The 50,477-nt window shown below is 65.1% G+C and carries 46 protein-coding genes (1 of these 46 running past the window's edge); 16 read left to right on the top strand and 30 right to left on the bottom strand.

The features are described from left to right. Positions 1-217: 217 nt before the first annotated feature. Together FG93_RS30870 and FG93_RS30865 are read right to left on the bottom strand one after the other, a co-directional pair. Positions 218-862, bottom strand: coding sequence for a transglutaminase-like cysteine peptidase (locus FG93_RS30870; protein ID WP_081882027.1), 645 nt, complete (start codon positions 860-862; stop codon positions 218-220). Positions 863-1,101: 239 nt separating this feature from the next. Continuing rightward, positions 1,102-1,512: a DUF192 domain-containing protein gene (locus tag FG93_RS30865; RefSeq protein ID WP_244448787.1), complete on the bottom strand. Its 411-nt coding sequence runs from the start codon at positions 1,510-1,512 to the stop codon at positions 1,102-1,104. Positions 1,513-1,760: 248 nt separating this feature from the next. Here FG93_RS30865 and FG93_RS30860 point away from each other — a divergent pair, with 248 nt between their 5' ends. From FG93_RS30860 to FG93_RS31565, 3 genes are all read left to right on the top strand, one after another. After that, complete coding sequence (locus FG93_RS30860; protein ID WP_043242729.1) at positions 1,761-3,602, top strand: hypothetical protein; 1,842 nt, start codon at positions 1,761-1,763, stop codon at positions 3,600-3,602. A gap of 70 nt (positions 3,603-3,672) precedes the next feature. After that, positions 3,673-4,287: a CatB-related O-acetyltransferase gene (locus tag FG93_RS30855; RefSeq protein WP_244448786.1), complete on the top strand. Its 615-nt coding sequence runs from the start codon at positions 3,673-3,675 to the stop codon at positions 4,285-4,287. A 67-nt stretch (positions 4,288-4,354) separates the two neighbouring features. Further along, a complete protein-coding gene (locus tag FG93_RS31565; RefSeq protein ID WP_052514405.1) occupies positions 4,355-5,173 on the top strand; it encodes a bifunctional 2-polyprenyl-6-hydroxyphenol methylase/3-demethylubiquinol 3-O-methyltransferase UbiG in 819 nt (272 codons plus the stop codon). A gap of 45 nt (positions 5,174-5,218) precedes the next feature. Here the strand turns inward: FG93_RS31565 and FG93_RS30845 are convergent, their stop codons facing one another. Genes FG93_RS30845 through aspS form a run of 4 tightly spaced genes read right to left on the bottom strand, consistent with a single transcriptional unit; the run spans position 5,219 to position 8,633 of the window. Continuing rightward, positions 5,219-6,118: a glycosyltransferase family 2 protein gene (locus FG93_RS30845; protein ID WP_052514411.1), complete on the bottom strand. Its 900-nt coding sequence runs from the start codon at positions 6,116-6,118 to the stop codon at positions 5,219-5,221. A 43-nt stretch (positions 6,119-6,161) separates the two neighbouring features. Beyond that, the gene (locus tag FG93_RS30840) at positions 6,162-6,464 is read right to left on the bottom strand and encodes a hypothetical protein (protein WP_043242728.1); all 303 of its coding nucleotides are present in this window, start codon (positions 6,462-6,464) and stop codon (positions 6,162-6,164) included. Positions 6,465-6,476: 12 nt separating this feature from the next. After that, complete coding sequence (locus tag FG93_RS30835; RefSeq protein WP_152579718.1) at positions 6,477-6,848, bottom strand: hypothetical protein; 372 nt, start codon at positions 6,846-6,848, stop codon at positions 6,477-6,479. 9 nt (positions 6,849-6,857) lie between these two features. Beyond that, the gene (gene aspS / locus FG93_RS30830) at positions 6,858-8,633 is read right to left on the bottom strand and encodes an aspartate--tRNA ligase (RefSeq protein WP_043242759.1); all 1,776 of its coding nucleotides are present in this window, start codon (positions 8,631-8,633) and stop codon (positions 6,858-6,860) included. Between the two features lie 230 nt (positions 8,634-8,863). On the opposite strand from aspS, the gene FG93_RS30825 reads away from it, so the two are divergent. Together FG93_RS30825 and rnd are read left to right on the top strand one after the other, a co-directional pair. After that, positions 8,864-9,151: a hypothetical protein gene (locus tag FG93_RS30825; protein WP_152579717.1), complete on the top strand. Its 288-nt coding sequence runs from the start codon at positions 8,864-8,866 to the stop codon at positions 9,149-9,151. 55 nt (positions 9,152-9,206) lie between these two features. After that, positions 9,207-10,346, top strand: coding sequence for a ribonuclease D (rnd, locus tag FG93_RS30820; RefSeq protein ID WP_043242724.1), 1,140 nt, complete (start codon positions 9,207-9,209; stop codon positions 10,344-10,346). A gap of 66 nt (positions 10,347-10,412) precedes the next feature. Here rnd and ppx read toward each other — a convergent pair whose 3' ends face one another. Together ppx and FG93_RS30810 are read right to left on the bottom strand one after the other, a co-directional pair. Further along, complete coding sequence (ppx, locus tag FG93_RS30815; RefSeq protein WP_280114170.1) at positions 10,413-11,900, bottom strand: exopolyphosphatase; 1,488 nt, start codon at positions 11,898-11,900, stop codon at positions 10,413-10,415. A 22-nt stretch (positions 11,901-11,922) separates the two neighbouring features. Continuing rightward, entirely contained in the window at positions 11,923-14,118 is a 2,196-nt protein-coding gene (locus FG93_RS30810; RefSeq protein ID WP_052514410.1) for an RNA degradosome polyphosphate kinase, read from the bottom strand. A gap of 248 nt (positions 14,119-14,366) precedes the next feature. Between FG93_RS30810 and FG93_RS30805 the strand changes: the two genes are divergently transcribed. After that, entirely contained in the window at positions 14,367-15,608 is a 1,242-nt protein-coding gene (locus FG93_RS30805) for an acyl-CoA desaturase (RefSeq protein WP_043242721.1), read from the top strand. A 198-nt stretch (positions 15,609-15,806) separates the two neighbouring features. Here FG93_RS30805 and FG93_RS30800 read toward each other — a convergent pair whose 3' ends face one another. From FG93_RS30800 to FG93_RS30790, 3 genes are all read right to left on the bottom strand, one after another. After that, complete coding sequence (locus tag FG93_RS30800) at positions 15,807-16,505, bottom strand: hypothetical protein (protein WP_043242756.1); 699 nt, start codon at positions 16,503-16,505, stop codon at positions 15,807-15,809. Then, complete coding sequence (locus tag FG93_RS30795; RefSeq protein WP_052514404.1) at positions 16,498-17,607, bottom strand: AI-2E family transporter; 1,110 nt, start codon at positions 17,605-17,607, stop codon at positions 16,498-16,500. The genes FG93_RS30800 and FG93_RS30795 overlap by 8 nt, the downstream gene beginning before the upstream one ends. A gap of 127 nt (positions 17,608-17,734) precedes the next feature. Beyond that, a complete protein-coding gene (locus tag FG93_RS30790) occupies positions 17,735-18,265 on the bottom strand; it encodes a CDP-alcohol phosphatidyltransferase family protein (protein ID WP_043242720.1) in 531 nt (176 codons plus the stop codon). Positions 18,266-18,406: 141 nt separating this feature from the next. Here FG93_RS30790 and purM point away from each other — a divergent pair, with 141 nt between their 5' ends. Next, the gene (purM, locus tag FG93_RS30785; protein ID WP_043242719.1) at positions 18,407-19,480 is read left to right on the top strand and encodes a phosphoribosylformylglycinamidine cyclo-ligase; all 1,074 of its coding nucleotides are present in this window, start codon (positions 18,407-18,409) and stop codon (positions 19,478-19,480) included. A gap of 53 nt (positions 19,481-19,533) precedes the next feature. Beyond that, positions 19,534-20,097 (top strand): phosphoribosylglycinamide formyltransferase, encoded by a 564-nt coding sequence (gene purN, locus FG93_RS30780; RefSeq protein WP_052514409.1) that lies wholly within the window; start codon positions 19,534-19,536, stop codon positions 20,095-20,097. Here purN and FG93_RS30775 read toward each other — a convergent pair. Continuing rightward, entirely contained in the window at positions 20,028-20,807 is a 780-nt protein-coding gene (locus FG93_RS30775) for a YafY family protein (RefSeq protein WP_081882025.1), read from the bottom strand. The genes purN and FG93_RS30775 overlap by 70 nt on opposite strands. Before the next feature lie 118 nt (positions 20,808-20,925). Here FG93_RS30775 and FG93_RS30770 point away from each other — a divergent pair, with 118 nt between their 5' ends. Beyond that, positions 20,926-21,648, top strand: coding sequence for a glutathione S-transferase family protein (locus FG93_RS30770; RefSeq protein WP_043242717.1), 723 nt, complete (start codon positions 20,926-20,928; stop codon positions 21,646-21,648). Here FG93_RS30770 and FG93_RS30765 read toward each other — a convergent pair. Both FG93_RS30765 and FG93_RS30760 read right to left on the bottom strand, forming a co-directional pair. After that, positions 21,632-21,994: a hypothetical protein gene (locus FG93_RS30765; RefSeq protein WP_043242716.1), complete on the bottom strand. Its 363-nt coding sequence runs from the start codon at positions 21,992-21,994 to the stop codon at positions 21,632-21,634. The genes FG93_RS30770 and FG93_RS30765 overlap by 17 nt on opposite strands. A 111-nt stretch (positions 21,995-22,105) precedes the next feature. Next, positions 22,106-24,193 (bottom strand): molybdopterin-dependent oxidoreductase, encoded by a 2,088-nt coding sequence (locus FG93_RS30760; RefSeq protein WP_043242715.1) that lies wholly within the window; start codon positions 24,191-24,193, stop codon positions 22,106-22,108. 139 nt (positions 24,194-24,332) lie between these two features. Between FG93_RS30760 and FG93_RS30755 the strand changes: the two genes are divergently transcribed. After that, a complete protein-coding gene (locus tag FG93_RS30755) occupies positions 24,333-25,151 on the top strand; it encodes a MipA/OmpV family protein (RefSeq protein ID WP_161783919.1) in 819 nt (272 codons plus the stop codon). A 66-nt stretch (positions 25,152-25,217) separates the two neighbouring features. Here FG93_RS30755 and ndk read toward each other — a convergent pair whose 3' ends face one another. Then, the gene (ndk, locus tag FG93_RS30750; protein WP_043242714.1) at positions 25,218-25,640 is read right to left on the bottom strand and encodes a nucleoside-diphosphate kinase; all 423 of its coding nucleotides are present in this window, start codon (positions 25,638-25,640) and stop codon (positions 25,218-25,220) included. 302 nt (positions 25,641-25,942) lie between these two features. On the opposite strand from ndk, the gene FG93_RS30745 reads away from it, so the two are divergent. After that, entirely contained in the window at positions 25,943-26,335 is a 393-nt protein-coding gene (locus FG93_RS30745) for a DUF2147 domain-containing protein (protein WP_043242712.1), read from the top strand. Positions 26,336-26,401: 66 nt separating this feature from the next. Here the strand turns inward: FG93_RS30745 and FG93_RS30740 are convergent, their stop codons facing one another. The 4 genes from FG93_RS30740 to gatB all read right to left on the bottom strand — a co-directional run bounded on the left by FG93_RS30740 (position 26,402) and on the right by gatB (position 29,954). Then, positions 26,402-27,109: a glutathione S-transferase N-terminal domain-containing protein gene (locus FG93_RS30740; protein ID WP_043242711.1), complete on the bottom strand. Its 708-nt coding sequence runs from the start codon at positions 27,107-27,109 to the stop codon at positions 26,402-26,404. A gap of 149 nt (positions 27,110-27,258) precedes the next feature. Then, positions 27,259-27,747: a GNAT family N-acetyltransferase gene (locus tag FG93_RS30735; protein WP_043242709.1), complete on the bottom strand. Its 489-nt coding sequence runs from the start codon at positions 27,745-27,747 to the stop codon at positions 27,259-27,261. Positions 27,748-27,969: 222 nt separating this feature from the next. Next, entirely contained in the window at positions 27,970-28,476 is a 507-nt protein-coding gene (locus tag FG93_RS30730) for a GNAT family N-acetyltransferase (RefSeq protein ID WP_052514402.1), read from the bottom strand. Beyond that, entirely contained in the window at positions 28,473-29,954 is a 1,482-nt protein-coding gene (gene gatB / locus FG93_RS30725) for an Asp-tRNA(Asn)/Glu-tRNA(Gln) amidotransferase subunit GatB (RefSeq protein ID WP_043242708.1), read from the bottom strand. Before gatB ends, FG93_RS30730 begins: the two co-directional genes overlap by 4 nt. A gap of 226 nt (positions 29,955-30,180) precedes the next feature. Between gatB and FG93_RS30720 the strand changes: the two genes are divergently transcribed. Further along, complete coding sequence (locus FG93_RS30720) at positions 30,181-31,338, top strand: efflux RND transporter periplasmic adaptor subunit (protein WP_043242748.1); 1,158 nt, start codon at positions 30,181-30,183, stop codon at positions 31,336-31,338. Positions 31,339-31,410: 72 nt separating this feature from the next. Beyond that, positions 31,411-34,605 carry an efflux RND transporter permease subunit gene (locus FG93_RS30715; protein WP_043242707.1) on the top strand — a complete coding sequence of 1,065 codons (3,195 nt, stop codon included), beginning with the start codon at positions 31,411-31,413 and terminating at the stop codon, positions 34,603-34,605. Between the two features lie 54 nt (positions 34,606-34,659). On the opposite strand, the gene FG93_RS30710 is transcribed toward FG93_RS30715, so the two are convergent. From FG93_RS30710 to FG93_RS30695, 4 genes are all read right to left on the bottom strand, one after another. Next, positions 34,660-34,866, bottom strand: coding sequence for a hypothetical protein (locus tag FG93_RS30710; protein ID WP_043242705.1), 207 nt, complete (start codon positions 34,864-34,866; stop codon positions 34,660-34,662). Positions 34,867-35,030: 164 nt separating this feature from the next. After that, positions 35,031-36,545: an Asp-tRNA(Asn)/Glu-tRNA(Gln) amidotransferase subunit GatA gene (gene gatA, locus FG93_RS30705; protein WP_043242747.1), complete on the bottom strand. Its 1,515-nt coding sequence runs from the start codon at positions 36,543-36,545 to the stop codon at positions 35,031-35,033. Between the two features lie 86 nt (positions 36,546-36,631). After that, positions 36,632-36,919, bottom strand: a complete 288-nt coding sequence (gene gatC / locus FG93_RS30700) for an Asp-tRNA(Asn)/Glu-tRNA(Gln) amidotransferase subunit GatC (RefSeq protein ID WP_043242704.1) — start codon at positions 36,917-36,919, stop codon at positions 36,632-36,634. Between the two features lie 199 nt (positions 36,920-37,118). Beyond that, complete coding sequence (locus tag FG93_RS30695; RefSeq protein ID WP_043242702.1) at positions 37,119-37,817, bottom strand: metal-dependent hydrolase; 699 nt, start codon at positions 37,815-37,817, stop codon at positions 37,119-37,121. 123 nt (positions 37,818-37,940) lie between these two features. Here FG93_RS30695 and ade point away from each other — a divergent pair, with 123 nt between their 5' ends. Further along, positions 37,941-39,641: an adenine deaminase gene (gene ade, locus FG93_RS30690; RefSeq protein ID WP_043242700.1), complete on the top strand. Its 1,701-nt coding sequence runs from the start codon at positions 37,941-37,943 to the stop codon at positions 39,639-39,641. Positions 39,642-39,749: 108 nt separating this feature from the next. Here the strand turns inward: ade and hflX are convergent, their stop codons facing one another. From hflX to dusB, 7 genes are all read right to left on the bottom strand, one after another. After that, entirely contained in the window at positions 39,750-41,135 is a 1,386-nt protein-coding gene (gene hflX / locus FG93_RS30685) for a GTPase HflX (protein ID WP_244448785.1), read from the bottom strand. A 4-nt stretch (positions 41,136-41,139) separates the two neighbouring features. Further along, entirely contained in the window at positions 41,140-41,388 is a 249-nt protein-coding gene (hfq, locus tag FG93_RS30680; RefSeq protein ID WP_043242697.1) for an RNA chaperone Hfq, read from the bottom strand. A 212-nt stretch (positions 41,389-41,600) separates the two neighbouring features. Next, on the bottom strand, positions 41,601-42,968 hold the full coding sequence (locus FG93_RS30675) for a sigma-54 dependent transcriptional regulator (protein ID WP_043242696.1): 1,368 nt from the start codon (positions 42,966-42,968) through the stop codon (positions 41,601-41,603). After that, the gene (locus FG93_RS30670; RefSeq protein ID WP_052514401.1) at positions 42,965-45,247 is read right to left on the bottom strand and encodes a PAS domain-containing sensor histidine kinase; all 2,283 of its coding nucleotides are present in this window, start codon (positions 45,245-45,247) and stop codon (positions 42,965-42,967) included. Before FG93_RS30670 ends, FG93_RS30675 begins: the two co-directional genes overlap by 4 nt. 130 nt (positions 45,248-45,377) lie before the next feature. Beyond that, positions 45,378-46,829, bottom strand: a complete 1,452-nt coding sequence (gene ntrC, locus FG93_RS30665; RefSeq protein WP_043242692.1) for a nitrogen regulation protein NR(I) — start codon at positions 46,827-46,829, stop codon at positions 45,378-45,380. Positions 46,830-46,850: 21 nt separating this feature from the next. Further along, complete coding sequence (locus tag FG93_RS30660; RefSeq protein ID WP_081882028.1) at positions 46,851-47,927, bottom strand: nitrogen regulation protein NR(II); 1,077 nt, start codon at positions 47,925-47,927, stop codon at positions 46,851-46,853. Positions 47,928-48,009: 82 nt separating this feature from the next. Further along, positions 48,010-49,032, bottom strand: a complete 1,023-nt coding sequence (gene dusB / locus FG93_RS30655; protein WP_052514400.1) for a tRNA dihydrouridine synthase DusB — start codon at positions 49,030-49,032, stop codon at positions 48,010-48,012. 163 nt (positions 49,033-49,195) lie between these two features. On the opposite strand from dusB, the gene FG93_RS30650 reads away from it, so the two are divergent. Next, a complete protein-coding gene (locus FG93_RS30650) occupies positions 49,196-50,401 on the top strand; it encodes a bifunctional 2-C-methyl-D-erythritol 4-phosphate cytidylyltransferase/2-C-methyl-D-erythritol 2,4-cyclodiphosphate synthase (protein ID WP_244448784.1) in 1,206 nt (401 codons plus the stop codon). Positions 50,402-50,412: 11 nt separating this feature from the next. Next, positions 50,413-50,477 carry the start of a CinA family protein gene (locus FG93_RS30645; RefSeq protein ID WP_043242690.1) on the top strand. Its footprint extends 433 nt past the window's final position, so 65 of the gene's 498 nt are visible here — the first part of the coding sequence; its start codon is at positions 50,413-50,415; its stop codon lies beyond the right edge, outside the window.

The raw sequence follows: 50,477 nt of genomic DNA, 5'->3' as shown, positions 1-50,477 counted from the left end.
CCAGCGGCGGGCACGGCGGGGGCGGGGGGGGGGAAGAGGGGGGGCGGCCGCGGGGGGGGCGGCCGCGGGGGGCGCCGCGGCGGGGGCGGGGGGGGGGGAGGGGGCGGCGCCCGGGGGGGTGGCAATGGGGGGGGAACCGGCGGCGGCCGATAACCGCCAATGTCTTCAGAACACACGAAGCTCGACACGCCCCGGTTCACGCCGGGGCGTTTTCTGTCTAGCGCTGGATGCCGAGCTGAGGATGGAGCCCGCGCCGCGTTGCTGCGGTGTATCTCGCGTTCCCTCCGTCGATCGCCTCCCACTGGCGCGGATTGGCCTGCGCCACCCGGCTGAAGAAGAGATACCCCGTTTGCGACCAGAGCACGATTCGCGATGTCTTGTTGTCGAGAACGAAGTCCCCTGCGTCGGTCACGACCATCAGCACGGCATGGCCTTCGCCCTCGGGCGTACCGACGACCGTCATCAGCAGGGTCGATGACGGCCAGCCGCGCTGGATCAGAAGCTTGCGCTTCAGGAGCGCGAAATCTTCGCAATCGCCCCGACCATCCCTCGGTATGCTCCAGACATCCTCCTGGCCGTGATGCTCCAGGTCGGAGACCTCCTGAATGGCAGCATTCACATGCGCATTCACCTGCTGCAGTTCACGGTGGCGTTCAGGGGTAAGCGGGACGCTCCGCATCACCGACCCCGATCGCGCGCATTCCGCCGGGTTCTTCGAACAGAAAGTGAGGAACGCAGCGGGCGGCGACGTGCGCCCCCGAGACGAGGCCGCGATCTGCTCGGCATGGGCCTGATCCGGGCGGATTCCGGTGATCAGCGCAACGCACATGGCTAGCGCTGCGACCACGGCACGTGTCGTCATGATCCGTCCTTCGCAAGCGTGCTGGGTATCTGGGGATGAAATCCGGGATGACCGCCTTTGATTAAGGAAGTGGGCAATTCTGTGATTCGCCGCCAGATTTCTTCCGCATTCCACAGAGCTGCGACGCAATGACACTCTCCGTGCGGAGGCTTTCACGGACCGCGCTCACCAGGAATGCAGGGTTTTCCGATCGGAACTGACGGACGATCGCTGCGCTGCCATGCGAGCGCCAAGCGTCCTTACGGCTTGAAGAGCGGGTGCTCCACCTTGTCGCCCGGTTTGATTCCGAGCTTGGCGGCGATCCCGCCATTGATCTCGAGTACCGAGAGCACCGGCTCGCCCGAGGGAATCGTACGCGTCGAGAGCGGTTCGGTTTGCGCGGCGATGCGCACGACGGTTCCGTCAGCGCGGATAAACAGCATGTCGAGCGGAATGAAGGTGTTCTGCATCCACATCGCAACCGGCTCGACCCGGCCGAAATCGAACAGCATCCCGCGGTCCGGCGGCATATAATTGCGGTGCATCAGGCCGCGCGCACGCTGATCAGGCGTACGCATGACCTCGACCTGGAAGACATGGCGCTGCCCGCTGCCGACGATCGCAAGTGTCTCCAGCCCGGCCGCGGGAGCCGTTTGCTGGGCGAATGCCATGACGGGGGTAAGAGCCAGAAGCAGCAAGGCAAGGCAGGCTGCAGGGAATCGTCGGGCGGACCGCATCGTCTCTAAGCTCCATCGCATTCGCCGCCCGCACCGCTCCTGCACGGGCCGGATGGCGGATCTGAGACAGATACGGAAGATCGCAGCGAGGCGGTCAAGTTTTTCCTGCGGTCCCGAGAGCAAGTCGTCTTTCTTTCGTCGCTGCATTGCGGCAGGTTCGCTGCCGTCATCTGGAGACCGTCATGATCACGTCGACCCTTCGCAGCCCGATGCGCCGTCTGCGCACAACGGCGGCCGCGGCCTTTATCCTTGTTCTGGCACAACCGTCCTGGGCAGCCGATTTCCAGATCGACAATATCCGCCTGGATCTGGGCGCGATCGTCATCGCCATACCGAAGGTCGATGTGAAGGGCTCGAGCCTCGAGCGCGAAGCCTTCGTCTCGCTGTTCAACGGCAGCACCGGCGAGAGCGCCGTCGCCCGCACCGGCCGCCTCGCCGCGTCGGAAATCAGTGCCCCCGAATTGACGGTCGAGCAGGTTCTCGGACCGCAAAGGCAGGTCACGACCTATCGCGACATTCGCTTCAGCGAGATTCGCGACGGCAGGATCGGCCGCGGCTCGGCGAGCGGCGGCGCGATATCCGTGACCGGTGGGCCAACCGGGGCGATGAAGGGCGAGATCAAGCGCATCAGCTTCGAAGCCTTCGACATGCGCCATCTCGCACGCGTGCTGAGCGAACGCGCCAAGCCCGGCGTGGAAGAAGCCATGCAGCCGATCTTCGGTCGCTTCGAGCAGGATGGCTACGCGATCGATCTGGGCCAACTCGGCAAGATCTCACTCGGCAGGACGACCGGCCGCGACTTCAAGATGCGTGTCGGAGACGAACCGCTCGCCGAACTCCTGTCGCGGGTCATCACGCAGGCGGAGGCCGACCAGAAGGCAGGGCTCGATCCGCAGGCCAAGCGCGATCTGGCTCGGCTCGAGGCCGACAAGCGCATGGCGCTTTCGATGTTCTCGCTGTTTGATGCCATCGACCATGGCAGCGGCGAAGTCCGCGACATGGTGATAACCCTCTCGGTCCCGCCGAAGCCGGGCGAAGCGCCGGTTGCCATGGACATGCGCATCGCCCGGATGGCCTATGGCGAGGATGCGCCGGCAAAGTCCGGCTACGCCATGGAAGGGTTCTCCTTCGCCGGAGCGGGCGCCAAGGGCGCGCTCGAGTCGCTGAGCTATTCCGGCTTTTCGCTGGCGCCCATGTTCAAGGGCCTGAAGGAAATCCTGGCCAAGCCTGAATCCGAGATCGAATCGCTCGATTTCCGCAAGCTGATCCCGACGCTCGGCACGATCCGGCTTGCCGGGCTCTCGGTCGACGTACCGCAGCAGGTCAAGCCGGGGCAGCCCGCACAGCCTCCGATCCGCGTCGGGCTTGGCACATTCGAGATTGCGGCAGCCGACCAGATCAACGGCGTGCCGACCAAGCTTGCCTTGACCATCGACAAGCTCACCGCTCCGGTGAGCGAGGCAACCGGCAATCCCGCGGCTGCGGAGCTGATCGCCATGGGCTACCGCGCCCTCGACTTCTCGGCGAAGCTCGATCTCGCCTGGGACGCTGCACGCAACGAGCTTGCTATCCGCACGCTCTCGCTCGGTGGCGCCGGCATGGCGCAGTTTGAGGCCTCCGGCACGCTCGGCAACGTCACCAAGGACCTGTTCTCCAGCGATATCGCGCTCGCGCAGGTAGCGGCGCTCGGGGCGACGGCCCGCAGCGTCGATGCCAAGCTGAAGAATTTCGGACTGCTCGAGAAACTCGTCGAGAACGAGGCCCGCAAGAACAAGCGCAAGCCCGACGAGCTGCGGCGCGAATATGCGATGATGGCCAGCCTCGGCCTTGCCGCGATCCTCGGCCCCTCCGATGCGGCCAAGGCTCTGACCGCCGCGGTCTCCCGCTTTGCGGCGAAGCCAGGCACCCTGACCGTCCAGGCCAGCGCGAAGTCGGCAAGCGGTCTCGGCCTCGCCGACGTCCTCACGATCACCGATCCGACCGAGATCTTCGACAAGATCGACCTCAAGGCCAATGCCGAATAACGCGCCTGTCGATCTTCTCCCGGAAGACGTATCCTGGCGGCCCTCCGCGATCGCAGCGTGGTGGGCCGGGTTGCCTCAGGGCCCGCGCAGCTTCCTGCGCCGGCGCTTCAACCCCGATAACCAGGCTCGGTTGTACCTGGCCAACCTGATCGCTCGCCGCCCTGGGCAGCTCGTCGTCGGACGCTATACTTATGGCCGGCCGAAGGTGCGCTTCGCCGGAAGCGGCGCGCGTCTGATCATCGGGCGCTATGGCTCGATCGGCGACGGGGTCGAGATCCTGCTCGGCGGCAACCATCGCACGGAATGGGCGACGACCTACCCATTCCACGATTACCCGCGACTATGGCCCGAGGCGAAGGGCCATCCCGGCAATCAGGTCTCGCGCGGTGACGTCATCATCGGACATGATGTCTGGCTCGGGTCGCAGGCGCTGATCCTGTCCGGGGTCCGCATCGGCCATGGCGCCGTCATCGGCGCCCGCGCCGTCGTCACGAAAGACGTTCCGCCTTACGGAATCGTCGCCGGCAATCCGGCACGGCTCTTGCGGCACCGCCTGAGCGAGGAACGGATCGCGACGCTGCTGGCGAGCCGGTGGTGGGCATGGCCCGAGGCCGAGATCAGACGACTGATCCCGGTTCTGATGTCCGACAGGATCGAGGATTTGCCTCCAAGAGCCGTTTCCTGATAGGTCGCCGCTCAGGATCGAAGGTGCCCCCTCCGATACGGCCTCCCTCCATCGCCGGACCGCCCCCATGCATGCTTCTGCCAACGACAAGGCGCGGGTCTTCCGCAAGGCCTATCTCTCCGCCGTCGAGACCTCGCCGCTGACCGTGCTCGATGTCGGCTCGGCCATTGTCGACGGGCAGAGCCTGTCCAACCGCGACGTCATGTCGAACCCGGCCTGGAAGCTTGTCGGCATGGACATCGAGCCGGGGCTGAATGTCGATGTGGCGGTGGCCGACCCCTATGACTGGAAGGAGATCGCCACCGGCTCGGTCGATGTCGTGACCTGCTCGGAAGTGTTCGAGCATGCCGAGTATTTCTGGATCACCATCCTTGAGATTTCGCGCGTGCTGAAGGGCAACGGCCTCGCCTTCATCACCTCCCCGGGCGGCGGTCCGCGGCACCGCTTCCCCGTCGATTGCTGGCGCTTCTATGACGACGCCTTTCCTGCCCTGGCCCGTTACGCCGGATTGAACCTGCTCGAAGCCCAGGTGCAATGGGTTCCGGCCTATCGAAAGGGCATCCAGTGGCGCGATTCCAGCGCCGTGATGCAGAAGCCGACGCGCGATGCCGCCGCAACCCGCCTCGACACGGCGCGCTATGTGATCGGCAAGAGCCTTCGCGGAGCCGAGCCGGCTCTGGCGGAACTCGATTTCTCTGCCCTCTCGAGCGCGCCGCTGCCGCTGAGCCCAATCCCTGCCCTGCAGGGCAAGGCCGCCTTCGCCGCACGCGAGGCTGAGTTGCTCGGGGCCGACAGCACCCTGCTGCGCAAGGCGCGGCTCGTCTTCAGGCAACTGCGCGAGATCCGCAGGATCATCGCCACCCCGATGAAGGACTTGCACCTCTAGCAGGACCTGCCCCTCTAGCAGGGCTGCACCTCTGGAACGCGCCTGCTACTCGTCCAGGCCCTGCCGCGAGAGCGCCGTCCGTCCGCGCCGCCAGGCCAGGGCCCCGGCGGCCGAGCCGGCATGCGCCATCATCTTGAGGCGGTTCATGATCAAGGCGTAACCCGCTGTTTTTGCGACATTTTCGCAAACTGCAAAGGACGACGGCCCGGATTGGCCGTATTTGGCGGCGATATAGGCGTGCGACCAGGCGAGATGCCAGCGCGCATTGAAGCGTCGGCCGGGGCTGGGCTTGCTGGAACGGCCGCGCGCATGATGCGCCTGCGCCTCATGCACATGCACCAGCGCATGCCCGGAATCGCGCATGCGACGGCAAAGGTCGTCATCCTCGTAGAACAGGAAGATCTGCGGATCGAAGCCACCCAGCGCCTCGAAGGCGTCGCAGCGGAGCAGGAGACAAGCGCCGGAGAGAAACGGCAGGCAGGCATCGCCCTCCGGAACAATCGCCGCGCCGGGATGATTGAGATGGGCCGGCGACAGCAGCGAACGCGGCTGGATGAAGACGCGCCCCGAAGGCTCGACAATGCGAGGAGCCAGCATCCCGGCATCGGGATACCGCGCTGCGGCGGCCAGCAGCCCTGCCATCGCGCCAGGCTGCAGCACGAGGTCGGGATTGACGATCAGCGCATAGGGGGTGCGGCAGGCTGCGATGCCGAGATTGTTGCCTCGGCCATAGCCCTCATTCCGGGAGCTCGCGATCACCGTTGCGCCATGCGCGCGCGCAATCGCGGCCGAATTGTCGCTGCTGGCATTGTCGACGACGATGGCAGGCACGCCCTCGCGCCGCAGCGCATCGAGGCAGGCCGACAGGACATCGGCGCTGTCATAGGCGACAACGACCGCGGTGACGGTCTCTTGGAGCGGGAGCAACTCGGTCGCGGGCGGCATTCCTGCCTTCTGGCCGGGATCGCCCTCGGCAGGCAAGCGGAATTCAGCGCTGCGTGAGCCCGGCAAGGTCGTGCTGGACCGCGCTGCGCTCCGCCGCATCGCAATGACGCGGCGCCTTGTAGGACTTTACCGCGAGGCTGGCATTGACGGCGACGAAACGCCCGCGCTCCGCCGGGGCAAGCCCTGCCATCACACGGCGGCGGTCGACGACGACGCCACAATCATAGCCGCGCGAGACCTTGACGGCCGCAAACTCCGCGGTTCCAGGTTTTGGACCGGCGGTTGTCGTGCAGGCAGCCAGCGCAGGCAGGAGCAGGCTGCAGAGGAAGGCTCTGGCGAAAGGCATGGCTGATCGCGCTCAGAGCCCGCTGAAATCGCCGGCCCGGACGCGCGCCATGCGAGGCTTCAGGGAGCCGCGCTCCTCCGCAGAGCAGGATTCGGGCCGGACACCCTGATTGATGGTCGCCGCCTCCGAGACCGTGACATAGGTCGAGCGCGCTCCCGCGATCTGCTCCGGCGTCGCGCCGCGTGCGCGCTCAGCGTCAAGGAAGCGGTCGAGCGTACTGGAGCGCGGCGCTCCAGCCCGGCAGGCGATCGAGCGCGAGACCAGATTGGCAAGCTCCGCCGCCCGCCCCGGGCTGGTATGGGGCGCGGCGGTGACACAGGCGGTTAGCGGCAGCGCGAGCAGGCAGGCGAGCGCGGGCAAGCGCGCTCCAGTCGGGGCAGGCATGGCGGGGGATCAGCCGTTCTTTTCAGGCAGGTTCAGGCGGATATGGAGCTCGCGCAGCTGCTTCGGGCCGACTTCGGAGGGCGCCCCCATCAGCAGATCGACGGCTTGCTGGTTCATCGGGAACAGCGCGACCTCGCGCAGGTTGCTGGCGCCGGCAAGCAGCATGATGATGCGGTCGATACCGGCGGCCATGCCACCATGCGGCGGCGCGCCGTACTGGAAGGCGCGATACATGCCGCCAAAGCGCTCGATCACCGTCTCCTCGCCATAGCCGGCGATCTCGAAGGCCTTGACCATCGCCTCAGGGCGGTGATTGCGAATGCCGCCCGAGGCGAGCTCGTAACCGTTGCAGGCGATGTCGTATTGGAAGGCCTTGATCGCCAGCGGATCGTCCTTCTGCAGCGACTCCAGCCCACCTTGCGGCATCGAGAACGGGTTATGCGAGAAATCGACCCGCTTCTCGTCCTCGTTGTACTCGTACATCGGGAAGTCGACGATCCAGGCGAAGGCGAAGGCCTTCTCGTCGATCAGGCCGAGCTCCGAACCGACCTTGTTACGGGCCGCGCCGGCGAATTTGTAGAACTTGTCGGGGTTGCCGGCGGCGAAGAAGGCCGCGTCGCCGTCCTTCAGGCCGAGTGCGGCGCGGATCGCCTCGACCCGCTCAGGGCCGATGTTGTTGGCGATCGGGCCGGCGCCCGCGCCCTCGCGCCACATGATGTATCCGAGGCCGGGCTGGCCTTCGCCTTGAGCCCAGGAATTCATGCGGTCGCAGAAAGCGCGCGAGCCGCCGCCCGGTGCCGGAATCGCCCAGACCTGGTTCTTCTCGTCTTCCAGGATGCGAGCGAAGACCTTGAAGCCGGAACCGCGGAAATGCTCGGACACGTCCTGCATCTCGAGCGGATTGCGAAGATCAGGCTTGTCCGAGCCGTATTTGCGGATCGACTCGGCATAGGGAATGCGCGGCCAGTTCTTGGTGACCGACTTGCCGCCGCCGAACTCCTCGAAGACGCCGGCTATCACCGGCTCCATGGTGCGGAAGACGTCCTCCTGCGTGACGAAGCTCATTTCGACGTCGAGCTGGTAGAACTCGCCCGGCAGACGGTCGGCGCGCGGGTCCTCGTCGCGGAAACAGGGCGCGATCTGGAAATAGCGGTCAAAGCCCGCCATCATCAGCAGCTGCTTGTACTGCTGCGGCGCCTGCGGCAGCGCGTAGAAATGGCCGGGATGCAGCCGGCTCGGCACCAGGAAGTCGCGCGCGCCTTCCGGCGACGACGCGGTCAGGATCGGCGTCTGGAACTCCGAGAAACCCGAGGTCTTCATCCGGTTACGCAGCGAGTCGATGACCTTGCCGCGCAGCATGATGTTGTTGTGCAGTTTTTCCCGACGCAGATCGAGGAAACGATACTTCAGGCGCGTGTCCTCGGGGTATTCGAGATCACCGAACACCGGCAGCGGCAGCTCGCCGGAAGGACCCAGCACTTCGAGCGCGGTAGCGAAGACCTCGATCGCCCCGGTCGCAAGATTGGCATTCCCGGTGCCCTCGAGGCGCGCCTTGACCTTGCCGTCGATGCGGATGACCCATTCGGCGCGAATCTTCTCGGCTTCGGCGAAAGCCGGCGAATCCGGATCGATCACGACCTGGGTCATGCCGTAATGGTCGCGCAGATCGATGAAGAGCACGCCGCCATGGTCGCGGATGCGGTGGCACCAGCCCGAAATACGGACCTGATTGCCGATATCGCTCTCGCGAAGGGCGCCGCAGGTATGGGAGCGATAGCGATGCAAGGTCACGGGACTCGTCTCTCGGAGATGCGAAGGAGCCGGCGCAAGGCCAGCTGAAACCTTCGCCGTAAGCACACGCAGGCGTGCGGATTGTCAAGAATGGCAGCGACAATCTTGATACGGGACGCTAGCATCTCTGCCTGCTTGAGGCGCGAAACCGCGATGGCCGAACATAACGGCCCGAAGGTTTGGGCCTGCAGGCCTACGCAGATGACTTTGGCCGGGGGGCTTCGATGACAGGTGCAATCTCGCGGCGGCATATGACCGCAGCCGCCGTTTTGATGTTCGCCCTCGGCTGGGGAGCCGCCAGCGAAGCACAAGCCCAAGCCACCTCCGGAGCGTATCGGGCCGGCCTCAAGATCGCGCAGAGCCGCAACTATTCCAATCCCGATTGCTACGCCCGCGTCTTTTCGCGCCATGCACGCAGGGACAATCACCTCGATAAGAAGAACTACTGGTCTGCGAGGACCGGCACGGCTTTCAAGGGCGAGCTCTGGAGCGAGTGCCGCATCAGCCGGTGAGTTCAGGGAAACGCGGACTCGACGGACAACCCGTTCCTCCGCTAAGCCGCTATTCATGAGCCTCATCACCACCACACAGGATCTGGCCGAGGCGTGCGCGCGGCTGGCTCAGCATCCCTTCGTCACGGTCGATACCGAATTCCTGCGGGAGACGACCTATTATCCGAAGCTCTGCCTGATCCAGCTCGCCTCGCCCGACGAGGCAGTGCTTGTCGATCCGCTCGCGCCCGAGCTCGATCTCGCGCCCTTCCTGGCGCTGATGGCCGACCAGAATGTCGTCAAGGTATTCCACGCCGCACGGCAGGACCTGGAGATCATCTGGATCATCGGCAAGCTGCTCCCGACCCCGCTGTTCGACACGCAAGTCGCTGCGATGGTGTGCGGCTACGGCGACTCCGTCGGCTACGAGCAGCTCGCCAACGACCTCGCCAAGGCGCGGATCGATAAATCCTCGCGCTTCACAGACTGGTCGCGCCGGCCGCTGACCGAGGCGCAGCTCACCTATGCCGAGTCCGATGTCACCTATCTGCGTGACATCTATCTCGCTCTCGCCGCCGATCTGGCCGCCAGCGGCCGCCAGGGCTGGGTTGCCGAGGAGATGGCGATCCTGAACTCACCGGCCACCTATGAAGTCAAGCCCGAGAATGCCTGGCAGCGCCTGAAGGGCCGGATTCGCAAGCCCAAGGAAGTCGCGCTGCTGATGGAGATCGCAGCCTGGCGGGAGCGGGAGGCGCAGAGCCGCGACGTGCCGCGCCAGCGGGTGCTGAAGGACGATGCGCTGATGGACATCGTCCAGCGCGGACCGCTTTCGGTCGAGGCGCTGGCGGAGCTCCGCTCCGTGCCGAACGGTTTCGAGCGGTCGCGCGCCGGCGGCGAGGTGCTTGCGGCGATCGAGCGCGGGCTCGCGCTCGATCCCAGAGCCCTGCCCCGCCTCGAACGCGAACGCGGACGCCCGACCAACGGCGCCGTGCTCGACCTGCTCAAGGTGCTGCTCAAGGCCACAGCCGATGCCGAACGCGTCGCGCCCAAGATCCTGGCCTCGACCGACGATCTGGAGGCGATCGCCTCGGACGACCTTGCCGATGTCCCGGCCCTGCAAGGCTGGCGCCGCGAGGTTTTCGGCAACAAGGCGCTGGCGCTGAAGAACGGACAGCTGAGCCTGAAGATCTCCCGCGGGCGCGTGACCGTCGCCTGAGCGGGCGAGGACCTAACCTTCCATCGGCTGTCCCAAAAACCGCGATCCGCTTTTCGGGCCGATGCTTTAGCCGGCAGCGACCTCGTGCTCGCGACCGAGAAGGCGGGCGAGCTGCTTCAACCGCCCGGTGACACGTTCACTCGACAGGGCCCTGAGGTCTGCCGGGAAGCGCAGCACGAGCCGCCGATCGACGCAGGTTAGCGAGATACGGGTCAGGATGTCGGGCATGCCCGCCGAAAGCAGATAGGCCACGCGGAACGTCGCCGCGAGCAGCAGCGCCCGCTCAAGTTGCCGGAGCGTCAGGAGGCGCCGCAGGTCGGATGCCACGGGCGTATCGCTCTTGGCGCCCGCATAGCGATGGAACACGGTGAGTGCCAGGAAGGCGCGGCCGGGATGATCCACGCCATTGAAGGCGGCATGGGCGATGACGTTGAGACTCTGCTCGCCGCGATAGTCCGGATGGGCGCGCCAGCCGATATCCGACAGCAGGCAGGCGACATTCTGCAAACGGCGGCTCGCTGCGTCCTCATGGAGGCCCGCGCTGGTGAAGAGCCTTGCGACCCAAGCGATCAGGTCGGCCGCATGTCGCGGATCGCGGGCCCTCAGCTGATTGTAATCCTGCGCCCCCTGAAGCAGCGGATCGATCCTGCGCTCCTCCTCGGGAAGCTGCTCATGCAGCAATCCCTCGCGGACACCGTTCGCCGAAATCACCACCGAGCGCGGACGGCCGCGCTTGATCAACTGGTCGAGCACCAGCGCGCCATAGGCCAGGAGCGGCCGGCGAGCCGAGGACACCGCTTCGATCGATTCCAGCACCGCGCTGTCGGCCCGCTCGACCAGCTTGGCGAACTCGGTCACGTCACGCGCCGGCACGGTGTAGGCGTGCATCACGCTGAGCGGATAGACGGACTGGCGCTGGTGCAACGTCGCGAGCGCGCGCCACGTGCCACCCACGGCATAGAAATCGCGGCCGCGCATCGCGACGAGCTGCGGCAGGTTGTCGAGGGCTTCGCGGACGATCCTCTCGGCGAGCTTGACCGACCCCTTCGAACGGTCGAGCAGCGCCAGCACGCCGATCGGCAAGCTGGCCCCCTCGCCCACCCGGTCGTTGTCGACGGCGGCAAGCTCGAGCGAGCCGCCGCCGAGGTCGCCGACGACGCCATGCGGCGCCTCGAAACCTGAAATCACACCAAGAGCCGACAAATAGGCTTCGCGCCCACCGGAGATCAGCTCGATCGGCTGGCCGATCGCCCGCTCGGCAAGTGCAATGAACGCAGGTCCATTGGCCGCGTCGCGTGCCGCAGCGGTCGCGATGACACGGATATCGCGGACATGCATCGCCTCGCAGAGAATGCGGAAGCGCACGAGCGCACCAAGTGCTTTCTCGATGGCGTCATCAGCGAGCCGGCCGGTGGTCGCGACCTGACGGCCGAGACCGGCCATCTCCTTCTCGTTGAAGACCTGCGCCGGCGAACGCGACAACATCTCATAGACGACGAGACGAACCGAGTTCGAGCCGATGTCGACGATGGCGAGCGTCTCGCCGAGGCTCAACCGCCCCGGGATCAACGCCGGGTCAAGCCTTTCTGCCGGTCCGGCGCGCAAGGCTGCGGGGGCTTGAATTGGAGAGCGATTTTCCACGTCCGGACAAACTCGGATTGGTCATGAAATATTTGTGGGCGTTGAACGACTCGTCGCTCGGCGGCGGGACAATGCGTCTTGAGCCGCCATCGGGCAAGATGGTCCAGCTTTGCTCGTTGTCGAGGAAATTCGCCAGCATGATCTGCTCCAGCAATTGCTGGTGCACCGTCGGATTCTGGATCGGGGTCAAGGCCTCGACGCGCCGATCGAGATTCCGCGGCATGAGATCGGCCGAGGAAATATAGAGCTTGCCCTTGGCCGAGGGCAGGCCGAAGCCGGCGCCGAAGGCATAAATCCGGGTGTGCTCGAGGAAGCGCCCGACAATCGACTTGACCCGGATGTTCTCCGACAGTCCCGGAATTCCGGGCCTCAGGCAGCAGATGCCGCGCACGACGAAGTCGATCTCCACGCCGGCCTGGCTCGCATCATAGAGCCCGTCGATGATCTCGGGATCGACCAGCGAGTTGCACTTGCCCCAGATCGCACCCTTGCGGCCAGCCTTCACATGGGCAATCTCTTCGGCGATGTCGGACAGGAGGCGCTGCTTCAGCCCCACCGGCGAGACGGACATCTTCTCGAGTTCGGCCGGCTCCGCATAGCCGGTGATGAAGTTGAAGACGCGCGCCACGTCCTGCCCCATCACCGGATCGGCGGTGAAGAATGAGACGTCGGTGTAGATGCGCGCCGTGATCGGGTGATAGTTGCCGGTCGCGATATGGCAGTAGCTGACGAGTTGGCCTGCCTCACGCCGCACCACCATCGAGAGCTTGGCGTGTGTCTTCAGCTCGATGAAGCCAAAAACGACCTGCACGCCTGCGCGCTCCAGATCCTTGGCCCAGCGGATATTCGCTTCCTCGTCGAAGCGCGCCTTGAGCTCGACCAAGGCCGTCACCGACTTGCCCGCCTCGGCCGCCTCGGCCAGCGCCCTGACGATCGGCGAGTTCGACGAGGTGCGGTAGAGCGTCTGCTTGATGGCGACGACGTTGGGATCATGCGCCGCCTGCTGCAGGAACTGCACGACGACGTCGAAACTCTCATAGGGGTGGTGGACGATCAGGTCCTTTTGCCGGATCGCGGCGAAGCAATCGCCACCATGCTCGCGAATGCGCTCGGGGAAGCGCGCATTATAGGGCTTGAACTTGAGGTCGGGCCGGTCGACGCCGACCAGCTGCGACAGCTCGTTCAGCCCGATCATGCCCTCGACCTGGACGATCTCGTCGGCGTCGACCTTCAGCTCCCGCACGATCAGCCGGTGCAGATGCGCGGGCATGCCGGCACTGACCTCCAGGCGGATGACGACGCCCCGGCGGCGCTGCTTCAGCATCGTCTCGAAGACGCGCACCAGATCTTCGGCCTCTTCCTCGATGTCGAGGTCGGAGTCGCGAATGACACGAAACGAGCCGGTTCCCTTGACGTCGTAGCCGGGGAAGAGCTTGCCGATGAAGAGCGAGACCGTGTCTTCCAGCGTGATGAAGCGGTGCACGCCGTCGCGTACCAGATCGGGCAGCTCGATGAAGCGGTCGATCTTCCCGGGGACCCGGATCAGCGCGTCGAGCTGACGCCCATCGCTGATCCGCTCCAGTGCAAGCGCCAGCGTGAAGCCGAGATTGGGGATGAAGGGAAAGGGATGAGCCGGGTCGATCGCCAAGGGCGTCAGCACCGGGAAGACCAGATGAAGAAAGTGATCCTCGAGCCAGGTGCGGTGCTGCGCACCGATGTCTTTCGGCCCGAGCAGCACGATGCGATTATCGTCCAGCTCGTGCTTGAGTTCGATCCAGCGCGCCTGCTGGTCGGCGGTGAGATCGGCCGTCGCCTTGGCGATCTCGATCAGCTGTTCGGCCGGGGTCAACCCATCCTGGCTCGGCGTGACGACACCCGCCTTGAGCTGCTCGCGCAGGCCCGAGACGCGGACCATGAAAAACTCGTCGAGATTATTGGCTGAGATCGAGAGGAAGCGGAGCTGTTCCAGCAAGGGATGGTTACGGTTCGAAGCCTCTTCCATGACCCGGCGGTTGAACTGCAGCCAGGACAGCTCGCGATTGACGAAGCGGGCCGGCGACTGCCGCAGGCTGATAGGACCGACCTCAGGCGCGAGTTCCGCGACCTTCACGTTCGTCGGTTCGATATTCATCAAATTCGCCCTCGTCTCGAACGCAAGCCGGGCCAAACCGCCCCGCCTAACAAACCTGAAGCCATTCTAGCGTGACGCTTCGATGACGGGCGAGTGCTATTCCTGCGTTGCCTCAAACCAATTTCCTTCCCACGCTGCGGCGAGTGGCCTACTTGCGCGGCGCCGGCTCGTCCTGTTTGGTGCCGCTGGTCATGCGGCCCGTGCTGCACCGAAGCGGCGGAACCGCGCGAACCCCACAGAGAGCTTTCTTGAGCGACAGCACTGCCCCCCATGATGATGGCGACATCGTCTACCCATCCGCCGTTCCCTTCGTGCTGGCGCATCTCGCCTGTTTCGGAGCGCTCTGGAGCGGCGTGACCTGGACCTCGGTCTGGCTCGCGATCGGGCTGTACTGGCTGCGGATGTTCGCGGTGACCGGCGGCTATCACCGTTATTTCTCACACCGGTCCTACAAGACCAGCCGCTTCGGGCAGTTCATGCTTGCGCTGCTGGCCCAATCGACGGCGCAAAAGAGCGTGCTCTGGTGGGCCTCCAAGCACCGTCACCACCATCGCTATGCCGATACAGAACATGACGTGCACTCGCCGGTTCTGACCTCCTTCGCCTATTCGCATGTCGGCTGGATCTTCAGCCGGGATCACAGCACCTTCGACGATTCAACGATTCAGGATCTGACGAAGTTCCCCGAGTTGCGTCTTCTGCATCGCTTCGAGCTGGCGCCCGCAATCCTGCTCGCCGGCCTCTGCTTCGCCATTGACGGCTGGGCCGGTCTTATCGTTGGCTTCTTCTGGTCGACGGTCGCGGGCTATCACGCAACCTTCTGCATCAACTCGCTCGCGCATGTGCACGGCGACAAGGACTATGTGACCGGAGATGAGAGCCGCAACAACTGGTGGCTCGCGATCATCACCATGGGCGAAGGCTGGCACAATAACCACCACGCCTATCAGTACAGCGTTCGCCAGGGTTTCCGCTGGTGGCAGTGGGACCCGACCTATTACCTGATCCTCGGACTATCGAAGATCGGACTGGCCTGGGACCTGAAGGCCCCGCCACAGGCCGTCGTGGACCGTTCGCAGGCGCTGCCGCCACGCGTCATCGAACGCTCCGCCGAGCGGCTCGCGGCTTCGGTGCCGCTGGACCGCGTCGTCAGCGCCTTCCGGGAAGCCTATGCGGCGAGCCCTGCCCTGTCGGATCTGCACCTGCCGACGATGACGCTTGCCGATTTGCGCGAAGCACTCGCCGAGCTGCAGCAACGCGCAGGTGACCGGCTGGCCGAAATGCAGCAGCAGGCGCAGGACGCCGTTGCGCAATGGCATCTGCCGGTGCTCCCGAGCCGCGAGGAGCTTAGCGAGAAGGCGGCCGCGATGTTCGTGCGGACCCCGTCGCTCGACGCGATCGCAGCCCGTGCGCATGAACTTCTGATCGAGGCCATGCATGCGCGCCTCGTTGGCCCGCCGGCCAAGGCGGCTTCGGAAAGCGCGGCCTGAACGTTCGGTTCAGGACGCGTCAGCAGCCCGGACATCGGCTGACGATCGGATGATGCGTTTCGCCGCTGGTGGCGATCACCTCCGGATCGGTGATCGCGACCATTGTGCGGGCGAAGCCGACGCGCGGCATCGCGCCCTGCCAGCTTTCGCGAGCTGGACGTTCCCCTGGCGCATTGTGCCGTAGGAAAACAGCCTCGTTCAGCTCGCATCGTCCGGAAAAAGGTCCGCCAGAACTTCGCCGGCCAAGGCGCGCGTGACACGCCGCCCGCGTTCGAGTGAAAGCCTGTCGAGTGCATCGACCAGGGCGCGCGCTGCGGCAAAGGAGCGCTCCATCCGCAGGGTCAGCGCCTCGATGATCCCGGCATCGACGATGAGCTGCCGGTCGATGAAGAGCTTGACCAGCAGCGCCCGCAGCAGCGCATCGTCCGGCGGCGCGATTGTCGCATGCGGCGCCAGCCGCAGGCGCGACAACAGATCCGGAATGCGCACGCCCCATAGATCGGGAGCCGAGCGCGCCGTCAGCAGCAGCGAGCCGCGCTTCGCCTTGATCGCGTTCATGAGGTGGAACAGCGCGGCCTCGTCGCGGGGTCCTCTGTCGCAATCCTCGACGACAAGCGCACCGCCCGAGATCAGGTGCGGCACGTTCTCCTCGGTAACCTCGGAGACCGGCACGACCCAGGCATGGGCAGCCTTGGCCCAGATCGCCGCCAGATGCGTCTTTCCCGCGCCTTCCGGACCAACCAGGCGCAGCCAGGCCTCGGGCCAGTGCGGCCAGGCCTCGATCATCCCATAGGCGGCTTCGTTGGACGGGCCGATCAGGAAATCTTCGACGCCATGGCGACTGTCGACAGGCAGGTCGAAGGCGAGCTGACGCGGGCGGCTTGTATGGTCAGACATCGGCCCCGACACGCTTGCGGGCTTCGGGGGACTTCGAAACATCGCCGCCATGATAGATGTTGCTGGCCAGATACTGCCGGAGTGCGAAACGGCTCAAGACCCCGATGACGGCTGCCAGCGGAACCGCGAGCAGGAGGCCGACGAAGCCGAAGAGCGAGCCGAAGGCAAGCAGCGCGAACATCAGCCAGACCGGATGCACGCCAATCGAGTCGCCGACGAGCTTTGGCTGAAGGATGTTGCCTTCGATGAACTGACCGGCGGCAAAGACGCCAAGCGTCGCCAGCGGCCAGGTCCATTCCGGCCAGAACTGCACCGTCGCAACGCCAACTGACAGCACCAGGCCTGTCAGCGAGCCGACATAGGGGATGAAGGACAGGAAGCCGCTGATGATGCCGATGAGTGCGCCGAAATTGACGCCGACGAGGCTCAACCCCACGGCGTAGAACGTCCCGAGCAGGACGCAGAGCAGTGCCTGACCGCGCAGGAATCCGGCGATGGCCTTATCCATCTCGCTCAGCAGCTCGCGGATGGTGTCGCGGTGGTCGAGCGGGAGCCAGCTGTCGACGGTCGCGCACATGCGATCCCAGTCGACCAGCAGATAAAAGGCGATGACGGGGGTCAGCACCAGCAGCGAGAACACGCCGATGATCGCGGTTCCACCCGACCAGAGCGATTGCAGGACGCTGCCGACCCATTTGGTTGCTTCGCCGACGAGATTTCCGAGTGAATTCTGCGCATCCTGGGCAAGCTTGTCGCCACCCAGTTTCTCAAGGAGCGGCGCCCCCCGCTCCAGGATCAGCGTCTGCAGCTTGGCAGCGACCTCGGGCATCCGGGCGACGAAGCCTGCAAGTTGCTGGCCTAGCAACGGCATGAGCAGGACGAGTGAGAGCACGAAGACAAGGAGGAAGACGATCAGGATGAAGATGGTCGCGGCCAGACGGCTCATCCCAAGCCGCTCGAGCCGGTCTGCAAGAGGGTCGAGCAAATAGGCCAGCGCCAGCGCCGCGATGAATGGCAGCAGCACGTCGCGCAGCAGCACCAGGAACAGCACGAAGACCGCGAGCGAGATCAGCCAGAAACCGATTTGGCGTTGCAACGACATGAACAGGCAGTCCCCGGCGGATTCCGCGATGCGAGATCATCGATCGCGCCCACGAAGATGGGTGAACACGGAGCAAGTTCCAAGCCGCAGCGTTGAAGCGGACGCAATCACGCGCCCTCACCGCAGGTCAGGTCGCCATATGCCGCAGCCAGAAGGCGAGATAGGCCGCCATCGATCCCAGCGTCAATACGGCGACCAGGAGCTGGCCGAGATCGATCGCCAGCCCCGGATCGATCCCAAAGGCTTTGCTCCCGAGCATCAACGCAGCGAAACTGAGCTGCGCGGCGGTGTTGAGCTTGCTGACCAAGAAGGGTGCGATCTCGACGGGCTTCTCCATCACCCAGGACAGGATCACCGCGGAGACGATCATCAGGTCGCGAGAGACCACCAGGATCACCAGCCAGACCGGGATAGCCCCAACCAGCGCAAGCGTGATGTAGATCGAGACGATCAACGCCTTGTCCGCGACGGGGTCGAGATAGGCGCCGAGTTCACTGGTCATGCCGAAGCGCTTGGCAATGAAACCATCGATGGCGTCCGAGACGCCGGCCGCCACGAAGAGGATGAAGGCCGCCTCCCAGCGCCCATTGGTGATCATCACCACGACGAGCGGCACCAGAAACAGCCGGCCGATGGTGATGAGGTTGGGAAGGGTCATGCTCTTCCGGATTCGCAGCGCTGTCCTGCCCGACGCTAGAGCCCGAAATGGTGCACCGGCAAGGCCGAATCCGTCATAGCGGCTTGCAAGGCGCGGCTGGCTTGCCTATCGCTCGCGCGAACGGAATGGAAGCCGAGGACCATGAGCAAGCCAGGAGCGAACGGACTGACCTATGCGCAGGCGGGCGTCGACATCGATGCCGGCAACGCGATGGTCGATGCCATCAAGCCGCTGGTGCGTGCCACGCGCCGCCCCGGCGCCGATGCGGAGATCGGAGGCTTCGGCGGCCTGTTCGATCTGAAGGCAGCGGGGTTCAATGACCCGATCCTGGTCGCCGCCAATGACGGCGTCGGCACCAAGGTCAAGATCGCGATCGAAAGCGGGCGGCATTCGACCATCGGCATCGACCTCGTCGCGATGTGCGTCAACGACCTGATCGTGCAGGGCGCCGAGCCGCTGCTGTTCCTCGACTATTACGCGACCGGCAAGCTCGATCCGCAGGTCGGCGTCGAGATCGTACGCGGCATCGCCGATGGCTGCCGGCAGGCCGGCTGCGCGCTGATCGGCGGCGAGACCGCCGAGATGCCCGGCATGTATGCCGAGAAGGATTATGACCTTGCGGGCTTCGCGGTCGGCGCCGCCGAGCGCGGGGCACTGCTGCCGCGTGCGGATCTCGTGCCGGGCGACGTGGTCTTCGGCCTGCCCTCCTCCGGCGTCCATTCCAATGGCTACTCGCTGGTCCGGCGCATTGTCGCGCTGTCCGGCCTGAGCTGGGAGGCTCCCGCCCCCTTCGCGCCTGAGACCAGTCTCGCCGAGGCGCTGCTGGTGCCGACACGCATCTATGTGAAGCCGCTGCTGGCCGCGTTGAAGGCGACGGCGGGCATCAAGGCCCTCGCCCACATCACCGGTGGCGGCTTCCCCGACAATATCCCGCGCGTGCTGCCCGATGGGCTCGGTGTTGCGCTCGATCTCGCGGCCATTCCGGTTCCCCCGGTCTTCGGCTGGCTTGCCAAAGTCGGCGGCGTCGCCGAGCGCGAGATGCTTCGCACCTTCAACTGCGGCATCGGCATGATCGTAACCGCTGAATCCGGCAAGGCCGGCGAGGTCGAGGCTGCCCTGAAGGACGCCGGTGAAGCGCCGGTGCGGCTTGGCGAAATCGTCCCGGTCGCGGCCGGCGAAGAGCCCGTGAGCTATCGCGGGAAGCTCAGCCTGTGATCCAGCCGGCGCGTCGTCGCACCGCGATCCTGATCTCGGGGCGCGGTTCCAATATGGCTGCCCTGATCGAGGCGGCGCAGGCCAGCGACTATCCGGCCGAGATCGCTCTTGTGCTCTCGAATGTGCCCGAGGCTGGCGGCCTGGCCCGGGCTGCGGCTGCCGGCGTGCCCGTTGCAACCATCGATCACCGCGCTTTCGGCCGGGATCGCGAGGCCTTCGAGCGCGCCATGGACGATGTCCTGCGCGTCAACCAGATCGAGCTCATCGCGCTTGCCGGCTTCATGCGCATCCTGACGCCCTGGTTCGTCAGGCGCTGGGAAGGACGGCTGCTCAATATCCACCCCTCGCTGCTTCCCCTGTTCAGGGGCACGCATACCCATCGCCAGGCCCTCGAAGCCAGGGTCGAGGAACATGGCTGCAGCGTGCATTTCGTCGTGCCGGAACTCGATGCCGGGCCGGTGATCGCGCAAACCAGCGTTCCCGTGCTTGCCGGCGACGACGAGGATGCCCTGGCCCAACGCGTGCTCGGCGTCGAACACGCGCTCTATCAGCGGGCGCTGGCCGAGGTCGCCTCCGGCAGGGCAACGCTGGTCGGGGCCGAGGTCGTGCGCGGCTGATCGATCGGGCAGGATCTGGCCCGCGCCGCCTCCTCCTCTTCCTTCTCCCAGCGACGGAACAGGTCGGCTCGGCGCGCAGGATAGCGTTCTTCGCGAAGGACGAGATCGGTGATGCGGTCCGTGCGAAAGTGCCGGAACGCCTGCCGCAATTCGCACCAGGCGATGACAATCCGCACCCGCTCGTAGAATGTCATGCCGATCGGCCAGATCATCCGGTCGGTCTCCTGCCCGGCCTCGTCGCGATATCGGATCGCGAGCTTCCGGCCCTGGCGGATCGCAGCCCGGATGCCGGCAGCATCGATCTGATCGACCGGCTGGTCGCAGCGATAGGCCGGTGCGAACAGGGCGCCATCGAGCAGGATCGGCCGGAGATGCGGCGGCAGGACCGCTGCGACCTTGCTCACCACATCTTCCGCCGCACGCGCCAGCACGGGGTCGGCACGCTCACCAAGCCAGCGCATGCCGACGAGAACCGCCTCGATCTCATCTGGCGAAAGCATCAGCGGCGGCAGGTCGAAGCCCGCATCGAGCACATAGCCGATGCCGGCTTCGCCGCGCACCGGCACGCCCTGGCGCATCAGCGCGCCGATATCGCGGTAGATCGTCCGGACCGAGACATCAAGTTCGGCGGCGAGGGTATCGGCCGTCACCGGCCTGCGACGTCGGCGCAGCCCCTGGATCAGATCGAGCAGACGTTCGGCACGTTGCATGACGAGGAATTCCCAAGCATCAAGTTCGGGTCGAGAATGCTCTAGCTCTGCTGACAAGATTTGTCAGCAGTCTGTCAGCAGAAACGGACGCCTTGCCTGCGCCACCGGGAGATTTCGCATGATCACGCTACAGGTCTTCGGGCCGGGGTTCGGCCTGCCCGATCCGAGTCCGTTCTGCATGAAGGCGGACATCCTCCTGCAAATGTCCGGCCTCCCGCATGAGCGCAAGATCGGCAATATGAGGCGGGCGCCCAAGGGCAAGCTGCCGCTGATCATCGATGACGGCGAGATTGTCGCCGACAGTACCTTCATCAGACTGCATCTGGAGCGGAAATACGGCATCGATTTCGACGAGGGCCTGACGCCGGAACAACGCGGTATCGCCTGGGCCGTCGAGAAGATGCTCGAGGATCATCTCTACTGGTTCGTCGTCAGCGAGCGCTGGGCCAATGACAGCAATTTCAGCCGCGGCCCGCTCCAGTTCTTCAGGGCCGTGCCGGCGCCGTTGCGACCGCTGATTGCCGCGATGGTCAAACGCCAGGTGCAGCGCACGCTGAAGGGCCAGGGCACCGGGCGCCATAGCCCCGCAGAACAGGCGGAACTCGCCCGGCACGCGCTGGGAGCCACCGCCGCGATCATGGGCGAGAGGCTCTATCTGATGGGCAGCGAACCTTGCGGCGCAGACGCCACCCTTGGCGCCTTCCTGGCCTCAGGGCTGTGCACGCTCTTCGAGTCGCCGATACGGGGCTTGATCGAGAGCCACCCCAATCTCGTTGCCTATGCGGAGCGGATCAGGACGCGCTATTTCGCAGACCGGGAGCTGCTCAGCTCGGCCGCCTGAGCCTGCAGCGGTCGATGAAAGCGTAGCCCTTGGCGCGGGCGCTGTCGTTGAAATAGCCGGTCTCGCGGAAGGCCTGGATCTCGTCCTTGGTCATCGCGCTGACGGTGCCCTTGGCATAGCAGCTGCAAGGCGTGTGGACGGCTTCGCGCGTCGTACCCATCAGCTGCGACTGGGTGATCAGGCAGGCATCGAAGGCCCGAAGCTGGATCATGTAGGGCGTCAGGTTCCTGGCGGTCGGATCGGGCGGCGGCAAGGCGCTCGTGCCGCTCGCGGCCAGGGCCGAAACCGCAGCCGTCATCAGGAACCCACCGGCCAGAACGACCGCACCCATCCGCCGCATCTTCATGATTCCGCAGTTCCTTCGAGACATGCCCATGCCGGGGCAAGCATCATCCATGCCTCGCCCGCGCGCGGCGGAATGGTCACAGCCCTCCGCAAAGGTCAAGTGCCCGATCGGTCACGCCTTCTTGATCCACACCTTGTTGTCATGGAAGGCGGCCCCGCCGAAGGGAGCCACCGCATCGGCGCCGGTGATCGTGTTGATGCCGCGCCCGTGCTTGTGCGCTGCGTTCGGCCAGATCGATTCGGCAATGACGACGCCGCGCACCACGCCGGCGAAGAATTTCGCCGTCAGATGCACGCTGCCGCGTCGGTTGCCGATAACGACTTCGCCGCCATCGGCGATGCCGAGTTCTGCTGCATCCGCAGGATGCAGCATCAGGGTCGGTCCCCCCTCCTTCTTCTGCGAGCTCGGCGTCTCGGTGAAGGTCGAGTTGAGGAAGCTGCGGGCCGGGCTGGTCGCCAGGCGGAAGGGATGCGCCTCATCCGTGTTCTCGATCACGCCCCAATGATCGGGAAGCCCCGGCATCTGGCCATAGGGGCCGACCGGGCCGGCATTGGCATTGGGCACCTTCGGCCAGTCCGGCTTGAAGCGGAACTTGCCGTCGCGATAGCCGAATCCATCGACGTAATGTGCGCGATCGAACCCTGGCTGAATGTCATGGAACTCGGCCGCGATCAGCTCGTCCAGCGTGCCGCGACCGGTCTCGCGCAGCGTCCAGTCGACGATCTCGCGTGGTGTCATCGCGAATCCACGATGTTCGGCGCCCAGGCGTCCGGCAAGCGCGCAGATCACCTCGTGGTTCGAGCGGCATTCCCCGGGCGGATCCACGAGCTTGCCGCCCCACATGATGTGCTGATGCCCGCCGCCCTGGTAGAGGTCGTCATGTTCCATGAACTGGGTCGCCGGCAGCACGATGTCGGCCATGGCGGCGGTCTCGGTCATGAACTGCTCGTGCACGACCGTGAACAGGTCGTCGCGGGCAAAGCCCTGCTTGACCAGTTCCTGCTCGGGCGCGACCGAGACAGGATTGGTGTTCTGGATGAAAAGCGCCTTCACCGGCCCGCCCTGGCGCAACGCCTCGGCATCTCCCGTCAGGATCCTGCCGATCTGCGACTGGTCGAGTTCGCGGATGCGGGGATCCCTGACGTCCAGCCCCTCGATCAGGCTCTTGCGCCACTGGTAGATGCCGCTGTTGGAGTGGAACGCGCCGCCGCCCTCGTGCTGCCAGGCGCCCGTCACCGTCGGGACGCAAAGCGCCGCGTGCATGTTCACAGCCCCGTTGCGCTGGCGTGCGAAGCCATAGCCGAGACGGAAGAAGCTGCGCTTGCGCGTGCCGACCAGCGTCGCGAATTCCTCGATCGCGGCAACATCGAGCCCGGTGATCGCAGCCGCCCATTCCGGCGTGCGGCTGGCGAGATGCTCCTCGAGTTCGGCGGGCGCATCGGTGTAGCGCGCGAGGTAGTCACGATCGGCATGGCCGTCGCGGAAGAGGACATGCATGACGGCGCAGGCGAGCGCGCCATCCGTGCCCGGGCGCAGCACCAGCGCGAGATCGGCCTGGGCCAGCGTCGGGTTGTGATAGATGTCGATGGCGACGATCTTGGCGCCGCGCTCCTTCCGCGCCTTGATCGCGTGATGCATGACATTGACCTGGGTGTGCACGGCGTTCGTGCCCCAGATCACCACGCAGTCCGACTTCGCCATCTCGCGCGGATCGGGACCGGCGAGCCGGCCCGTGCCGGCGATGAACCCGGTCCAGGCCATCGTGGTGCAGATCGTCGAATATTGGCCGGAATAGCGCTTGACGTTGCGCAACCGGTTGATGCCGTCACGCATCACCAGCCCCATCGTGCCGGCATAGTAATAGGGCCAGACGGCGTCGGCGCCGTGCTCGGCCTCGATCGCGAGGAAGCGGCGTGCGGTTTCGTCCAGCGCCTCGTCCCAGGAGATGCGCTCGAAATGCCCCGAGCCCTTCGGCCCGGTGCGACGCAAGGGGTGCAGCAGCCGGTCCGGATGGTGGATGCGCTCGGAATAGCGCGCCACCTTCGCGCAGATCACACCGTCGGTGTAGCTCTGGCGCTTGCTGCCGCGCACCCGCCCGATGCTGCGCCCGTCGATCACCTCGACCTCGAGCGAACAGGCCGAAGGGCAGTCATGAGGACAGACTGACGGCAGATGCGTGATGCGGGGCAGTTCGGTCATGGGCGATCCTTCAGCCCGCTACTGGTGACGCGCCGCGCTTTTGCGGTCAATGCCGGCGGCGTCAACCCCGGATTAACGATAACGCTTCAGATTGTCGGAACTTCCGCTTGCCAAGGCGCTTTCGCGCCGGAGTTCGATGATGCGTTGCGTTGCGTTCCTGACCGGCCTTGCGGCCAGTTTCTGCCTGTCGCCAGCCGGCCCCGCCCAAGCCCAGTCCAGTGACTACACCACCCTCACCTCCCCCGACTCGGTCCAGAATTGGCACCTGACCCTGGGAGGCGGCCTGCGCTATACGCCGGACTATTCAGGCTCGAACGATTATGTCTTCAGGCCGCGGGCGATCGTCAATCTGGCGCGTGGCACCAAGAGCACCTGGTGGTCATCCGAAGACGATGCGATCAGCATCGGCTTCTTCTCGGGCAAGGCCTGGCGCGTCGGCTTCTCCGGCAACCTGCTCTGGGAGCGCAAGGCCAGCACCAACCCTGCCCTGATCGGCATGCCGGACGTCAAGTTCGGCGCCGAGCTCGGCGGCTTTGTCGAGTTCTACCCGACCTCCTGGCTGCGCGGCCGCGTCGACCTGCGCCGTGGCGTGATTACGCATGATGCGCTCGTCGCCGATTTCAAGATCGACGCCTTCCAGAAGATCGGCGCCTGGACGATCGGCGCCGGCCCGCGCATGAGCGTCGTCGGCGCCGACTATGTCAGGACCTATTTCGGCGGCAACTACGCAGGCACAGGCGGCCTGCTGCAGCGCTTCAACGCCGGCGTCCACTCGGTCGGCGCGATCGCGCAGGTGAGCTACAACTGGTCCGAGAAGCTGCAGACGACCGCCTATCTCGAGTACAAGCACCTCGTCGGCGACGCGACCAGATCGCCCATCGTCAAGCCGTTCGGCTCGCGCGATTCGCTGACGGTCGGCATCTCCGCCAGCTACGCCTTCGATCTCGGTTTCAAATAGACCCACCAACGAAAACGGCGGAGCCACTGGCTCCGCCGTTCGAAGACGATCGGCAGTGGCGCTGCCTCAGCCGACGATCTCGTTGCCGGCGAAGAACTGCGCGATCTCAATGGCGGCGGTCTCCGGCGCATCCGAACCATGGGCGGTGTTCTCACCAACCGACTGGGCGAAGAGCTTGCGGATCGTGCCCTCGGCGGCATTCGCCGGGTTGGTGGCGCCCATCACGTCGCGATAGGTGGCGATGGCGTTCTCGCCTTCCAGGACCTGAACGACCACCGGGCCGGACGTCATGAACTCGACCAGCTCGCCGAAGAAGGGCCGCTCCTTGTGGACGGCATAGAAGGTCTCGGCCTGGCTCTTGGTCATCTGGATGCGCTTCTGTGCGACGATGCGCAGGCCAGCCTTCTCGATCACCGCGTTGACCGCGCCGGTCAGGTTGCGCCGCGTCGCGTCGGGCTTGAGAATGGAAAAGGTACGCTGGACAGCCATCGTTGGTTCCTTGGGGACAATCTGGAGAATGCGGCGGCTTATAGCTGCCGCCTCGCCGCCCTACAAGGCTGGCAGGCCGGCTTCGTGTAGCTGTCCCGCTCGGCATGAGGTCGAAAGGTCGTGTGCCGCGCACAATGCGTCGGCGACGTTGAACCATGTCTGTGCGGCAACCCGATCGACCATACCGTTCCGGTCGGCCACGTGCGTCAGGCCGAGCGCGTCCCCGCTTGAAGTGAAAGCCGCCTCCGATATAGTTTATATCTGAACTATGCGGCCATGGCTGATCGAAACGGGAGGATTGCATGCGGATTCACAAGACCTCGGCCAGGGCCGCTCTATTCGGCTTCGCAACGCTGGCGTTCGCCTGCACTGGCTCTGCCCTGGCACAGGATGTCAGCGGCACCTGGCTGCGCGATACCGGCGCCTCGCGGGTGCGCTTCGCCAAATGCGGCGAGGCGATGTGCGGCATGCTGGCCTGGCTGAAGGACACGAACGGCCCCGCCAAGGTCGGCCAGCGCATCTTCTACGACATGAAGCCGTCCGGCGCCGGCAAATGGAGCGGCAGCGCCTTTAATCCGGAGGACGGCAAGACCTATTCCGGCACGATGTCTCTGTCCGGAGATATATTGACCACCTCGGGCTGCGTGCTCGGCGGGATGATCTGCCGCTCGGTGAAATGGTCGCGGGCTAACTGACGCGTCGGCCGAACATGAAGGGACGGCGATGGTCGAGGCAAGGCCGACCATCGCCAGTGGATCAGCTCAGCGTGCCCGCTGCCCGAAGAGAATGGCCTTCTCTTCCGGCGTGCTGATGCCGGCCGGATTGCGCAGTTCGGCGCCGATCGCGAGGCCACGCTGCACGGCCGGGCGCGCCTGCATCGTCTCCAGCCAGCGCCCGACATTCGGGAACTGCCTGATGTCCTGGCCCTGCTTCTCCCAGCCCCTGGCCCAGCCGATGCAAGCCATGTCGGCAATCGAGTAGGTGCCGCAGATATAGTCGCGGCCCTCGAGACGGCGGTTGAGCACGCCATAGAGCCGGTTGGCCTCATTGGTGTAGCGGTCGATGGCGTAGGCCAGCCTCTCGGGCGCGTAGATGCGGAAGTGGTGGGTCTGGCCGAGCATCGGCCCAAAGCCACCCATCTGCCAGAACAGCCATTCATCGACCGCGACGCGGCGACGCTCATCGGCAGGATAGAATTGTCCGGTCTTGCGGCCGAGATATTGCAGGATCGCACCGGACTCGAAGACCGAGATCGGCTCTCCGCCCGGCCCGTCATGGTCGACGATCGCCGGCATTCGGTTATTCGGCGAGATCTCCAGGAAATCGGGCTTGAACTGATCGCCCTTGCCGATGTTCACGGGGATGAGGTTGTAGGGGAGCCCGCACTCCTCGAGCATGATGGCGATTTTCCAGCCATTGGGGGTCGGCCAGTAATAGAGATCGATCGGCTTTGACGAACGTGCGGACATGTCAGCTTTCCTGTCGCGATTGGCGTCGAGGTCTGATGTAGGCCGCTCGGCAGGCCGTCGGAAGGGTCGCAGACCTGCTCCGCAAGCAGGTTGGTCATGCCTGGGGAATGGGGAGCCGCGCGCGATCAGGCCGGGCGGCTTTGCGGCAATCAGACCAGCTTCTTGAAGCCTTCATGGCTCTGGTCGAAACCAAGCTTGCGATAGAAGCGATGGGCGTCGGTCCGAGCCTTGTGCGAGGTCAGTTCGACCAGCTCCGCTCCCTTCTCCTTTGCGAAGGCGAGCCCGTGGGCGATCATCAGCGCGCCGATCCCCATTCCCCGCGTTTCCGGCGCCACGTGGATGCTCTCGAATTTCGCGCGCTTGCGTCCGCGCGCCACAAAACCTGGAATGAGCGTGATCTGGAAGGTACCGACGACATCTCCGGCGCGCTCGGCGACGAAGAGCGTGTTGTCCGGGCTCGCCAGAACCTCGTCGAAGGCCCGCTCATAGGCCGGGTGCGCGGCTTCAGCTGCAGCATCCTGTGCCGTTGGCGTCTGCGTCGCGGAGCCGAGCATGATCAGGCTGACGACGCGCTGCACATCCTCGCGCCGAGCCTGGCGAATGGAAATTTCGGACGGATCGATCTTGCTTTTGCTCATGGCCAGCCTCCGAACCGCAGGGCAGTCCTGCGGTTCGCGCGGTGTTAGAGTATTTTCGAGCGAAGTGGACACCGGTTCGCGTGAAGAAAATGCGATAAAACAAAGAGCTAGAGCATTTCCGCGATTCGGAGAAACACGGAAAATGCTCTCGCAAAGCCCATTCCGAAACGGAGCTCGGGAGGCCAGCCCGTGGCGGCACGCTTGCTGCGCAGCCGGCGGCGGTCATTCGGCAAACAGGCGCTTTGCCATCAGCAAGGTATTGGGCGTGTCGTCGCGGCCGTCGAAGCGGGCCGAGCGTTGCAGGAAGAAGCCCATCCGCTCATAGAACGCGATCGCGGGCTCGTTCTGCAGCTCAACCTCCAGCCGCGCCACCGGTGCCAGTGGAAAATGGGCGAGCGTCACCTGCAGCAAGGTGCGACCGATCCCGACGCCCTGATAGGCCGGCAGGACATAGAGCCGCGTCAGCAGCGCCGCCCGGTCGCGCTCGCGGCGGGCGGACGAGGTGGCAACGACGTCGTCATCGACCAGCGCAACGAGGAAGGCCTCGCCGTCGCGATCGAGCTGGGCGCTGAGGTTTTCCAGCGAATGCCAGGCATTGGTGATCTCGGCGACGCGCCGCCAGCCATAGATGCCGTCATAGGTGGCGTGCCAGGTCTCGACCAACAGCGAGCGGACGGCCGGGAGATCGGCCGCAACCGCGTCGCGGATGATGAGCCTGTCTGGCGTCACTCGATACCCAGCTTCTTCCTCAGGATCTCGTTCAGCGCCTGGGGATTGGCCTTTCCACCCGACGCCTTCATGGCCTGGCCGACGAACCAGCCGAGCATGGTCGGCTTCAGCTTGACCTGTTCGACCTTGTCCGGATTGCCGGCGATGATCTCGTCGACCGCCTTCTCGATCGCGCCGGTGTCGGTCACCTGCTTCATGCCGCGTGTCTCGACGATCTCGCGCGGGTCGCCACCCTCCGACCATAGGATCTCGAACAGATCCTTGGCGATCTTGCCCGAGATGACGCTCTCGCCCAGCAGATCGACGAGGCCACCGAGCTGGGCGGCCGAGACCGGCGAGGCGGTCACATCCTTGCCTTCCTTGTTCAGCCGGCCGAACAACTCGTTGATCACCCAGTTCGCGGCGGCCTTGCCGTCACGGCCCTTGGCGACGGCCTCGAAATAATCGGCCTGCTCGCGCTCGGCGACAAGCACGGAGGCATCATAGGGCGTCAGCCCGTATTCGGCGATGAAGCGCGCCTTCTTGGCGTCGGGCAGTTCCGGCAGGGCGGCCTTCAGGTCCTCGACGAAGACATCGTCGAATTCGAGCGGCAGCAGGTCCGGGTCCGGGAAATAGCGATAGTCATGCGCCTCCTCCTTGGAGCGCATCGAGCGGGTCTCGCCCTTGCCGGGATCGTAGAGCCGCGTTTCCTGGTCGATCTTGCCGCCATCCTCGAGGATGGCGACCTGGCGGCGTGCCTCGACATCGACCGCCTGGCCGATGAAGCGGATCGAATTGACGTTCTTGATCTCGCAGCGCGTGCCCAGGGGTTCGCCGGGGCGGCGCACCGAGACATTGACGTCGGCGCGCAGGTTGCCCTTCTCCATGTCGCCATCGCAGGTTCCGAGATAGCGCAGGATCGTGCGCAGCTTGGTGACATAGGCCTTGGCCTCGTCGGCCGAGCGCAGATCGGGGCGCGAGACGATCTCCATCAGGGCGACGCCGGAACGATTGAGATCGACGAAGCTCATCGTCGGATGCTGGTCGTGGATCGACTTGCCGGCATCCTGCTCCAGATGGAGCCGCTCGATGCCGACGCTGATCTGCTCGGTCGGCGAGAGATCGACGACGATCTCACCTTCGCCGACGATCGGGCTCTTGTACTGGCTGATCTGGTAGCCCTGCGGCAGGTCAGGATAAAAATAGTTCTTGCGGTCGAACACGGACCGGTTGTTGATGCGCGCGTTCAACCCTAGGCCGGTACGAACCGCCTGACGCACGCATTCGGCATTGATCACCGGCAGCATGCCGGGCATGGCCGCGTCGACCAGGCTGACATGCTCGTTCGGCTCGCCCCCGAAGGCGGTGGAGGCGCCTGAGAAGAGTTTCGCGTTGGAGGTGACCTGGGCATGGATCTCCATGCCGACGATGATTTCCCAATCGCCGGTTGCACCCTTGATCAGCTTCTTCGGGTCGGCAGGGCGGGCATGCGCGTTCATATCGGTCTTCCAACTCTGGTCAGGTCGCGTCTTCGGTAGAACCTTGGCGCCCGGGCGGCAAGCGTCTGTTGCCATCCTGTCACCCCCTGGCCGGAATGTTGCTAATCTGTCGTCATTCGCCTCCCTGTCGAGTGACGGAACTTGACAATCGTCACAACGCGACCTTTCTTGCGCGCGGCCCGGAAACCGAGAATGGTTGCGCCGGCCCCGCTATCCGGAGTTCTTCATGCAAATCCGCCGCTCAACGGGTCGGACTCTTGCCACCTTCGCGGTGCTGCTCGCCACGTCCGCCGCCACGGCCCTCGCCCAGGGCGCCCCGCCGGCTCCGCCGGTCCAGACTGCAACGCCTCTCGCCCAGCGCGTCACCAATTGGGACGAGTACACAGGCCGCTTCGAAGCGCGCGAGCAGGTCGAAGTCAGGGCTCGCGTCTCCGGCTTCCTCGACAGCATCCATTTCCGCGACGGCGATCGGGTCAACAAGGGCGATATGCTCTTCACCATCGACCAGCGCCCGTATCAGCTTGCCGTCGATGCGGCACGCGCGGAAGTCGCGCGGGCCAAGGCCCAGGTCGAGCTCGCCCAGAATGAGGTCGAGCGCGCCGAGGCCCTGACGCAGAACCGTACGATCACGGTCCGCGACATCGACCAGCGCCGCGCCAATCTGAACGGCGCGGTCGCCTCCCAGCAGGCGGCCGAGGCCAATCTCAAGACGGCCGAGCTCAATCTGGAGTGGACGCAGGTTCGCGCCCCCCTGTCCGGCCGGATCTCCAACAAGCGCGTCGATGCAGGCAACCTCGTCGCGGGCGGCCAGTCGGGCGCGACGCTGCTGACGACGATCGTGGCCACCGATCCGATCAATTTCGTGTTCGACACGTCGGAAGCCGATTATCTCCGCTACTCGCGGCTCGCCGGCGAACAGCGCGGCCTCACGAACCGTGAAAGCGCTCCGACCGCACAGGTCAGGCTCGCGGACGAAACGAGCTGGAAGCGCCAGGGCAAGATCGACTTCGTCGACAATGCCTTCAATGCCCGCTCAGGCACGATCCGCAGCCGTGCCGTGTTCGAGAACAAGGACCAGTTCCTGACGCCCGGCACCTTTGGACGCGTGCGCGTCTATGCCGGTCAGGTCGAAGCATTGCTCGTTCCCGATGCGGTCATCGTCTCGGACCAGGCCAGCAAGATCGTGCTGACGGTCGGAGCCGACAACAAGGTCGTGCCCAAGCCGGTGGTGCTCGGTCAGATCACGGACGGGTTGCGCGTGATCACCAAGGGACTGGAAAGGGACGACAAGGTCATCATCAACGGGCTCGCCAGCCCGATGGTGCGGCCCGGCGTCACCGTCACACCGCAGGCCGGCGAGATCAAGGTCGCCGCGACCAACTGACGGCTCACGTCGCCATCACCGGATGCGGACGGCATCGCCCGTCCGCCCTGCCCTCCCGGCCAGGATCCCAGCATGTTTCGCTTTGCGCATTTCTTCATCGACCGGCCGATCTTCGCGACCGTTCTCTCGATCCTGCTGACGATCGCCGGCGCCATCGCGCAGCGTGGCCTGCCGATCGCGGAATATCCCGAGATCGCGCCACCGACCGTCACGATCACCGCGACCTATCCGGGCGCATCGGCCGAGGTCGTCGCCTCGACCGTCGCCGCGCCGATCGAGCAGGAGGTCAACGGCGTCGACGACATGCTCTATATTTCGTCGCAGTCGACCGGCGACGGGCGCGTCACGATCAGCGTCGTCTTCAAGGCCGGCACCGATGTCGACCAGGCTCAGGTGCTGGTGCAGAACCGGGTCTCGGCAGCCGAGCCGCGCCTGCCGCAGGATGTGCGTACGCTCGGCCTGCAGGTCCGCAAGGCCTCGCCCGACTTCCTGATGGTCATTCACATGCTGTCGCCCGACGGCTCGCGCGACCAGCAATACGTCTCGAATTACACGACGCTCAACGTGAAGGACGTGCTGACGCGCGTCGAGGGTGTCGGCGACGTCCAGGTCTTCGGCGCGCGCGACTACTCCATGCGAGTCTGGCTCGATCCCGCCAAGGTCGCGGCGCGCAACCTGACTGCCGGCGATGTCATCGCCGCGATCCGCGCCGCCAACATCCAGGTCGCGGCGGGCGCGATCAACCAGCCGCCGGCGAAATCGGACGGCGCCTTCCAGCTTTCGGTCAACACGCAGGGGCGCCTCACCAGCGTCGACGAGTTCTACAATATCGTCGTCCGTTCGGACGCGGATGGCGGTACGATCCGCGTCCGCGACGTCGCCCGCGTCGAGCTCGGCGCGCAGGATTACCTGTCGAACTCCTATCTCGACAACAAGGAAGCCGTCGCGATCGGCGTATTCCAGCGTCCGGGCTCGAACGCGCTGGCGGCCTCCGAAGCGCTCATCAAGACGATGGACGGACTGTCGAAGAACTTCCCGGCCGGGGTCGAGTACAAGATCGTCTACAACCCGACGGAGTTCATCGGAGAATCCGTCTCCGCCGTGGTGACGACGCTGCTCGAAGCGATCGTGCTCGTCGTTTTCGTCGTGATCCTGTTCCTGCAGACCTGGCGCGCGGCGATCATTCCGATCATCGCGATCCCGGTCTCGCTGGTCGGCACCTTCCTGGTGATGAGCGCGGTCGGCATCTCCTTCAACACGATCTCGCTGCTGGCGCTGGTGCTGGCGATCGGTATCGTCGTCGACGATGCGATCGTCGTGGTCGAGAATGTCGAGCGCTATCTGGCGCAAGGCATGAGCGCCAAGGAAGCAGCGCACAAGACCATGGACGAGGTCGGTGGCGCGCTGCTCGCGATCGCGCTCGTGCTTTGCGCCGTGTTCATCCCGACCGCCTTCATCACCGGCCTGCAGGGCACGTTCTACCAGCAGTTCGCAGTGACGATCGCAGCCTCCACGGCGATCTCGTGCTTCGTTTCGCTGACCCTGTCGCCGGCACTGTCGGCGATCCTGCTGAAGCCGCACAACCACGAGGAGCCGAAGGGCTTCCTTGCCGCGATCGGTGCGCCGCTCCGCTGGTTCTTCAAGTACTTCAACAAGGCATTCGACTGGCTCTCGCGCGGCTACGGCGCTGCGACCTCGCGCCTGATCCGCTTCGGCGTCATCATGCTGCTGGTCTATGCCGCCCTGATTGCGGTTGCCGGCCAGCGCCTCGCTGCCATTCCGACGGGCCTGGTGCCACAGCTCGACCGCGGTTACTTCATCGCCGTCGTGCAACTGCCTCCGGGCTCGGCGCTGCCGCGAACCGACGAGGTCATCCGCAAGGCGACCGACATGCTGCTGTCGCGGCCGGGCGTCGCCCATATCGTCGCCTTCGCCGGCCTTGACGGCGCAACCTTCACGCTGGCGCCCAACGCCGGTGTCGCCTTCGTCACGCTCAGCGACTTCAGGGAACGGGCCAAGGCCGGCCTCACGACCCAGGGCATCCTCAACGATCTGCGCGCCCAACTGGGCCAGATCGGCGAAGCCTTCGCCCTGGTGATCGAGCCTCCGGCCGTTCCCGGAATCGGCAGCGGCGGTGGTCTCAAGGGCTATGTCCAGGATCGTGGCGGGCGCGGCCTGCCGGCGCTCGAAGGCGCCACCTGGGCCGTGGCCGGAACCGCAGGCAAGGCTCCGGGCATCCAGCAGCCGTTCACGCTGTTCTCGACCAGGACGCCGCAGATCTACGCCGATATCGACCGAACCAAGGCCGAAATGCTCGGCGTGCCCGTGACCCGGGTGTTCGAGACCCTGTCGGTCTATATGGGATCGGCCTATGTCAACGATTTCAATATTCTGGGCCGCACCTTCCGGGTGACGGCGCAGGCCGACAATCCCTACCGGCTCGACATCCGCGACGTCGCCGCGTTGAAGACGCGCAATGTCGACGGCGAGATGGTGCCGATCGGCTCGGTCGCGACCTTCTCCGACACGACCGGCGCCTATCGCGTGCCACGCTACAACCTCTATCCGGCGGCCGAGGTCCAGCTTTCGATGGCGCGCGGCTTCTCGACCGGCCAGGGCATCGCGGAGGTGGAGAAGATCGCGCAGCAGGTGCTGCCGGCCGGATTCGGTTTCGAATGGACCGAGATCGCATTGCAGGAGAAACTCGCCGGCAACACCGCGATCATCGCCTTCGGCCTCGCCGTCGTCTTCGTCTTCCTGCTGCTCGCGGCCCTGTACGAGAGCTGGACCTTGCCGCTCGCGGTCATCCTGATCGTGCCGATGTGTATTCTCGCGGCGATGGTCGGCGTCGGCTACAAGGACTTCGATCGCAATGTGCTCGTCGATATCGGTCTCGTCGTGCTCGTCGGCCTTGCTGCGAAGAACGCGATCCTGATCGTCGAATTCGCCAAGCAGGCCGAGGACGAGGGCATGAGCCGGCGCGAGGCTGCCATTGCGGCGGCGCGAACCCGGTTGCGGCCGATCCTGATGACGTCGCTCGCCTTCATCCTCGGCGTGCTTCCCCTGACGATCTCTGTCGGTGCCGGCGCCGAGATGCGGCAGGTTCTCGGCGTCGCGGTGTTCTCCGGCATGATCGGCGTGACGCTGTTCGGCCTGCTGTTCACCCCGGTGTTCTATGTGGTGGTGCGCTGGCTCGCGAGCGTGCTGTCGCGCAAGAAGAAGGACGATCCCGCCGCCGGCAAGGACGCCCATCCAGCTGCGCATTAAGCGCCGGTTTAACGAAGAACGCCCGCCTTACCCCATCCGGTAGGGCGGGCTTTTTCATGCGAACTTCCGTGCCAGGATACGGCATGCGAAGGCGGAGACGGCGGCAATGGCAGCCGCGATCAGGTTCGCGAGGGGCTGCGCGCCGGCATCGCCCCTCACCTGCTGCACGATGATCAGGAGAAGCAGGAGCGCGCCGACGAAGGCCAGTGCCCCTTGCAGGAAAGTGAGACAGGCCCAGGCGATGGCGCGGCTGAAGATCATTCCGCAAGCCTAGCCCCAAAGCACGGCCCAGCGGAAATCAGCCCGCGCCTGCCGGACAAACCGCAAGGTGATGCAGAGCCAGAAACGACCCGGAAACTCAGAAGATCCACGTGACGAACCCGGGCCCCTGCCTGGAGGTGCCCGGAATTGGTGTGGTCAGGCGCTTACGCCCACCACTTCTCGCCAACCGTGAAGCGGCCAGCCGCGTCCTCGATGACCTGGCCGAGCGAGAACAGCGTCTCCTCGTCGAAGGGGCGGCCGATCAGCTGCAGGCCAAGCGGCAGGCCCTGGGCATCCTGTCCCGCGGGAACTGCGATACCCGGCAGGCCGGCCATGTTCACGGTGACCGTGAAGACGTCGTTGAGATACATCTCGACCGGGTCGGAGGAGCCCTTCTCGCCGATGCCAAAGGCCGCCGACGGCGTCGCCGGCGTCAGCACCGCGTCGATGCCGTCGGCATAGGCCAACTCGAAATCGCGCTTGATCAGCGTGCGAACCTTCTGGGCCCTGAGGTAATAGGCGTCGTAATAGCCGGCCGAGAGCACATAGGTGCCGATCATGATGCGGCGCTTGACCTCGGCGCCAAAACCTTCGGCGCGGGTCTTCTCATACATCTCGACGATGTCGCGGCCCGGTACGCGCAGGCCGTAGCGCACGCCGTCATAGCGGGCGAGGTTGGAGGAGGCCTCCGCCGGCGCGACGATATAATAGGCGGGCAGAGCATATTTCGTATGGGGTAGCGAGATATTGACGATCTCCGCACCGGCCGCCTTCAACCAGGCGATGCCCTGCTGCCAGAGGGCCTCGATCTCGGGCGACATGCCGTCGAGCCGGTATTCCTTGGGAATGCCGATCTTCATGCCCTTCACCGAGCGGCCGACAGCCGCCTCGTAATCCGGCACGGCGAGGTTCGCGGAGGTCGTGTCCTTGGCGTCGTAACCGGCCATCGAGCGCAGCATCACGGCGCTGTCACGCACCGTCTTGCCGATCGGGCCGGCCTGGTCGAGCGAGGAGGCGAAGGCGACTGTGCCCCAGCGCGAGCACCGGCCATAGGTCGGCTTGATGCCGACCGTACCGGTGAAGGCGGCCGGCTGGCGGATCGAGCCGCCGGTATCGGTCGCAGTGGCGGCCAGGCAGAGATCGGCGGCGACGGCAGCGGCCGAACCGCCGGACGAACCACCCGGAACCAGATGGTTGCCCTCGATCGCGCCGGAGCCCCCTGCCCCGACATTCGAGCCGCTGCGGCGCCAGGGATTGACGACATTGCCGAAGGCGCTGGTCTCGTTCGACGAGCCCATGGCGAATTCGTCATTGTTGAGCTTGCCGAGCATCACCGCGCCATCGCGCCAGAGCTGGCTCGTGACGGTCGATTCATAAGCCGGCACGAATTCGCCGAGGATCTTCGAGCAGGCGGTGGTGCGCACGCCCTCGGTGGCGAAGAGATCCTTGATGCCGAGCGGCAGTCCTTCCAGCGGGCCGCCCTCGCCCTTCGCCAGCCTGGCATCGGAAGTCGCGGCCTGCTTCAGCGCGTGCTCCGGCGTCTCCAGCACGAAGGCGTTGAGCGCACGGGCCTTCTCGATGGCAGCGATATGCGCCTTGGCGAGATCGGTCGCGGAAAAGGTCTTTGCCTTGAGGCCGTCGCGGGCCTCGGTCAGCGTCAGGCGGGTCAGGTCGGTCACGTCAGTGGTTTCCGGCAAATTGAACTGGGAGGAGCCCGCGGAGCGCGCCTGGCGCATCTCGGGCGGTAGAAAGGGCGGCTCAGCGCCTATTCGACCACCTTCGGCACCATGAAGAAATTGTCCTCGGAGACCGGCGCATTGGCGACGATCCGATCGGCGATCTCACCATCCGTAACGACATCCTGGCGCTGCGTCATCGCCATCGGCGTCACCGATGTCATCGGCTCGACGCCGGTGACATCGACTTCGTTCAACTGCTCGACGAAGCCGAGGATGGCGTTGAGCTCGCCTTGCAGCTTGGGCAGATCGGCCTCGGGCACGGCAATGCGCGCCAGATGCGCGACGCGCTTCACGGTGGCGAGATCGACCGACATGGCAGGCTCCTGAAACTTTGGCTGAACAAGCCGAAACTGATTTGCCCGCGCTATAGCGCGTCGGCGGCAAAAGGATAAGTCAATACTGACGGATCATCGCGATCCCGACCGCGCCGGGATCTATCGTCAAGGACCTAAGCTCGGGGTCGATCCCGGAGCGACCCGGCTTCGCCGCTTGTCCGGGATGACGGGCGCCGTGTCAGAGCTCGATCGCCTCGCCCTTCTTCGGCACGACAGCCCGCACATCACTGTCCTTCAGCGCCGCGACGAATTCGTCGGCATTCTGGGCGATGATCGGGAAGGAGCCGTAATGACAGGGAATTGCCGCCTTCGGCTTGACGAACCGGGTCATGGCCAGCGCAGCGGTCTTCGCGCCCATGGTGAAGCGATCGCCGATCGGACAGATGCAGATGTCGACGGCATGCAGTTCGCTGATCAGCGCCATGCCCGGGAAGATGTCGGTGTCGCCCATATGCCAGAGTGTATTCTCGCCCGGCGCCTTGATGACCACGCCATTAGCGCTGCCGAGCGGAAAACCCACCCCGGCCTCGACCAGCCCGGCCGAGTGATCGGCCCTGACCAGTGTCGTCTGGAATGAGCCGAGATCGACCGTGCCGCCGGTATTCATCGGCTCGAACTTCTTCAGGCCCTTCGAGGCGAGATACATGCACAGGTCAAAATTGGTGACGACGGTCGCGTGATTGGCCTCGGCGATGGCAAGCGCGTCGCCGATATGATCGCCATGGCCATGGGTGATCACGATATGGCTGACGCCCTTCGACGCCTCATTGGCATTGCCCTCGAAGGCCGGGTTGCCGGTGAAGAACGGGTCGATCAACAACGATGCGCCGGGGAGATCGAGGCGGAAGGCCGAATGGCCGAACCAGGTGAGCTTCATGGCGGAACCCCTTAGGCTGACGGGCGAGACAGCCTATCTAGGCCGGCAACGTGCGCCGTCCAAGTCGACTTTGCATCGAGCGACGTGCACGCTGCCACGCCTGGACCAAATGGAACCCTCGCCATGACCGACGCCGCAACCCTTTCCCGCCGTATCGCACAGGGCCGTGGCGACGAGCCCGCGGATCTCGTCATTCGGGGCGCCAGGCTGTTCGACCTCGTCACCGGCGCCCTGGTCGAGACCGATATCGCGCTCTGCGGCGAAACAATCGTCGGCACCTATGGTCGCTATGAGGGCATCGAGAGTTTCGATGCCGGGGGACTGATCGCCGTTCCCGGCTTCATCGACACGCATCTCCATGTCGAATCGTCACTGGTGACGCCGTTCGAGTTCGAGCGCTGCGTGCTGCCGCACGGGGTCACGACCGCGATCTGCGACCCCCACGAGATCGCCAATGTCCTTGGCGTCGAGGGCATCAGCTATTTCCTGCGCTGCGCCGAGGCGATGCGCATGGACCTGCGCGTGCAGCTCTCGAGCTGCGTGCCGGCGACCCATCTGGAAACGGCAGGGGCTCGGCTGGAAGCGGGTGACCTGACGCCGCTGATGGACCATCCCAAGGTGATCGGGCTTGCGGAGTTCATGAACTTCCCGGGCGTACTCCACCGCGATCCCGCTTGCCTCGCCAAGCTCGAGGCTTTCTCGCACCGGCATATCGATGGCCACGCCCCGCTGGTCCGCGGAATGGACCTGAACGGCTACCTCTCGGCCGGAATCCGCACCGACCATGAAACGACCACAGCCGAGGAGGCGCGCGAGAAGCTTGCCAAGGGCATGGCGATCCTGATCCGCGAGGGCTCGGTGTCGAAGGACCTGCATGCGCTGATCCCGCTGATCACGCGCGATGCCTCCCCCTTCCTCACCTTCTGCACTGACGATCGCAATCCACTCGACATCGCCGAGGAAGGCCATCTCGATTACATGATCCGCACCGCGATTACCGCCGGAGCGGATGTGCTCGCGACCTATCGCGTTGCGACGCTCTCGGCTGCGCGGAATTTCGGTCTGTTCGATCGCGGCTTCATCGGCCCCGGCAAGCGGGCCGACATCGTGCTCGTGGATGATCTCGCGACCTGCCGGGCGAAGTCCGTCTTCGCGGGAGGCCGGCTTGTCGACGGTACGCTCTTCGCGGATCGCAAGCCCGTTGCTCCGGTCGGCCTCGGCAGCGTCCGGTGCCGCACGCTGGAGCCGGGAGATTTCAAGGTTGCGGCCCGTTCCGGCGGCACCCCCATCATCGGTGTCGTGCCAGGCCGTATCATCACCGAGCGGCTGGCGATGTCCCTGCCCGCCAGGGATGGCGAAGCCCTGCCCGACCTCGCTCAGGACGCCGTCAAGGTCACGGTGATCGAACGGCACGGCAAGACGAACGGCATCGCAACCGGCTTCGTCCACGGCTTTGGCATGAAACACGGCGCCATCGCCTCCTCGGTCGGCCATGACAGCCATAATCTCTGCGTTGTCGGCGTCGACGAAGCCTCGATGGCGGCGGCCGCCAACCGGCTGATCGAGATCGGGGGCGGGTTCGCCGTCGCGGATGGCGGCGCGGTCAAGGCGGAGTTGGCGCTGCCGGTCGCGGGGCTGATGAGCGACCAGCCTTTCGAGGTCGTGCGGCACGGGCTGGAGGGCTTGCGAGCGGAAGCGAAGGCACTCGGCGTCGTGCTGGCCGAGCCATTCCTGCAGGTCGCCTTCCTGACACTGCCGGTGATCCCGCACCTCAAGATCACCGACAAGGGGCTGGTCGATGTCGACCGGTTCGACTTCGTCTGAGATCCGGCTCTAAAGGAGCGGCCCGAAAAGTGGATTGCGGTTTTCGGGGCAAAGCCGATGCAAATACAGAAAGTCAGATCATCGGACCGGATACGATATCCGGTCCGATTAACCTTGGCGCTCGGCCCGGGGAAAGCGCGCCCCAAACGCGCCTTCCCGCTCCGGCGGAAGCCGCACGGTCAAGGCGAGAGCGCCGTCCTCCGCATCTTCGCGGCTGAGGACCTCGCCATTGGTATGCAGCCAGGCAAGCGACTTGCCGTCGCCGGGTTCGAGCGTGAGCCGGTAGACCGGCCGGCTGCGCGCGATGCGGGTCTCGATCGCGTCGGTGAGACGATCGACCCCTTCGCCGGTCAGGGCTGACACCAGGACTGGGCGCGACGCAGCCGGCCTGAGTTCTGCCAGCGCAAGCTGCCGGTCGTGCTCAGCTCCGATAAGCAGGTCAGCCTTGTTCCAGACCTCGACGACGCGCTGTCCGTCATCCGGATCGATGCCCAGATCCCTCAGGATGGCCTGCACATCGGCAGCCTGCGCCTGCGTGTCGTCATGAGCGAGGTCACGCACATGCAGCAGCACATCGGCCTCGATCGCATCCTCGAGTGTGGCGCGGAAGGCCGCGATGAGCTGGGTCGGCAGATCCGAAATGAAACCGACGGTGTCAGAGAGCATGATGCGGGCGCCATGCGGCAGCTTGATCGCGCGCGCCGTCGGGTCGAGCGTCGCAAACAGCATGTCCTGGGCCAGGACGTCGGCCGAGGTCAATCGATTGAACAGCGTCGACTTTCCAGCATTGGTGTAACCAACCAGCGCAACAACCGGATAAGGCACCCGTTTCCGGCTAGCGCGATGCAGCGAGCGAGTGCGCTTCACCGTATCGAGATCGCGCTCGATCTTGGTCATTCGCTCCTGGATGACGCGCCGGTCGGCCTCGATTTGCGTCTCGCCGGGGCCTCCAAGAAAGCCGAAGCCGCCGCGCTGGCGTTCCAGGTGGGTCCAGGACCGTACCAGACGGCTCTTCTGGTAGTTGAGATGGGCAAGCTCGACCTGCAGCGCACCTTCCTTGGTGCGGGCTCGCCGACCGAAGATCTCAAGGATCAGGCCGGTTCGGTCGATGACCTTGCAGCCCCAGGCCTTTTCAAGGTTGCGCTGCTGCACCGGCGACAGTGCACAATCCATCACGACGAGGCCGATCTCCTCATTGGTGATGCGCTCGGCGATCTCTTCGACCTTGCCCTTGCCGAGATAGGTCGCCGGTCTCAGCGCCGTCAGCAGCGCAGAGATCGGTTCCACCACGGAAAGATCGATCGCCGCTGCCAGCCCCACCGCCTCGTCGAGGCGCGCGGCGAAGGAGCGTTGATTCGCATCCGCCGCCGCGCCGCGGCGCTGGAGGTAAGGGCCGATGACGAAGGCACGGGTGTTGGCCGCGATGTCGCGCTCGATCTCGTCGAGCGGCTTCACCCCGGCCGGTACATCGTCCGTGCCCGAGCGTCCTGCCACGGTCTCAGGCCTTCTCCGTTTCCTCGGGTTCGAAGAGCTGGACCGGATGGCCGGGCATAATCGTCGAGATGGCATGCTTGTAGACGAGCTGCGAATGTCCGTCGCGACGGAGCAGCACGCAGAAATTGTCGAACCAGGTGACGACGCCCTGCAGCTTCACGCCGTTGACGAGGAAAATCGTCAGCGGAATTTTCTGCTTGCGGACGTGGTTGAGGAAGGTGTCCTGAAGGTTTTGAGCCCGCTCTGCGGCCATGTTCAGCCCCTGTTGTTGGGATCGCGCTTCGGGTTGCGTTGGCGATCCAATTCGTTCCGTTCAGCGTCCGGCCGAGCGCCGGGGCATTTCGAAACACCGATAGGTCATTAGACCGCGGGCCCATGCTGCAATGCAAGTGGCTCAAGGGGCGCGCGTGGCAGAAAGTCCTGCGTTCGACGCAGGCGCACATGCAGATCGCGCCTGCCTCTCCGTCAGCCGACCCCGAGCGACTTCAGCTTGCGGTGCAAGGCCGATCGCTCCATGCCGATGAATTCGGCCGTGCGTGAGATATTCCCGGAGAAGCGAGCAATCTGGGCGATCAGATACTCGCGCTCGAAAATCTCGCGCGCATCACGCAGCGGCAGGCTCATCAAGCGCTCACCGCCCGACCCCGACGGCGTCGTCGGCACCATGGCGCCCACCTCGGCGGGCAGCATCTCGATGGTGATATCGGCGCTCGGATCCCCCTTGGTCAGGATCATCAGCCGTTCGACATTGTTGCGCAGCTCGCGGACATTGCCAGGCCATTCATGCGACTGCAGGACCGCCATGGCGTCACCGCCGATTCTGCGCTTCGGCAAGCCGGTTGCGACCGAAATCTGGTCCATGAAGAACTCGATCAGCTCAGGCACGTCCTCGCGACGCTCGGAGAGTGCCGGCACGCGTACCGGCACCACGCTCAGCCGGTGATAGAGGTCCTCGCGGAAACGCCCGTCGGCAATCAACTGGGCGAGATCGCGGCTGGTCGAAGAAATGATGCGGACGTCGACATGGACGCGCGTCGCGCCGCCGACGCGCTGGAAATTCTGATCGACGAGAACACGCAGGATGCGGTTCTGCGTCTCTCGCGGCATGTCGCCGATTTCGTCGATATAGAGCGAACCGCCATGCGCCTCTTCGAGTGCACCGACCCGGCGGGAACGTCCCTCTCCGCCCTCGACGCCAAAAAGCTCCTCCTCCATCGTTTCCGGCGTGATCGTCGCTGCATTGATGACGATGAACGGACCGGACGACCGGCTGGAGGCCTCATGCAGGGTCCGGGCGGCCAGTTCCTTTCCGCATCCCGGCTCGCCGGTGATCAGCACGCGCGCATTGGTTGGCCCAACGCGATCGATGGTCTGCCGCAACTGATTGACAACGGTCGACTTGCCGACGATCCGGCTCGCCTGCACCGAGCGTGTCTTCAGTTCGCGCACCTCGCGTCGCAGCCGCGACGCTTCGAGCGCACGTTCGGCGACCAGGATCAACCGGTCGGCCTTGAACGGCTTCTCGATGAAGTCATAGGCGCCGCTCTTGATGGCGGAGACGGCCGTCTCGATGTTGCCGTGACCGGAGATCATCACCACCGCAAGGTCCGGGTGGCTTTCCTTGATCAGGTCGAGCACCTGCAAGCCGTCGAGCCGGCTGCCCTGCAGCCAGATATCGAGAAAGACCAGGTTCGGCCGGCGGGCGGCGATGGCCGCCAGAGCCTCGTCTGCTGATCCAGCCTTGCGCGTGCGGTAGCCCTCGTCCTCGAGCAGGCCGGAAACCAGTTCCCGGATGTCGACTTCGTCGTCTACGACCAGAATGTCAGCGCTCATTCCTGAGTTCCGTTCTGCTTGTTCATGGCGATTTCGGCGGGCTTGCCACCGGCTTCGGCATCATCGGGTTGCTCTTCCGGCCCGGTCTCGGGGAACCAGAGCCTGACGCGCGCACCGCGTCCGCCTTCATGGACATCAGGCCGGTCGAGCAGTTCGATGCCCCCGCCATGGTCCTCGAGGATCTTGCCGACGATCGCGAGGCCGAGCCCGGTGCCGCCCTCGCGTGTCGTCATATAGGGTTCGAGCAGCTTCTGGCGCTGATCGATCGGCAGGCCTTTGCCGTTATCGACGACGTCGATGATGATCAAGCCATCCTCGCGGCGCTGGAAGGCGACATCGATCCGGCCGGGGCCGCGCTGCTCCATCGGCAAGGCTTCGATCGCTTCGGTGGCGTTCTTGATGACATTTGTCAGGGCCTGCGACATCAATCGGCGGTCGAACTGCGCCAGGACCGGTTCCGCAGGCAGGTCCTCCGACAGGGTCAGCTCCGGATTGCCGACACGCATCAGGAAGACGATCTGACGCACCGTCTCGACGATGTCCTCGCGCTCCAGCGAGGGCTTCGGCATGCGCGCAAAGGACGAGAACTCGTCGACCATACGCCGGATATCCTCGACCTGGCGCACGATCGTCGCCGTGCACTGCTCGAAGATCTCCTTGTCGTCGACGATCACGCGCCCGAATTTGCGCCGGATCCGCTCGGCAGAAAGCTGGATCGGCGTCAGCGGATTCTTGATTTCATGCGCAATGCGCCGTGCGACGTCGGCCCATGCCGCGGTGCGCTGCGCCGAGACCAGATCGGTGATGTCGTCAAGCGTCACGACAAGGCCTGCGCCAGCCCCCTCGCCTTCGCGCACGGCGCGGACATTGACCATCCGATCGCGGCCGGCGCGCGTGATCGCAATCTGGCCGGAGCTTTGCCTCTGCCGGTTATGCAACGCTTCGGCAACGAAACCTGCGATTTCGGGGGCGACTTGACCGATCGGCTCGCCCAGCAGACGCCCGCCGGCGCCAAGCAGGATCTCCGCCGAGCGGTTCATGATGGTGATGTGACCGTCGGCGTCGAGGCCAAGCACGCCAGACGACACACCCGACAGGACCGTTTCGGTGAAACGCCGCCGTCGGTCGATGACTTCGCTCGCCGTGACCAGCCCATCGCGCTGCCGGCGCAGCTCCGCCGTCATCTTGTTGAAGGTTTCGCCGAGATGGGCGAGATCGCCCTCCGATCGTCGTATCGGGACCTGGACATAGAAGTTGCCGCTTGAGACCTGGTCGGTCGCATGGATCATGCGCCGGATCGGCGCCACCAGCCCATTGGCGAAGCTGAGTCCGATCCAGATCGCCGAGAGCAGCAGGATGACGGCGATCAGGGCATACATGGAGGCAAAGGCGATCTGCACGCCTTTCCGGCGTGCGTCGATCGAGAGATACTCGACGGCGGCACCACGGGCGACGGCCGGAAACTCTACGGCGAGCGGGTTCACCTCGCGAGCGACATAGAGGAAGGCGTTGTCATAGGTCGGCAGCTTGACGAGTGCGCCGAAGATGCGCCCCGTCGCGGGCAGCACGCAGATCGGCTCGGGCGAGGATTGCGCATCCTCGAATGCGGCCCCATCAGGCTTCGGCGCATCGCGCAGGACATCGATATTGGCCCTGACGAGGACAGTATCTGGCGGGCGCATGATCGTGGCGACCGGGACGCCGAGCGCCGTTGCGCGGGCTGTGAGGAAGTTCTCGAACCATTTGCGGTCGGCGTCGAAGGCCGGTTTTGCCCGGGCCAGATCGTCGGCCAGCACACGGATTTCGCGGCCGAGCGACTGGCACTGGCCTGCCGCATAGGCGTCCGCGACCTCGACCGATTTGAAGATGGCATCGCGCATCCGATCCGAGAACCAGGGCTCGAGGCCGCGCTCGATGGTGACGGTCGCGATCACCGCCACGAGAACTGCGGGCAAGGCGGCGATGATGCTGAACAGGCCGACGATGCGGACATGCAGACCGGCAGCTGCGGCGCCGGCGCGTCTCGCGCGGATCAGCACCGCCGTCTCGAACGCGACGATGATCAGCAGCAGCAGGATCAGGAAACCGTTGAGCACGAAGACGCCGATGACGACCTCGTGCACCGGCACGATGGGAGTCGCGCCGGACAGGACAAGAAAAGTCACCAGTGCGGAGACGAGCGCGAATACGACGACGAGGGCCCCGAGCCAGCCCGAGACGCGTCGCGGCGTATCCTCGCCACGTGGCGTGATCCTGATATCGCTGATGGAGGCGGTCACTCTGTCTCAACAACTCCGCGGAAGCTGGACGCAAGGGCACCCGGCTCGGCGCACTGATGCGCCGCCGCAACGGTGTTGTCAAAATATGACATATGAAAGGCAGGAAACCGTTGCCCGGCCTTACAAATGCTCAGCGTGGCGAGCGGACCACCTGCATGTCGAGTTCACGAATCTTCTTGCGCAGGGTGTTGCGATTGAGCCCGAGCAACTCGGCCGCGCGAATCTGGTTGCCCCGGGTTGCCGCGAGCGCGGCGGCTATCAATGGCGGTTCGACCTCGCGCAAAATACGATGATAGAGGCCGGGCGGCGGGATATTATCCCCAAAGCCGCCGAAATACTGACCGAGATGACGCTCGACTGAACCGGACAAGGTCTCCGCCCGCTCCGGCCCCGAATTGTGGGCGAAGCCCGACGTCGCGGAGGCCGGCTGCAGTTCTGTTTCGACGATCGGTGCGGTGATCGTCTCCTGTGGATAGAGCGCGGCAAGGCGCCGGACGAGGTTTTCCAGTTCGCGAACGTTGCCCGGCCAGCGATAGCGCCGCATCACGTCCATCGCCTCCGAATCGATTTGCTTGCGCGGCAGCCCTTCCTTCTCGACCAGCGAGAAGAAGTGCCGGGCGAGATCCGGAATGTCTTCGACCCGCTCGCGCAGCGGAGGCAATCTGATCGGTACGACGTTGAGCCGGAAAAACAGATCCTCGCGGAACAGGCCCTGCGCGATCGAGATGCGCAGATCCTTGTTGGTCGCCGCCACGATGCGGACATTGGTCTTGATCGGCGTGCGTCCGCCAACCGTCGTGTATTCGCCCTGCTGCAGCACGCGCAGGAGCCGCGTCTGGGCCTCCATCGGCATGTCGCCGATTTCGTCGAGGAAGAGCGTGCCGCCCTCGGCTTGCTCGAAGCGGCCGGACGAGCGCGTGAGGGCGCCGGTGAAGGCACCCTTCTCATGGCCAAACAGCTCGGATTCGATCAAATCCTTCGGAATCGCAGCCATGTTGATGGCGACGAAGGGACCGTTGCGGCGCTTGCCGTAATCGTGGAGCGCGCGGGCAACCAACTCCTTGCCTGTACCGGACTCGCCGTTGATCATCACGGTGAGGTCGATCGGCATCAGCCTTGCGAGCGCCCGATAGACGTCCTGCATTGCCGGCGAGCGGCCGATCAGCGGAATGTCATCAGCCTCGGCCACGGCATTGGCACGCCCGCCATCGCCGCGCGGCCGCGAGAGCGCTCGCCCGACGATCGCGACGAGTTCCTTCAGATCGAAGGGTTTTGGCAGATATTCATAAGCTCCGCGCTCCGACGCCTTGATCGCGGTCATGAAGGTGTTCTGCGCGCTCATCACGATGATCGGCAGGTCTGGCCGCACCCGCTTGATCCGCGGCAAAAGATCGAAGGCGTTCCCGTCGGGCATCACCACGTCGGTGATGATGAGATCGCCCAGCCCTTGTGCTGCCCAGGTCCAGAGTGTCGCCGCCTGTCCTGTCGTCCTGACCTCGTACCCGGCCCGCGCGAGGGCCTGGTTGAGCACCGTGCGGATCGCGGCATCGTCGTCGGCGATGAGAATGTTACCGGTGGGCATTCAATTATCGTCCTGTGAACCTCAAGCGCTCCGTTGGGGACGCGCTTCATGCAGGGGCAGAAGAATCCGGAATGTCGTGCGCCGCGGCACGGACTCGCACTCGACGATTCCGCCGTGGTCGCCGATCACCTTCGCTACGAGTGCAAGTCCAAGGCCACTGCCCTGCGCCTTGGTGGTGACGAAGGGATCGAACAGATGCGGCAGCAGGTCATGAGGCACGCCTGGGCCGTTGTCGCGGATACCGATCTCCAGCGGCAAGGCGATCCGACCTGCCGAGCCGGCATGCTGCATGCGGATGCCCGGGCGGTAGGCTGTGGTCAGCGTGATCTCGCCGTCAATCGCATGCTCACCAATGGCTTCCGCCGCATTCTTCATCAGGTTCAGTAGAACCTGGACCAGCTGATCGCGGTTGCCGGCGACCGGTGGCAACGACGGATCATAGATCTCGTTGAAGCGGATGTGCCGGGCGAAGCCCGATTGGGCCAGGCGCTTCACATGGTCCAGCACGTCATGGACATTGACCGGACCGCGCTCGCTCGGGCGCTCATCACCAAACAGCTCGACACGCTCGACCAGCTTCACGATCCGGTCCGCCTCGTCGCAGATCAGCTGGGTCAACATCCGATCGCTGTCCGGCACCGAGGCTTCAAGAAGCTGCGCTGCACCACGAATGCCGGAGAGCGGGTTCTTGATCTCGTGAGCGAGCATCGCACCGAGCGCGGTGATGGAGCGGGCCGCTCCTCGATGCGTCAGCTGCCTGTCCATTTTTTCGGCAATTGTTCGTTCTTGCAGCATCAGGACAACGGCATCGCCCTGGTTGGGCAAGGGCGAGGCAAAAACATCGACGATGCGTTCGACGCCGATCCGGGGCGAGCCCAGATCAAGTCGATACTCGCTGACACTGGCGCCGCGCCGCTGCACATCCTCCACCAGGGAAAGCACTGGTGAGCCAAAGGCAATCACATCGTCCAGGCGCTGGCGCTTGAGCACCACAACGCTGGACTGGAAGAAGTCCTCCGCCGCCGTGTTGGCGTAAAGAATGCCATGCCCTTCGCCGATGACGAGCACCGGCATGGGCAGGACATTCAGCGCCTGCATTTCAACCATATCGAGCAAGGTCAGATCCCGCCCATCGCCAACCTCGTCGGCAAATGCCATCGCCATACGCAATAGTCCTCGCTCAGGCTGCCTCGCGGCTGCATTCAGTGGAAAACAGGGCAGCCAGCGCGCGCAGGGCCTGGTGAGGGTCATCCGTGGTCAGGAGCGCGCGGCGTTGTTGGGGGTCGGGGTCGCAGCCGGTCGCGACCGCCTCGTCGGCATAGGCGGCCAGATGCTTGCGGGCATGACGTACGCCCTGCTCGCGTCCGAGCAGGGACAGCAGGCCCTCATAGTGTTCCTGCGCAACCGCATGCTTCTGCGCCGCGCTCAACTCGGTCGCCCGGCGTCCGGCGAGCACGTCGCCCACAGCGCCGACAAGCCAGGGCCGCCCCAGCGCCGCGCGTCCGACCATGACGAAATTCGCGCCCGAGCGCTCAAGGCATGTCTCGGCGTCCGCGACGCCGTGAATGTCGCCATTGGCAACGAGCGGAAAATCACCGGTCTCACGCACGGCCTGAATCGCACTCCAGTCGGCGACGCCCTTGTAGAACTGCTGCCGGGTGCGACCATGGACCGTGATCATCGCGGCGCCGGCGGATACGGCGCGGCGCGCCAGCTCGGGCGCATTGCGGGATGCATCATCCCAGCCAAGCCGCATCTTCACGGTCACCGGAATGTTCACGGACCTGACCGCCGCCTCGACAAGCGAGAGCGCATGATCCAGATCGCGCATCAGCGCCGAGCCGGCCCAGCCGCCCGTCACGCGCTTGGCGGGACAACCCATATTGATATCGACGATCTGCGCTCCGGTCGCCTCTGCCAGGCGGGCAGCCTCACCAAGCCAGTGCGGATCGCAGCCGGCAAGCTGGACGACATGCGGGAAGACGCCTGCCCCCTCGGCGCGCAACCGCGCCTCCTCGCTGCCGCGCACGAATTCGTCGGATGCGACCATTTCGGAGACGACGAGCCCCGCGCCGAATCGTGCAGCGATGCGGCGCATCACGACGTCGGTGACGCCCGACATCGGCGCAAGAAAGGCTCGGGAGGCGATCGCAACCCCGGCAATGCCGGACAGTTCATCGCCCGATTTTGAGGCAATTTCCATTATGGCTATTTATTGGACATTGCTGCATCGGCGCAAGGGATTTCGAAACAATGCTGCAATGCAATATTGCCGCAGCCCGGAACGGATGGTCGCAGCGTCTCGCTCCGCACTTGGCGATTGCATGACCGGCGACTATCAACCGGGCTCTAGCTGGAGCCTCGCCGTGTCGTCCGAAACAGTGACAAGTCTCCCGTCGGTGGCGGCCCTCGTCGTTGCGGCGGGGCGCGGCCTGCGCGCAGGCGGGGACTTGCCAAAGCAGTATCGCCGTCTCGCCGGCCTGCCAGTCCTGCGGCGAAGCCTTCTTCCGTTCCTGGATGAGCGGGCCGTGACACATGTCGTGGTCGTCATCGGTACAGGTGATGAGGCCTGCTATGCCGACGCTGTCGCAGGCGTCCCGTCCGGCAAGCTGCTCGGCCCCGTAGCGGGGGGCGCGACCCGGCAAGACTCTGTGCGGCTCGGGCTGCAGGCATTGGCGGCCGCAGGATTCGAAGGAACCGTGCTGGTCCATGATGCAGCCCGGCCGTTCGCGTCCCGAACCCTGATCGAGCGCGCAATCGAAACCGCGCGGAGCAGTTCGGCTGCTATCCCCGCCTTGCCTGTCACCGACACGATCAAGCGCGTGGACGGCAAGGGACATATCGTCGAGACGCCGCCGCGCGACCAACTCGTCAGCGTGCAGACCCCTCAGGCCTTTGCCTTCCGCCTCTTGCTGGCAGCCCATGAGGCGGCAGCTGCCGCGGCCGTCACCGGCCTAACCGACGACGCCGCGCTGATCGAATGGGCGGGCCATAGGGTCACGACCTTCCCTGGAGAGGCCATGAACGTGAAGCTGACGCATCCCGAGGATTTTGCCCTGGCGGAGGAGAGGCTGCGCAGGCAGCTGACCACCCGGGTCGGCACCGGCTATGACGTCCATGCCTTCACCGATGGCGATCATGTCTGGCTCGGTGGCGTCCGAATTCCGCACGCGCGCGGCGTGCGAGCCCATTCCGACGGCGACGTTGCGTTGCACGCCTTGACCGATGCCATTCTCGGGGCGCTGGCGGATGGCGATATCGGCACGCATTTTCCGCCGAGCGATCCGCAATGGCGCGGTGCCTCGTCAGACCGTTTCCTCGCATTTGCCGCCGAGCGCGTCAGCGGGCGCGGCGGCGTGATCGACCATCTCGATCTCAGCATCGTTTGCGAGGCGCCGAAGGTCGGCCCCTATCGTGAACAGATTCGGGCACGGATCGCGGAGGTCACAGGTGTACGGCTCGACCAGGTCGGGCTCAAGGCGACGACATCGGAACGCATGGGCTTTACCGGTCGCGGCGAAGGGCTGGCGGCTTTGGCAACGGCCACTTTGCGCCTGCCGAACGACGAATAGGGGCAACCACCATGTTCGATTCCGAGATCACCGCCCTCGCCATCGAAATCCTGACCATCTGCCGCGATCGTGGTCT

The sequence above is a fragment of the Allobosea sp. LC85 genome, from assembly GCF_000735605.1.
Lineage (GTDB): Bacteria > Pseudomonadota > Alphaproteobacteria > Rhizobiales > Beijerinckiaceae > Allobosea.
The sequence above is the reverse complement of the archived record's forward strand: the minus strand, read 5'-3'. Positions and strand labels throughout refer to the sequence as shown.

Bases quoted from the DNA above. Each gene is read 5' to 3' on its own strand.
- FG93_RS30710 (WP_043242705.1), bottom strand. From the start codon at position 34,866: ATGATCTTCAGCCGCGCCATCGCCTGGGCCTGTCTCACTTTCCTGCAA.
- ndk (WP_043242714.1), bottom strand. From the start codon at position 25,640: ATGGCTGTCCAGCGTACCTTTTCCATTCTCAAGCCCGACGCGACGCGG.
- FG93_RS30770 (WP_043242717.1), top strand. From the start codon at position 20,926: ATGATCACGCTACAGGTCTTCGGGCCGGGGTTCGGCCTGCCCGATCCG.
- FG93_RS30755 (WP_161783919.1), top strand. From the start codon at position 24,333: ATGCGTTGCGTTGCGTTCCTGACCGGCCTTGCGGCCAGTTTCTGCCTG.
- ade (WP_043242700.1), top strand. From the start codon at position 37,941: ATGACCGACGCCGCAACCCTTTCCCGCCGTATCGCACAGGGCCGTGGC.
- FG93_RS30800 (WP_043242756.1), bottom strand. From the start codon at position 16,505: ATGTCTGACCATACAAGCCGCCCGCGTCAGCTCGCCTTCGACCTGCCT.
- FG93_RS30825 (WP_152579717.1), top strand. From the start codon at position 8,864: ATGACAGGTGCAATCTCGCGGCGGCATATGACCGCAGCCGCCGTTTTG.
- FG93_RS30860 (WP_043242729.1), top strand. From the start codon at position 1,761: ATGATCACGTCGACCCTTCGCAGCCCGATGCGCCGTCTGCGCACAACG.
- FG93_RS30765 (WP_043242716.1), bottom strand. From the start codon at position 21,994: ATGAAGATGCGGCGGATGGGTGCGGTCGTTCTGGCCGGTGGGTTCCTG.
- FG93_RS30840 (WP_043242728.1), bottom strand. From the start codon at position 6,464: ATGCCTTTCGCCAGAGCCTTCCTCTGCAGCCTGCTCCTGCCTGCGCTG.
- purM (WP_043242719.1), top strand. From the start codon at position 18,407: ATGAGCAAGCCAGGAGCGAACGGACTGACCTATGCGCAGGCGGGCGTC.
- FG93_RS30810 (WP_052514410.1), bottom strand. From the start codon at position 14,118: ATGAATATCGAACCGACGAACGTGAAGGTCGCGGAACTCGCGCCTGAG.
- FG93_RS30760 (WP_043242715.1), bottom strand. From the start codon at position 24,193: ATGACCGAACTGCCCCGCATCACGCATCTGCCGTCAGTCTGTCCTCAT.
- gatB (WP_043242708.1), bottom strand. From the start codon at position 29,954: ATGAACGCGCATGCCCGCCCTGCCGACCCGAAGAAGCTGATCAAGGGT.
- rnd (WP_043242724.1), top strand. From the start codon at position 9,207: ATGAGCCTCATCACCACCACACAGGATCTGGCCGAGGCGTGCGCGCGG.
- FG93_RS30775 (WP_081882025.1), bottom strand. From the start codon at position 20,807: ATGCAACGTGCCGAACGTCTGCTCGATCTGATCCAGGGGCTGCGCCGA.
- FG93_RS30835 (WP_152579718.1), bottom strand. From the start codon at position 6,848: ATGCCTGCCCCGACTGGAGCGCGCTTGCCCGCGCTCGCCTGCCTGCTC.
- FG93_RS30865 (WP_244448787.1), bottom strand. From the start codon at position 1,512: ATGGCATTCGCCCAGCAAACGGCTCCCGCGGCCGGGCTGGAGACACTT.
- FG93_RS30715 (WP_043242707.1), top strand. From the start codon at position 31,411: ATGTTTCGCTTTGCGCATTTCTTCATCGACCGGCCGATCTTCGCGACC.
- hfq (WP_043242697.1), bottom strand. From the start codon at position 41,388: ATGGCCGCAGAGCGGGCTCAAAACCTTCAGGACACCTTCCTCAACCAC.
- FG93_RS30735 (WP_043242709.1), bottom strand. From the start codon at position 27,747: ATGAGCAAAAGCAAGATCGATCCGTCCGAAATTTCCATTCGCCAGGCT.
- FG93_RS30675 (WP_043242696.1), bottom strand. From the start codon at position 42,968: ATGAGCGCTGACATTCTGGTCGTAGACGACGAAGTCGACATCCGGGAA.
- FG93_RS30870 (WP_081882027.1), bottom strand. From the start codon at position 862: ATGACGACACGTGCCGTGGTCGCAGCGCTAGCCATGTGCGTTGCGCTG.
- FG93_RS31565 (WP_052514405.1), top strand. From the start codon at position 4,355: ATGCATGCTTCTGCCAACGACAAGGCGCGGGTCTTCCGCAAGGCCTAT.
- FG93_RS30795 (WP_052514404.1), bottom strand. From the start codon at position 17,607: ATGTCGTTGCAACGCCAAATCGGTTTCTGGCTGATCTCGCTCGCGGTC.
- purN (WP_052514409.1), top strand. From the start codon at position 19,534: ATGGCTGCCCTGATCGAGGCGGCGCAGGCCAGCGACTATCCGGCCGAG.
- dusB (WP_052514400.1), bottom strand. From the start codon at position 49,032: ATGGAAATTGCCTCAAAATCGGGCGATGAACTGTCCGGCATTGCCGGG.
- FG93_RS30720 (WP_043242748.1), top strand. From the start codon at position 30,181: ATGCAAATCCGCCGCTCAACGGGTCGGACTCTTGCCACCTTCGCGGTG.
- FG93_RS30745 (WP_043242712.1), top strand. From the start codon at position 25,943: ATGCGGATTCACAAGACCTCGGCCAGGGCCGCTCTATTCGGCTTCGCA.
- FG93_RS30660 (WP_081882028.1), bottom strand. From the start codon at position 47,927: ATGCAGGCGCTGAATGTCCTGCCCATGCCGGTGCTCGTCATCGGCGAA.
- FG93_RS30845 (WP_052514411.1), bottom strand. From the start codon at position 6,118: ATGCCGCCCGCGACCGAGTTGCTCCCGCTCCAAGAGACCGTCACCGCG.
- FG93_RS30790 (WP_043242720.1), bottom strand. From the start codon at position 18,265: ATGACCCTTCCCAACCTCATCACCATCGGCCGGCTGTTTCTGGTGCCG.
- FG93_RS30695 (WP_043242702.1), bottom strand. From the start codon at position 37,817: ATGAAGCTCACCTGGTTCGGCCATTCGGCCTTCCGCCTCGATCTCCCC.
- gatC (WP_043242704.1), bottom strand. From the start codon at position 36,919: ATGTCGGTCGATCTCGCCACCGTGAAGCGCGTCGCGCATCTGGCGCGC.
- ntrC (WP_043242692.1), bottom strand. From the start codon at position 46,829: ATGCCCACCGGTAACATTCTCATCGCCGACGACGATGCCGCGATCCGC.
- FG93_RS30740 (WP_043242711.1), bottom strand. From the start codon at position 27,109: ATGTCCGCACGTTCGTCAAAGCCGATCGATCTCTATTACTGGCCGACC.